47 protein-coding genes, 1 tRNA gene and 3 pseudogenes (1 of these 51 running past the window's edge) are annotated in these 57,350 nt (G+C 75.7%); 29 read left to right on the top strand and 22 right to left on the bottom strand.

Annotated elements, in window-relative coordinates:
* From B8281_RS00255 to B8281_RS00230, 6 genes are all read left to right on the top strand, one after another.
* Window positions 1–338, top strand: the end of a protein-coding gene (locus tag B8281_RS00255) for a DUF981 family protein (RefSeq protein ID WP_021482095.1). Its footprint begins 373 nt before the window's first position; 338 of the gene's 711 nt are visible here — the last part of the coding sequence; the start codon falls outside the window, past its left edge; the stop codon is at window positions 336–338.
* Between the two features lie 83 nt (window positions 339–421).
* Window positions 422–1,033 (top strand): hypothetical protein, encoded by a 612-nt coding sequence (locus B8281_RS00250; protein ID WP_144721555.1) that lies wholly within the window; start codon window positions 422–424, stop codon window positions 1,031–1,033.
* A gap of 108 nt (window positions 1,034–1,141) precedes the next feature.
* Entirely contained in the window at window positions 1,142–1,672 is a 531-nt protein-coding gene (locus tag B8281_RS00245; protein WP_144721557.1) for a hypothetical protein, read from the top strand.
* A 110-nt stretch (window positions 1,673–1,782) separates the two neighbouring features.
* Window positions 1,783–3,471 (top strand): methyltransferase, encoded by a 1,689-nt coding sequence (locus B8281_RS00240; RefSeq protein WP_085386539.1) that lies wholly within the window; start codon window positions 1,783–1,785, stop codon window positions 3,469–3,471.
* Between the two features lie 42 nt (window positions 3,472–3,513).
* A complete protein-coding gene (locus B8281_RS00235) occupies window positions 3,514–4,485 on the top strand; it encodes a LysR family transcriptional regulator (RefSeq protein ID WP_061266591.1) in 972 nt (323 codons plus the stop codon).
* A gap of 118 nt (window positions 4,486–4,603) precedes the next feature.
* Window positions 4,604–6,100: a S1 family peptidase gene (locus tag B8281_RS00230; protein WP_043658345.1), complete on the top strand. Its 1,497-nt coding sequence runs from the start codon at window positions 4,604–4,606 to the stop codon at window positions 6,098–6,100.
* Between the two features lie 84 nt (window positions 6,101–6,184).
* Here the strand turns inward: B8281_RS00230 and B8281_RS00225 are convergent, their stop codons facing one another.
* Entirely contained in the window at window positions 6,185–6,883 is a 699-nt protein-coding gene (locus B8281_RS00225; protein ID WP_232322624.1) for a vitamin K epoxide reductase family protein, read from the bottom strand.
* A gap of 342 nt (window positions 6,884–7,225) precedes the next feature.
* On the opposite strand from B8281_RS00225, the gene B8281_RS00220 reads away from it, so the two are divergent.
* From B8281_RS00220 to B8281_RS00210, 3 genes are read left to right on the top strand one after another with little or no spacing between them, the layout of a single operon-like run.
* Window positions 7,226–8,902: a DUF3375 domain-containing protein gene (locus B8281_RS00220; protein ID WP_085386538.1), complete on the top strand. Its 1,677-nt coding sequence runs from the start codon at window positions 7,226–7,228 to the stop codon at window positions 8,900–8,902.
* Window positions 8,899–9,654: a DUF4194 domain-containing protein gene (locus B8281_RS00215; protein WP_198163100.1), complete on the top strand. Its 756-nt coding sequence runs from the start codon at window positions 8,899–8,901 to the stop codon at window positions 9,652–9,654. Before B8281_RS00220 ends, B8281_RS00215 begins: the two co-directional genes overlap by 4 nt.
* The gene (locus B8281_RS00210) at window positions 9,654–13,319 is read left to right on the top strand and encodes an ATP-binding protein (RefSeq protein WP_085386537.1); all 3,666 of its coding nucleotides are present in this window, start codon (window positions 9,654–9,656) and stop codon (window positions 13,317–13,319) included. Before B8281_RS00215 ends, B8281_RS00210 begins: the two co-directional genes overlap by 1 nt.
* A 4-nt stretch (window positions 13,320–13,323) precedes the next feature.
* Here B8281_RS00210 and B8281_RS00205 read toward each other — a convergent pair whose 3' ends face one another.
* On the bottom strand, window positions 13,324–14,046 hold the full coding sequence (locus B8281_RS00205) for a TetR/AcrR family transcriptional regulator (protein ID WP_085386536.1): 723 nt from the start codon (window positions 14,044–14,046) through the stop codon (window positions 13,324–13,326).
* 115 nt (window positions 14,047–14,161) lie between these two features.
* Here B8281_RS00205 and B8281_RS00200 point away from each other — a divergent pair, with 115 nt between their 5' ends.
* Window positions 14,162–15,295 (top strand): phosphatase PAP2 family protein, encoded by a 1,134-nt coding sequence (locus B8281_RS00200; protein ID WP_232322623.1) that lies wholly within the window; start codon window positions 14,162–14,164, stop codon window positions 15,293–15,295.
* Window positions 15,296–15,450: 155 nt separating this feature from the next.
* Window positions 15,451–18,228 (top strand): type I DNA topoisomerase, encoded by a 2,778-nt coding sequence (gene topA, locus B8281_RS00195; protein WP_085386534.1) that lies wholly within the window; start codon window positions 15,451–15,453, stop codon window positions 18,226–18,228.
* Window positions 18,229–18,415: 187 nt separating this feature from the next.
* On the opposite strand, the gene B8281_RS00190 is transcribed toward topA, so the two are convergent.
* From B8281_RS00190 to B8281_RS20060, 3 genes are all read right to left on the bottom strand, one after another.
* Window positions 18,416–19,561 (bottom strand): glycerol dehydrogenase, encoded by a 1,146-nt coding sequence (locus B8281_RS00190; RefSeq protein WP_043658558.1) that lies wholly within the window; start codon window positions 19,559–19,561, stop codon window positions 18,416–18,418.
* A gap of 146 nt (window positions 19,562–19,707) precedes the next feature.
* Complete coding sequence (locus tag B8281_RS00185; protein ID WP_034654862.1) at window positions 19,708–20,445, bottom strand: hypothetical protein; 738 nt, start codon at window positions 20,443–20,445, stop codon at window positions 19,708–19,710.
* Entirely contained in the window at window positions 20,442–20,954 is a 513-nt protein-coding gene (locus B8281_RS20060; RefSeq protein ID WP_085386533.1) for a PadR family transcriptional regulator, read from the bottom strand. The genes B8281_RS00185 and B8281_RS20060 overlap by 4 nt, the downstream gene beginning before the upstream one ends.
* Before the next feature lie 94 nt (window positions 20,955–21,048).
* Here B8281_RS20060 and B8281_RS00175 point away from each other — a divergent pair, with 94 nt between their 5' ends.
* Entirely contained in the window at window positions 21,049–21,555 is a 507-nt protein-coding gene (locus B8281_RS00175) for a MarR family winged helix-turn-helix transcriptional regulator (RefSeq protein ID WP_034654864.1), read from the top strand.
* A gap of 1 nt (window position 21,556) precedes the next feature.
* Window positions 21,557–22,885 carry an MFS transporter gene (locus B8281_RS00170; RefSeq protein WP_085386532.1) on the top strand — a complete coding sequence of 443 codons (1,329 nt, stop codon included), beginning with the start codon at window positions 21,557–21,559 and terminating at the stop codon, window positions 22,883–22,885.
* Between the two features lie 64 nt (window positions 22,886–22,949).
* Here B8281_RS00170 and B8281_RS00165 read toward each other — a convergent pair whose 3' ends face one another.
* Both B8281_RS00165 and B8281_RS00160 read right to left on the bottom strand, forming a co-directional pair.
* Window positions 22,950–25,616: an ABC transporter permease gene (locus B8281_RS00165; RefSeq protein WP_085386531.1), complete on the bottom strand. Its 2,667-nt coding sequence runs from the start codon at window positions 25,614–25,616 to the stop codon at window positions 22,950–22,952.
* The gene (locus tag B8281_RS00160) at window positions 25,613–26,398 is read right to left on the bottom strand and encodes an ABC transporter ATP-binding protein (protein ID WP_061266601.1); all 786 of its coding nucleotides are present in this window, start codon (window positions 26,396–26,398) and stop codon (window positions 25,613–25,615) included. The genes B8281_RS00165 and B8281_RS00160 overlap by 4 nt, the downstream gene beginning before the upstream one ends.
* Window positions 26,399–26,524: 126 nt before the next feature.
* Between B8281_RS00160 and B8281_RS00155 the strand changes: the two genes are divergently transcribed.
* The gene (locus B8281_RS00155; protein WP_085388522.1) at window positions 26,525–27,619 is read left to right on the top strand and encodes a Gfo/Idh/MocA family protein; all 1,095 of its coding nucleotides are present in this window, start codon (window positions 26,525–26,527) and stop codon (window positions 27,617–27,619) included.
* 21 nt (window positions 27,620–27,640) lie between these two features.
* Here B8281_RS00155 and B8281_RS00150 read toward each other — a convergent pair whose 3' ends face one another.
* Window positions 27,641–27,850, bottom strand: coding sequence for a hypothetical protein (locus B8281_RS00150; RefSeq protein ID WP_021482922.1), 210 nt, complete (start codon window positions 27,848–27,850; stop codon window positions 27,641–27,643).
* A 122-nt stretch (window positions 27,851–27,972) separates the two neighbouring features.
* Between B8281_RS00150 and B8281_RS00145 the strand changes: the two genes are divergently transcribed.
* The gene (locus B8281_RS00145) at window positions 27,973–28,476 is read left to right on the top strand and encodes a MarR family winged helix-turn-helix transcriptional regulator (RefSeq protein ID WP_085386530.1); all 504 of its coding nucleotides are present in this window, start codon (window positions 27,973–27,975) and stop codon (window positions 28,474–28,476) included.
* Window positions 28,477–28,556: 80 nt separating this feature from the next.
* On the opposite strand, the gene B8281_RS00140 is transcribed toward B8281_RS00145, so the two are convergent.
* Window positions 28,557–29,285, bottom strand: coding sequence for an HAD-IA family hydrolase (locus B8281_RS00140; RefSeq protein WP_085386529.1), 729 nt, complete (start codon window positions 29,283–29,285; stop codon window positions 28,557–28,559).
* Between the two features lie 100 nt (window positions 29,286–29,385).
* On the opposite strand from B8281_RS00140, the gene tmk reads away from it, so the two are divergent.
* Window positions 29,386–30,150, top strand: coding sequence for a dTMP kinase (gene tmk, locus B8281_RS00135; protein ID WP_081599803.1), 765 nt, complete (start codon window positions 29,386–29,388; stop codon window positions 30,148–30,150).
* Window positions 30,147–31,283, top strand: a complete 1,137-nt coding sequence (locus B8281_RS00130) for a DNA polymerase III subunit delta' (RefSeq protein WP_085386527.1) — start codon at window positions 30,147–30,149, stop codon at window positions 31,281–31,283. The genes tmk and B8281_RS00130 overlap by 4 nt, the downstream gene beginning before the upstream one ends.
* A gap of 6 nt (window positions 31,284–31,289) precedes the next feature.
* On the opposite strand, the gene B8281_RS00125 is transcribed toward B8281_RS00130, so the two are convergent.
* The 3 genes from B8281_RS00125 to B8281_RS00115 form a co-directional block, all read right to left on the bottom strand.
* Window positions 31,290–32,279 carry a TIGR03557 family F420-dependent LLM class oxidoreductase gene (locus B8281_RS00125; protein WP_034650456.1) on the bottom strand — a complete coding sequence of 330 codons (990 nt, stop codon included), beginning with the start codon at window positions 32,277–32,279 and terminating at the stop codon, window positions 31,290–31,292.
* Between the two features lie 70 nt (window positions 32,280–32,349).
* On the bottom strand, window positions 32,350–32,730 hold the full coding sequence (locus tag B8281_RS00120) for an SHOCT domain-containing protein (protein ID WP_108051002.1): 381 nt from the start codon (window positions 32,728–32,730) through the stop codon (window positions 32,350–32,352).
* A 108-nt stretch (window positions 32,731–32,838) separates the two neighbouring features.
* Window positions 32,839–34,128: a low temperature requirement protein A gene (locus B8281_RS00115; RefSeq protein ID WP_085386526.1), complete on the bottom strand. Its 1,290-nt coding sequence runs from the start codon at window positions 34,126–34,128 to the stop codon at window positions 32,839–32,841.
* A 126-nt stretch (window positions 34,129–34,254) separates the two neighbouring features.
* Between B8281_RS00115 and B8281_RS00110 the strand changes: the two genes are divergently transcribed.
* From B8281_RS00110 to B8281_RS00100, 3 genes are all read left to right on the top strand, one after another.
* Window positions 34,255–34,863, top strand: a complete 609-nt coding sequence (locus B8281_RS00110) for a hypothetical protein (protein WP_085386525.1) — start codon at window positions 34,255–34,257, stop codon at window positions 34,861–34,863.
* Between the two features lie 88 nt (window positions 34,864–34,951).
* Window positions 34,952–36,505 carry an alpha/beta hydrolase gene (locus B8281_RS00105; RefSeq protein ID WP_034650449.1) on the top strand — a complete coding sequence of 518 codons (1,554 nt, stop codon included), beginning with the start codon at window positions 34,952–34,954 and terminating at the stop codon, window positions 36,503–36,505.
* Between the two features lie 112 nt (window positions 36,506–36,617).
* Window positions 36,618–36,693 (top strand) — tRNA-Thr (locus tag B8281_RS00100).
* A 100-nt stretch (window positions 36,694–36,793) separates the two neighbouring features.
* On the opposite strand, the gene B8281_RS00095 is transcribed toward B8281_RS00100, so the two are convergent.
* The 3 genes from B8281_RS00095 to B8281_RS00085 all read right to left on the bottom strand — a co-directional run bounded on the left by B8281_RS00095 (window position 36,794) and on the right by B8281_RS00085 (window position 40,713).
* Window positions 36,794–37,561, bottom strand: a complete 768-nt coding sequence (locus B8281_RS00095; RefSeq protein ID WP_085386524.1) for a hypothetical protein — start codon at window positions 37,559–37,561, stop codon at window positions 36,794–36,796.
* 92 nt (window positions 37,562–37,653) lie between these two features.
* The gene (locus B8281_RS00090) at window positions 37,654–38,253 is read right to left on the bottom strand and encodes an alpha/beta family hydrolase (protein ID WP_085386523.1); all 600 of its coding nucleotides are present in this window, start codon (window positions 38,251–38,253) and stop codon (window positions 37,654–37,656) included.
* A gap of 90 nt (window positions 38,254–38,343) precedes the next feature.
* Window positions 38,344–40,713, bottom strand: a complete 2,370-nt coding sequence (locus tag B8281_RS00085; protein WP_085386522.1) for a heavy metal translocating P-type ATPase — start codon at window positions 40,711–40,713, stop codon at window positions 38,344–38,346.
* 357 nt (window positions 40,714–41,070) lie between these two features.
* Between B8281_RS00085 and B8281_RS00080 the strand changes: the two genes are divergently transcribed.
* Window positions 41,071–41,565 carry a hypothetical protein gene (locus tag B8281_RS00080; RefSeq protein WP_085386521.1) on the top strand — a complete coding sequence of 165 codons (495 nt, stop codon included), beginning with the start codon at window positions 41,071–41,073 and terminating at the stop codon, window positions 41,563–41,565.
* 68 nt (window positions 41,566–41,633) lie between these two features.
* Here B8281_RS00080 and B8281_RS00075 read toward each other — a convergent pair whose 3' ends face one another.
* The 4 genes from B8281_RS00075 to B8281_RS00060 form a co-directional block, all read right to left on the bottom strand.
* On the bottom strand, window positions 41,634–42,344 hold the full coding sequence (locus tag B8281_RS00075; RefSeq protein WP_085386520.1) for a hypothetical protein: 711 nt from the start codon (window positions 42,342–42,344) through the stop codon (window positions 41,634–41,636).
* Between the two features lie 46 nt (window positions 42,345–42,390).
* On the bottom strand, window positions 42,391–42,723 hold the full coding sequence (locus B8281_RS00070; protein ID WP_085386519.1) for a cupin: 333 nt from the start codon (window positions 42,721–42,723) through the stop codon (window positions 42,391–42,393).
* Window positions 42,724–42,799: 76 nt separating this feature from the next.
* Entirely contained in the window at window positions 42,800–43,753 is a 954-nt protein-coding gene (locus B8281_RS00065; protein WP_085386518.1) for a universal stress protein, read from the bottom strand.
* Between the two features lie 170 nt (window positions 43,754–43,923).
* Entirely contained in the window at window positions 43,924–44,571 is a 648-nt protein-coding gene (locus B8281_RS00060) for a hypothetical protein (protein ID WP_232322622.1), read from the bottom strand.
* 281 nt (window positions 44,572–44,852) lie between these two features.
* Here B8281_RS00060 and B8281_RS00055 point away from each other — a divergent pair, with 281 nt between their 5' ends.
* From B8281_RS00055 to B8281_RS00025, 7 genes are all read left to right on the top strand, one after another.
* The gene (locus tag B8281_RS00055) at window positions 44,853–47,420 is read left to right on the top strand and encodes an ATP-dependent Clp protease ATP-binding subunit (protein ID WP_031315080.1); all 2,568 of its coding nucleotides are present in this window, start codon (window positions 44,853–44,855) and stop codon (window positions 47,418–47,420) included.
* Window positions 47,421–47,941: 521 nt separating this feature from the next.
* Complete coding sequence (locus B8281_RS00050) at window positions 47,942–49,060, top strand: ABC transporter substrate-binding protein (RefSeq protein ID WP_085386517.1); 1,119 nt, start codon at window positions 47,942–47,944, stop codon at window positions 49,058–49,060.
* On the top strand, window positions 49,057–49,920 hold the full coding sequence (locus B8281_RS00045; RefSeq protein WP_085386516.1) for an ABC transporter permease: 864 nt from the start codon (window positions 49,057–49,059) through the stop codon (window positions 49,918–49,920). The genes B8281_RS00050 and B8281_RS00045 overlap by 4 nt, the downstream gene beginning before the upstream one ends.
* Window positions 49,896–50,714, top strand: a complete 819-nt coding sequence (locus B8281_RS00040) for an ABC transporter ATP-binding protein (RefSeq protein WP_085386515.1) — start codon at window positions 49,896–49,898, stop codon at window positions 50,712–50,714. The genes B8281_RS00045 and B8281_RS00040 overlap by 25 nt, the downstream gene beginning before the upstream one ends.
* Window positions 50,711–52,120 (top strand): LLM class flavin-dependent oxidoreductase, encoded by a 1,410-nt coding sequence (locus B8281_RS00035; RefSeq protein ID WP_085386514.1) that lies wholly within the window; start codon window positions 50,711–50,713, stop codon window positions 52,118–52,120. The genes B8281_RS00040 and B8281_RS00035 overlap by 4 nt, the downstream gene beginning before the upstream one ends.
* Window positions 52,117–53,193, top strand: coding sequence for an LLM class flavin-dependent oxidoreductase (locus tag B8281_RS00030; protein ID WP_085386513.1), 1,077 nt, complete (start codon window positions 52,117–52,119; stop codon window positions 53,191–53,193). The genes B8281_RS00035 and B8281_RS00030 overlap by 4 nt, the downstream gene beginning before the upstream one ends.
* 66 nt (window positions 53,194–53,259) lie before the next feature.
* A complete protein-coding gene (locus tag B8281_RS00025; RefSeq protein ID WP_085386512.1) occupies window positions 53,260–54,132 on the top strand; it encodes a methyltransferase in 873 nt (290 codons plus the stop codon).
* 69 nt (window positions 54,133–54,201) lie between these two features.
* Here B8281_RS00025 and B8281_RS19610 read toward each other — a convergent pair whose 3' ends face one another.
* Entirely contained in the window at window positions 54,202–54,567 is a 366-nt protein-coding gene (locus B8281_RS19610; RefSeq protein WP_232322621.1) for a hypothetical protein, read from the bottom strand.
* A gap of 422 nt (window positions 54,568–54,989) precedes the next feature.
* Here B8281_RS19610 and B8281_RS20055 point away from each other — a divergent pair.
* A pseudogene (locus tag B8281_RS20055) lies at window positions 54,990–55,274 on the top strand (NUDIX hydrolase); the annotation flags it as partial.
* Between the two features lie 537 nt (window positions 55,275–55,811).
* Here B8281_RS20055 and B8281_RS19600 read toward each other — a convergent pair.
* Both B8281_RS19600 and B8281_RS00005 read right to left on the bottom strand, forming a co-directional pair.
* Window positions 55,812–55,972 (bottom strand): annotated as a pseudogene (locus tag B8281_RS19600) (LUD domain-containing protein).
* Between the two features lie 273 nt (window positions 55,973–56,245).
* Window positions 56,246–57,346 (bottom strand): annotated as a pseudogene (locus B8281_RS00005) (LUD domain-containing protein); the annotation flags it as partial.
* Window positions 57,347–57,350: the final 4 nt, after the last annotated feature.

Raw genomic sequence — 57,350 nt, 5'->3', positions numbered from 1 at the left:
TCGCGCGCCCCGTCTCGGTGTTCGTGCTCGGCATGGGCCTCGGCCTCGTCGCCATCGCGATCGCCGGCGTGACGTACCAGCTCTTCGCCGCGCCGCCGGAGGAGCCGATCTCCGGCGCGTTCGCCGCCTACCCGCTCGTCGAGGCGATCTTCATGTCCGGGCTCATCGCGCTCGTGGGCGTCGGCGCGATCCTCTTCCCGTTCGCGGTCCGCTCCGGGCGGCGCGTCGTGCGGGTCGTCATCGGGTGGGCCTGGGGCCTGTCCGGCGTCGCGTTCCTGCTGTTCGGCGCGATGAACTTCTTCACCCACATCGGTCTCATCGTCAACACGATGGGCTGACGCCGCGGCGACCCCGAGGACCCCGCCGGCCGGCAAGGCCCGCGGGGTTCTTCGCGCCCGCGGGAGGCGTCATCATAGGGGCCATGCAATCACCGGTGCGCGCCGTGGCCCACGCCGCGGTCCTCGCCGTCGTCGCCGGGCTGTGCCTCGCCGTCGTCGCGAGCGGGGCGTTCGACGTCGTGTCCCTCCCGGGCGCAGCGCCCGCCGCCGCACCGCCCCCGCCCGCCGCACCCGCGGCGTCGTCCCCGGGTGCCGGGAACGACGCGGACGACGGCGCGGCACCCGCCGACGGCACGGACCCCGAGACGTCGGACCCCGCCGCGCCCGACGACGGCACGGACCCGGGGGCGGGCGCCGTCGACCCGGCGTGCCGGGAGGCGGAGGTCGCGTGGGGCGCGGCGGCCAAGGCGCAGGTCAACCTCACGGTCGACCACCCCGAGGCGCTCGTCGAGGGGTTCACCACCGCCCGCGACACGCTCGCCGGGGCCACCCCGCCCGCGGCGGTCGCGCGCGACTGGGCCGTCGTCACGACCTACCTCACGATGATCGCGGACGAGGTCGAGGCCACCGGCACGCGGGACACGGGCGAGCTGTCGCGGGCGATCGACCGCGTGGGGCGCCGGATCGACACGGCGGCGCTCACGTCGTCGTCCCGGGCCGTCACCGATTACTTCCGGGCCGGCTGTGCGCGCTGACCGGCACCCGCCGGAACTTCACCCCGTGGCGATGGCCACATGGGGAGCGGTCCCCACTTCGAGGCTTTGAGGGCGCGCGACGCGCGTCCGTGGGAAACCATGGGCGTCATGCGCACCCGACTGACGATCACCAAGACCACGACCGCCCTCGCGACGAGCGCCCTCCTCGTGCTCGGCCTGGCCGCCTGCGGTGGCTCCGGCGACGACGCGAGCACCGACTCGGAGACCACGCCTGCGGAGGAGACCAGCACGTCGGCCGAGGAGGAGACCACCCCGTCCGAGGAGCCCACCGAGGAGGAGTCCGGCGACACCGAGGCGTCGGGCGACTTCTGCACCGCCTACGACGCCCTGCTCGACGCCCAGACGACCCTGAGCTCGATCGACACGAGCGACCCGGCCGCCGCCGTGACGCAGTTCGAGACGTTCACCGCGTCGCTCGAGGCCGCCGAGGCCCCGGCCGAGATCAGCACCGACTGGGACAACGTCACGGGCGTCTTCCGCCAGCTCACCGACACGCTCGAGACCGCGGTCGACGACCCGGCCAACGCCGACACCTCCTCGATCATGTCGCTCATGACGGACGAGACCTTCCAGACCTCGGCGCAGAACGTCGCGGTCTACGGCACGCAGAACTGCTGACGACGTCGTCCCCCACGGACCCCCGGCACGCCTCGGCGCGCCGGGGGTCCGTCGCGTCCGGGGCGGCGCGGGCCCTCGGCCGCCGCGCGCGGATCGGTGAGGATGGAGCCATGCCTCCCGCCTCCAGCACCCCGAGCCCGTCGTCGCGCACCGCCGCGGACGGGCCCGGCCCCGTCCCGCCCGGCGCGGGCTCCGCCCCCGCCGACCTCGCGGCCGCCGCGGCGACGCTGCGCGAGGACCTCGCGGCGGCGGACTTCACGGTCGACGGCGTCGAGCGCGTGCTCGGTCCCGTCGCGTCCGCCGCGCTGCACCGCGAGCAGGCCGTCCCGGCGCGGCGGGCGCTGCGCGACCGCGGTCGGGAGGGGGCCGACCCCACGGCCGCTCTCGCCGCCCTCTTCCTCCTCGGCGACGACGTGCCCCGGCGCGCCCTCGACGCGGCGCTCGGGCGCACGGGGGTCGACGGCGCACGGCGGCTGGGTCTCGTCGAGGCGGCGGGCGCGGGCGACGACGACGCGGTGCGCGCGCTCGTCGACCTGCGGCCGTACGCGGCGACCGACGCCGCGGGCCCCGTCACGTGGTGGCTGTCGTCGGACCTGGGCGAGCTCGCGACGGGCCGCCGGCTCGCCCCGGACCACGTGCTCGGCGCGGGCGGCGCGTCCCTGACGCTCGCCCAGGTGACGGTCCGGACGCCGGTCGGGCGCGTGCTGGACCTCGGGACGGGCTGCGGCATCCAGGCCCTGCACGCCGCGCGGCACGCGCGCGCGGTCGTCGGCACGGACATCTCGCGCCGGGCGCTCGGCTTCGCCGCGTTCAACGCGGCGCTCGACGCGGCGTTCGACGAGGCGTCGGGCCCCGCCGCCGGAGCCGCACCCCGCGGCCCGGCGACCGGGCGCGTCGAGCTGCGCGAGGGCTCGATGCTGGAGCCGGTCGCGGGCGAGCGCTTCGACCTCGTCGTGTCGAACCCGCCGTTCGTCATCACCCCGCGCGCCGCCGGTGGCGCGCTCCCGGACTACGAGTACCGCGACGGCGGCCGGTCGGGCGACGACCTCGTGCGCGACCTCGTGACCGGGGTCGGCGCCGTGCTCGAGCCCGGCGGCGTGGCCCAGCTCCTCGGCAACTGGGAGCACCGCCGCGGCGTGCCGTGGGACGAGCGCGTCGGCGCGTGGCTCGACGAGGCCGGCCTTGACGGCTGGGTGGTCCAGCGCGAGGTGCTCGACCCCGCGGAGTACGCCGAGACCTGGATCCGCGACGGCGGCACGACCCCCGAGCGCGAGCCCGCGGCGTGGGCGGCTGCGTACGGCGCGTGGCTCGACGACTTCGCCGCGCGCGACGTAGAGGCCGTCGGCTTCGGCATCGTCACGCTGCGCCGTCCGCTCGCGGGCGCCCGCCCGACGCTGCGGCGGCTCGAGGAGCACACCGGGTCGGTGCGCCAGCCGCTCGGCGCGCACCTCGCGGCGTCGCTCGCGGCGCACGACTGGCTCGCGGCGCGCGACGACGCGGCCCTCGCGGGCGAGCGGCTCGCCGTCGCGCCCGACGTCACGGAGGAGCGGTTCCACACGCCCGGCGCGCCCGACCCCACGGTCGTCCTGCTGCGCCAGGGCGACGGTCTGGGCCGCGCCGTGCGGGCGACGACGGGGCTCGCCGCGCTCGTCGGCGCGAGCGACGGCGAGCTGACGGTCGGGCAGCTCGTGGGGGCGATCGCCGCGCTGTTCGAGGTCGGCGCCGAGGACCTCGCGGGCGAGCTCCTGCCCGACGTGCGCGGGCTCGTGCGCGACGGCTTCCTCGCGCCCGTGGGCTGACGCGCGCGACACGCCCCGGCCGCACCGATACGTTGGGGCGGCATGGACCTCGAGGTGCGGCACCTGCGCATGATCGTGACGGTGGCCGAGACGGGCAGCGTGACCAAGGCGGCGGCGTCGCTGGGCCTCGCGCAGCCCGCCCTCACCGCCCAGCTCAACCGGATCGACCGCACGCTCGGCGGGTGCGTCTTCACGCGCGACCGGCAGGGCGCGCGCCCCACGGAGCTCGGCGAGCTCGTGCTGCGGCACGCGCGCGTCGTGCTGCCCGCCATGTCCGCGCTGGTCGACGACGCCCGGCGGCTCACGAGCGAGCACGGCACGGTCGGCCGCGTGCACGTGGGGACGGTGAGCTCCGCGATCGGCGGCCTGTTCGCGAGCCGGCTGCACACCGCGCTGCCCGGCGCGCTGGGGGTCGACGACCTGCTCGTCACGACGGCGACGTCGTGGTCCGTCGAGGAGACCGCGGACCGGCTCGCGAGCGGGACGCTCGACGTCGCGCTCGTCGGGATGTGCGGGGACGCGTCCCCGCCCGCGGCCGGGGGCCTGGTGTGGACGGCGGTGTCCACCGACCCGGTGTTCGTGCTCGTCGACGAGTACCACCCCGTCGCCGGGCGCGACGCCGTCGGGCTGGGCGAGCTCGCCGACGCGCTGTGGCTCACGGCCCCCGGGAGCGGGTGCTTCGAGCGCTGCTTCGTGGGGGCGTGCGCGCGGGCGGGCTTCACGCCGCGCGCGATGGGGGAGTCGGACCGCACGTCGTGCATCGACCAGGTGCGCGGCGGGCACGCCGTCGCGCTCGTCCAGCCCGTGCTCCTCGACGCCCCCGGCGTGCGGACCGTCGCGCTCGAGGGCGCCCCGCTGCGCTGGACGCACCACGTGGGGTGGCGGCGCGACGCCGTCGACCGCCTCCCGGTCGACGCGGTCCTGCGGGCCGCGACGGGCGCGCACCGCGACGCCGTGCAGCGCTCGCCCCGCTACCGGCGGTGGCGCGCCGAGCACCCGGTGGAGACCGCGTAGGGGCGAGCCCGCACATAGCGCCCGCGTATGACCTGATCGTGATCTGGGCGCGCCCTGGACGCGTCCCTAGCGTGGCCCTCGACCGGGCCACCCGGGCCCGGCGAAGGGAATGGACGACATGACACGACCACTCCGCAGGAGGCTCGCCGCGGTCACCGCCGCGGCGACGCTCCTGGCGGGCGGGGCCGCGACGCACGCCGTCGCCGCCACGCCCGCACCCGACGACCAGCGCGCGACGGTGCGCGCGGTCCCCAAGACGGCCCCCGGCCTGGAGCGCGCGCTGGAGCGCGACCTGGGCCTCAGCGCGCGGGACGCACGGACGCGCCTCGCCTTCCAGTCCGACGCGGCGGGCACCGAGGCCGCGCTCGAGCGGCGCCTCGGCGCCGACTACGCGGGCGCGTGGGTCGACGACGCCGCGAACGTCCTCTACGTCGGCGTCACCGATGCCGCCGACGCGCGCACGGTGCGCGCCGAGGGCGCCACCGCGGTCGACGTGGACCACACGCTCGCCGACCTCGAGACCTGGCGCGCGACGCTCGACGGCGCGCTCGCCGACGACCCGGCGGCGCTGCCGGGCTGGTACGTCGACGTCACGCGCAACCGCGTCGTCGTCTCGGTGCGCGAGGGCGGCCAGGCCGACGTCGCCGCCCAGGTCGCCGCCGCGGGCGTGCCCGCCGACGCGGTCGCGTACGAGGAGACGACGGAGTCCCCGCGGCCGCTGATCGACGTCGTGGGCGGCAACGCGTACACGATCGGCGGCGGCAGCCGGTGCTCCGTCGGGTTCGCGGTCCAGGGCGGGTTCGTCACCGCCGGGCACTGCGGCTCGACCGGCGCGCGCACGTCCGGGCCGGCGGGCACGTTCCGCGGGTCGAGCTTCCCGGGCAACGACTACGCGTGGGTCCAGGTCGACGCGGGCAACACGCCCGTCGGCGCGGTGAACAACTACGCCGGGGGCCGCGTCGCGGTCGCGGGCGCGACGCAGGCGCCGGTCGGAGCCTCCGTCTGCCGCTCGGGCTCGACCACCGGCTGGCACTGCGGCACCGTCCAGGCGTACAACGCGTCCGTCACCTACCCGCAGGGGACCGTCACCGGCCTCATCCGCACGACGGTGTGCGCCGAGCCCGGCGACTCCGGCGGCTCGCTCCTCGCGGGCAACCAGGCGCAGGGCGTCACGTCCGGCGGGTCCGGGAACTGCAGCTCCGGCGGGACGACGTACTTCCAGCCGGTGGGCGAGATCCTCTCGGCGTACGGCCTGACGCTCCTCACGAGCGACGGCGGGGGCGGCACGCCGCAGCCGCCGACGGGCTGCAGCGGCTACGCCCGCACGTACACCGGGTCGCTCGCCGCGGGCACGACGGCCGTCCAGCCCAACGGGTCGTACTACACGGCGGGGGCCGCCGGGACGCACCGCGCGTGCGTGAGCGGTCCGAGCGGCGCCGACTTCGACCTCTACCTCCAGCGCTGGAACGGGTCGACGTGGGCGACGGTCGCGCAGTCGACCTCCCCGGGCGCGAACGAGTCCGTCTCCTACTCGGGGGCCGCGGGCTACTACCGGTTCGTCGTCCAGGCGTACTCCGGCTCGGGCGCCTACACGCTGGGGGCGACGACGCCCTGACCCGCCCGCCGCGCGCCGAGCACGAGGTTGCCGTCGTTCCCGTCCGCTTCCCGGGAGCAGCCTCGTGCTCGGCCGCGTGGGCCGTCAGGCCAGCAGCGCCGGGCCGTACTTGAGCAGCACGAGGGCGGCGAGGCCCACGAGCCACGCCGCGACGAGGTAGCCGTACGCCCCCGACCGCACGAACCCGAGCAGGCGCGCCTGGGCGCCGCGCGGCAGGTAGAGGTTGTCCTCCAGGACGTTCCAGTGCAGGAGCGACGCGAACACGAGCGTCGTGGAGACCGTGATGAGCAGGCACCACGGGCACAGCGCCCCGATGACGAACATCGACTGGTAGAAGAGCCAGTACGCGAACACGACCCCGAGCAGGTACACGCACTGCGCGGCGAAGAGGAACCACCGGGGGAAGCGGGTCCCGCCGAGCGCCGCGACCGCCGTCGTGATGACGATCGGCTCCGCGACGAGCCCGAGGAACGCGTTGGGGAAGCCGAACACCTGCGCCTGCCACGACTGCGCGACCGTCCCGCACGACAGCACGGTGTTGACGTCGCACGACAGCACCGCGCCGGGGTCCCCGGCGAGGAGGACGGCGTCGTACGACAGCACGAACGCCGCCGTGAGGCTGAGCAGCCCGAACAGCAGCATCTCGCCGAACAGCACGCCGCGGGAGTGGGTCCAGCCGGTGGGCCGGGCGAAGGGGTCGAAGCCCGCGTCCGGCGTGGGGCCCGACGCCGTCGGGCCGGGCGAGCGGGCGTCGTCCGCGAGCGCGGTGGTCGTTCCGGTCACGGGCGGTCCTCGGGTCCGCGGGGCCCCGCCGGAGAGGTCCGGCGGGCGGGGCAGAAGGTGGCGCCGGCCGGCAGGGTGGGCGCGCTGCCGGCCCGGCGCCGCACCCAGCGTACGAACGTGCGCGGCGGGGCCGACAGGGACCATGGTCCCGGATCCGGGGCGCTTTTCGGGCGGTCCCGGGCCGACCGGTCGGACGCCCACCGAGCCCGGCGGGAGGGCGGCCTCGCGGTGGGTCGTGGGGGCGGTGCGGGCGGTCCGCCCTAAGATCTGGGGGCGCCCCCTCGCGTGGCGCGCCCTGGCCGCCGCGCCGGGCACCGACCCGCCCCGCCCGAGAGGACCTGCGTGCAGCACGACGACGTCGACTCCCTGCGACGGTCGAGCGCGGCGTGGCGGCTCCTGCGCGCGGACACGGCGCCGCTCGTGCTCTCGTTCCTCGGCACCCTGTTCGTCGAGGACAACGTGCGCGCCATCCCGGAGAGCGAGCTCGTCGCGCGCCTCGACGACCACCTGTGGGCCGTCGACGGCCGGGCCGCGCGCGCCTCCGGCACGGAGCCGCGGTACCCGCGGGCCCCGCAGGCGTACGTCGACCACTGGACGCACCCGGACCAGAGCTGGCTGCGCGCCTGGTACCCGCCCGGCTCGGCCGAGCCGCACTACGACGCGACGCCCGCCGTCGAGCAGGCCGTGCGCTGGGTCGCGTCCCTGCGCGGGCGCGGGTTCGTCGGCACCGAGTCGCGGCTCAACACCGTCTTCGAGCTGCTGCGCCAGCTCGCCGTCGGCACGCAGACCGACCCGGCGGAGCGCCTGCGCGAGCTCGAGGAGCGCCGCGCCGCGATCGACGACGAGATCGCCCAGGTCCGCGCCGGGCGCGTCGCCGTCCTCGACGCGGCGGCGCAGCGCGACCGCTACCAGCAGCTCACCCAGACGGCGGCCGACCTGCTCTCCGACTTCCGCGAGGTCGAGGCGAACTTCCGCTCCCTCGACCGGGAGCTGCGCGAGCGCATCACGGGGTGGGACGGCGCGAAGGGCGAGCTGCTCGAGGAGGTCGTGCGGTCGCGCACGGCCATCGCGGAGTCGGACCAGGGGCGGTCGTTCCACGCGTTCTACGACTTCCTCCTCGACCGGCGCCGCCAGGAGGAGTTCACCGCGCTCGTCGAGCGCGTGCAGTCCCTCGACGCGATCGCGCCCGACGTCGTCCGGCCGGCCCCCGGGACGCCGGGCCCGGTCGTGGACGCCGCCGCGCAGGCCGCGGCCCGGGAGCAGGAGCACCGCCGCCTGCGCCGCGTCCACTACGACTGGCTCGACGCCGGCGAGCGCACCCAGGCGACCGTGCGGACCCTCTCCGAGCAGCTCCGCCGCTTCCTCGACGACCAGGTGTGGCTCGAGAACCGACGGGTCATGGACATCCTGCGCGGCGTCGAGGCGAAGGCGCTCGCCGCGCGCGACGTCGCCCGCGCGGCAGGCCGCGCCGGTGCGCCGCCGGGGATGCCGGTGGACGCCGTCGCGCCCGAGGTCGTGCTGCCGACGGAGCGGCCGCTCTTCACGCCGCGGCCCACGGCCCGCCTCGACTCCGACCACGTCGAGGTCGGCGACGACGACTTCGAGGTCGACGCGCTCTACGACCAGGTGCACGTCGACCCGGAGCGCCTCGCGCGCACGGTCCGCGCGACGCTCTCGCGGCCCGGCGGCCCGGGGGAGGTCGCGCTCGCGGACCTGCTCGCCGACGCGCCGCTCGAGCACGGGCTGGCCGAGCTCGTGACGTACCTGTCGCTCGAGGACCCGCGGTTCGTCGTCGTGCACGACGACGAGCGCAGCGACGAGGTGCGCTGGGAGGGCGAGGCCCCGGCGGGGCCCGTCGCCGAGGACGGCGCGCCGGACCCGGTGGTGCGCGTCGCGCGGCTGCCCCGCGTCACGTACGCGCGGCGGACGAGCGGCTCCCCGCCCGGCGGGCCCCCTGCCGCGCGACCCGACGCACGACCCGACGCCGCCCCCGACCCGAGCCCGGAGGAGACCCCGTGAGCACGACCCGCACCGCGCGCGACCCGGAGCTGTCCGTCGTCGTGACATCGCTGCTCAAGGGCGTCGTCTACCGCGAGTCCGGCGAGGCGCTGTGGCGCGACCTGCTCGCCCGCGAGGCGCAGGTGCGCGACGCCGTCGCGATGCTCGGGCTGCAGGTCGTCGTCGACGAGGGCGACGGCTACGCCTACCTGCGCTCGCAGCCCGAGCACGAGCGCGACGAGCGCGTGCCGCGGCTGATCCCGCGCCGCGAGCTGCCGTTCGACGTCAGCCTGCTGCTCGCCCTGCTGCGCAAGCGGCTCGCGCAGGCGGACTCGGAGGGCGGCGAGACGCGCCTCGTCCTCACGCGCTCGGAGATCGTCGACCTGCTGCGGGTCTTCCTCACCCAGGACGCGGGCGCCGCGGCGAACGAGGCACGGCTCGTGGACCGGGTGGACGCGCTCGTGCGGCGCGTCGTGGAGCTCGGCTTCCTGCGCCCGGCGGGGCGCCCGGACCCGGACGGGCCCGACGCCGTCGCACCGGGGGACCCCGGCGACCCGGCCGACGCGGAGGCCCGGCGGTACGAGGTGCGCCGCATCCTCAAGGCGTTCGTCGACGCGCAGTGGCTCGCGGACTTCGACGCGCGTCTCGCGCAGTACCTGGAGCTCGCCGCCGAGGGCGGCGGTCCGGGGGCGGGGACGCGCACCGGGGCGGCGGGCGCGGGGACAGGCCTGGCGACGGGTACGGCGGGCACGACGACGGGGACGGTGGCGTGATGGAGGGCCTGTTCAGCGCGGTCGAGCTGCACGACCCGGCGGCCGACCTCGACGCGCGCGCCGGGTTCCGGCTCGAACGGCTCGAGGTGCTCAACTGGGGCACGTTCGACCAGCGCGTGTGGGCGTTCGACCTCGACGGCCGCAACGCCCTGCTGACCGGCGACATCGGCTCGGGCAAGTCCACCATCGTCGACGCGGTGACGACGCTGCTCGTGCCGTCGCACCGGATCTCGTACAACAAGGCCGCCGGGGCGGGGGCGCGCGAGCGGTCGCTGCGGTCGTACGTCGCGGGGCACTACAAGTCCGAGCGCGACGAGGCGACCGGCACGACGCGCCACGTGGGCCTGCGCGAGCGCGGCACGTACTCGGTCGTGCTGGGGCGGTTCTCGAACCGCGGGTTCGACCAGGAGGTCACGCTCGCGCAGGTGTTCTGGCTCGCCCCGGGCCAGGCGGGCCAGCCGGACCGCTTCTTCGTCACGGCGGACCGCCCGCTGTCGATCACCGAGGACTTCGCGGGCTTCGGCGGCGACGTCACGGCGCTGCGCCGCCGCCTGCGCGAGTCCGGCGCGCAGGTGCGCGACCACTTCCCCGACTACGGGCGCGACTTCCGCCGCCTGCTCGGCATCCCGTCGGACCAGGCGATGGACCTGTTCCACCAGACGGTGTCGATGAAGTCGGTCGGCGACCTCGGCGAGTTCGTGCGCGAGCACATGCTCGAGCCGTTCGACGCCGACCGCTGGACGGACCGGCTCGTCGCGCACTTCGACGACCTGACGAGCGCGCACGACGCCGTCGTGCGGGCCACCGCCCAGATCGAGCGGCTCGCGCCCCTGCTCGCGGACTGCGACGCGCACGACGCGCTCGGGGAGCGGGCCGAGGCGCTCGTCGCCCGCCGCGACGCCCTGCGCGCGTTCACCGCGTCGCGCCGCGTGGCGGACCTCGACGGTCTCACCGCCGCCCTCGACGAGCGCGTGGCCGACGGCGAGGCCCGCCGTCGCCGGGTCGTGGACGAGCTCGGGCTGCTCGGGGCCGAGCGGCAGCGGCTCGAGCTGGAGCGCGCGGGCCACGGCGGCGACCGGCTCGCCGCGATCGAGAGTGAGGTCGCGCGCCGCGAGGTCGAGCGCGCCGCGCGCGAGCGTCGCGTCGCCCAGCTCGCCGGGTACGCGGCGGCGGCCGGCCTGACGCTCGGCGCCCCGGACGGCGCCGACGCCGCGGCGGGGGACTCCGTCCCGGCGGGGCCGGGGCAGGGCGCCACCGCGGGCGCGGTGGCCGCCGCGCTCGTCGACGCCGAGGCGTTCGCGGCGCTCCGTCGCGCGGCCGACGACGCCGCCGTGCGCGTGCGCGACGACGTCGCCCGGGCGGAGGAGCAGGCGAGCGAGGTCGCGGCGCAGGTGCGCGCCGTCGAGCAGGAGACCGCCGACGTCAAGGCCGAGCTCGCGAGCCTCGCGGACCGCCGGTCCAACCTGCCGCGCACCCACCTGGAGGTCCGGGACCGGCTGTGCGACGGCGTCGGGCTCGCGCCGGGCGACGTCCCCTTCGTGGGCGAGCTGCTCGCCGTCCGCCCCGAGCACGCCGACTGGGAGGGTGCGGCCGAGCGCGTGCTGCGCGGCTTCGCGCTGTCGCTCCTCGTGCCGGCGGCGCACTACGACGCGGTGTCCGCGTGGGTCGACCGTGAGCACCTCGGGCTGCGGCTCGTCTACCACCGGGTGCCCGAGCGCGTCGCCGCCGCCCGGCCGGCTCCGCGCGAGGACGGCGTCCCGCTCCTCGCCGACCTGCTCGACGTGCGCCGTCTCGACGACGCGCCGACCCTCACGGCGTGGGTCGAGGCCGAGCTCGAGCGCCGCGCCGACCACGCGTGCGCGCCGGACCTCGACGCGTTCCGCCGGCTCCCGCGCGCGATCACGCGGGCCGGCCAGGTCAAGCACTCGCCGGACCACCACGAGAAGAACGACACGCGCGCGGTCGACGACCGCCGGGGCTACGTGCTGGGCTGGTCGACCCAGGCGAAGATCGACGCGCTGCTCGAGCAGGCCGCCGAGGTCACGGCGCGTCGCGACGCGCTCGCACGGCGTCGGGACGAGGCGGCCGCCACGCGCGAGGCGCTCCAGGCCCGTTCCGCCGCGCTCGGGCGGCTCGACGTCTACCGGGACTGGGACGAGCTCGACCGCGGGGCCGAGACGGCGCGCATCGCCGAGCTCGCCGAGGAGAAGCGACGGCTCGAGCAGGCGAGCGACGAGCTCGGCCGCCTGGCGGCGCTCCTCGACGACAACGCGCGCCGCCAGGCGGAGCTCGAGGCGGAGCGCGACCGCGTCGTCGCGACGCTCGGCGCCGACCGGCACGCGCTCGACGAGGCGCGGACGGCGCGGGAGCGGGCGCGCGCCGTGCTCGACGGCGCGGGCGAGACGCTCGACGAGGAGACGACGGCGGCCCTCGCCGCGGAGTTCGACCGCGAGCTCGCCGGGTTCGGCGCGGTGGGCCCGGGCGGCGCTGCCGACGGCCCGACGCGCGCGGCCGACCTCGACGCGGTCGAGAACGCGGTGCGCTCGCGGCTCACGGCCGAGGCCGAGCAGGCGCAGCGCGAGCGCGCGGACCTCGGGACGCGGATCGCGGGGCAGATGGCCTCGTTCCGGTCGGCGTACCCGGTCGAGACGGCGGAGCTCGACGCGGACGTGCGGTCGGCCGACGGCTACCGCGAGATCCACGACCGGCTCGTGCGCGACGACCTCCCGCGGTTCGAGGCTGACTTCAAGGCGTACCTCAACACGAACGCGATCCGCGATATCGCCGGCTTCGCGGCCGAGCTCGCCAAGCAGGCCGACGTCATCCGCGACCGGATCGACACGATCAACGACTCGCTCCGCGCGATCGACTACAACCCGGGCCGGTACATCCGTCTGGAGATGTCGCGCACGCCCAACCTCGAGGTGCGCGAGTTCCAGCAGGACCTGCGCGCGTGCACCGACGGCGACGGGATCCTCGCCGAGGACGACCGCGCGCTCGCCGAGGGCGACGGGTCGCTCGCCGACGGCGCGCTGTCCTACTCGGAGGACCGGTTCCTGCGGGTCAAGGCGCTCGTCGAGCGGTTCCGCGGCCGCGAGGGCATGACGGACCTGGACGAGGCGTGGCGCCGCCGCGTGACCGATGTGCGCAACTGGTTCGTGCTCTCCGCGTCCGAGCGGTCCCGCGCCGACGACTCCGAGCACGAGCACTACTCCGACTCCGGCGGCAAGTCCGGCGGCCAGAAGGAGAAGCTCGCGTACACCGTGCTCGCGGCGTCGCTCGCCTACCAGTTCAAGCTCGACTGGGGCGCGGTGCGGTCGACGGCGTTCCGGTTCGTCGTCATCGACGAGGCGTTCGGGCGGGGGTCGGACGAGTCGACGCGCTTCGCGCTCGAGCTGTTCCGCCGCCTCGGGCTGCAGCTGCTCATCGTCACGCCGCTGCAGAAGATCCACGTCATCGAGCCCTACATCTCGGCCGTCGGGTTCGTCGACAACCCGACCGGCCGGTCGTCGCGCCTGCGGACGCTGTCCATCGCCGCGTACCGCGAGGGCCGCCGGGAGGGCGAGGCCGCGCCGTCGGACGGCGACGCCGCGCCGTCGGACGGCGGTGCGGAGCCCGCGGTCGAGCCGGTGCCCGAGCCCGTGCCGGAGAGCGTGGCGACGTAGCGCGTCAGGCGAGCGGGCGGGCGCGGCGGGCGCCCGCCAGGGTCGCGGCGAGGACGGCCTCGATCGCGAACGCGGTCGCCTCGGCGAGGTCGACGGCGTCGGGGTCGAGGAGCCACTGGGTCTGGAGGCCGTCCATCGCGGCGATGATCGTCGAGGCGGCGAGGTCGAGCGCGCGGTCGTCCGGCACGGCCGCCGTCTCGTCGCCCGCGGCCCGCCGCTCCTCGACGACCTCGCGGAGAGCACCGGCGACGTCGGCGCGCAGTCCGGCGAAGCGCGCGGTGACCCACGCGCGCGCCGGGTGGTCGTCCGTGACGGCCTCGCCGGCGAGGACCGTGTAGGTCTGCACGATCCCGGGGCGCTCGGCGTTCGCGGCGGCGGTCGCGACGAGGTGCCGGAACAGGTCGAGCCCGCCCGGCATGTGCTGCCCCTCGAGGTGCGCGACGCCGTCGCGGTCGCGGGACGCGAGGACCTCGGTGAGCAGGCGCTCCTTGGACCCGAAGTGGTGCAGCACGCCGGCGTGCGTGATGCCCACCTGCTCGGCGACCTCCGCGAGCGACCCCTGGTGGTAGCCCCGCGACCCGAAGACGCGCATCGCCGCGCGCAGGATCTCCTCCCTCCGCTCGGCGGTCCCGGGGCGCGGGCGCCGGGGCCGCGGGCTCCGGGGGGACGCGGAGTCGCTCGCGTCGGCGTCGCCGGGGGCGCTCGGCGCGGGGGAGGCGTCGGTCATGGCGTCACCCTACTGGCGGCCTGCGACGCCGTGCCCGGGCCCCTCGACCCGGACGGCCCGCAGCTCTTCCCGTCGTCTTCCCCGAATGCGCACACGCGTCCTCTACGGTGGTGGGATGCCTTCCGACCACGCCCCGACCCGGCCGCTGCCGACCAGCGGCGGGGCGGGTACGCGGCCGCTCCCGGCGACGCAGCCGATGCCGCCCACGCCCGGACCGACGGCCGCGCCGCCGCCCGCCGCAGCGCCCCCGGCAGTGCCTCCCGCAGGCCCCGCCGCAGCGCCCCCCGCCGGGACCCCGTACCCGCCCGTCCCGCAGGCCGCCGCGGGCGGTCCCTCGGCCCCGGCGCCGCGCCGGGCGCCGCACGCGCACGCCGTCCCGGGTCCCGACGGACCGAGCACCGGCTCGCGCGTCGTCGCGGCCGTGGTCGCGCTGCTCGCGGTCGCGGGGGCGTGGCTCGTGTGGCGGTTCTTCGTCGACACGTTCGCCGGGCAGATGCTCGAGCGGGCCGCGTTCGACGGCGCCGTGACCGGCCAGGGAGAGCTGTGGGCGGTCGCCGAGCCGGTGCTCGACACGGTCTCCGTCGCGTTCGTCGTCGGCGGCCTGGGCGCCGCGATGGGCATCGCGCTCCTCCGCCGCCGCTGGGGGCTCGCGGTGCAGGTCGCGTTCCTCGTCGTCGGCGCGAACGTCACGACGCAGCTCGTCAAGCACTCCCTCCTTGGCCGCGAGGAGCTCATCGGCGGCTGGCACTGGGAGAACTCGCTGCCCAGCGGCCACACCACCGTCGCGGGGTCGGTCGCGGCCGCGCTGCTGCTCGTCGTGCCGCGCGGCGCCCGGGCGCTCGTCGCCGTCCTCGGCGGCGCGTACACCGCGGCCACCGGGGTCTCGACCCTGGTCGGCCAGTGGCACCGCCCGAGCGACGTCGTCGCCGCCGTCCTCGTCGTCCTCGCGTGGGCCGCCCTCGTGTGCGTCTTCACGCCGAGGTCGTCGCTCGACCCGGGCGCCGGGCCCACGCCCGGCTCCACCGTGACGGCGGTGCTCCTCCTGCTCGGCGCGGCCGCGGCGGGGGTCGCGGCGGCGCTCGCGCTGCGCGCGACGCCCGCGACCTGGGGCACGACGGCGGCGCAGGAGGTGACGGCCTACGCGGGCGGCGTCGCGGGCGTGCTGGCGGTGACGGCCGCGGCCTTCGCGGTGCTGCTCCTCGTCCGTCAGTCCACAGCCCGCCCCGACCGTCGTCCCGTTCGGGGGTAGGGTGCGTGCGGCTGGCGCGACGGGAGTAACGTCGTAGGCTGCCACGGCGGGCGACCGGACGGTCGTCCGGGTCGCCGGGGCCCCGGCGGGGCCCGCCGCCGTCGGGCAGGGAGCGCCCGCCACGGACACGTACGCACGGACGAAAGCAGGATCGGATGCCACGCAAGCTCGTGATCGTCGAGTCGCCCGCCAAGGCTCGCAAGATCCAGGGCTACCTCGGCGACGACTACGAGGTCGAGGCGAGCGTCGGGCACATCCGCGACCTGCCGCAGCCGTCCGAGCTGCCCGCGGACATGAAGAAGGGCCCGTACGGGAAGTTCGCGGTCGACGTCGACCACGGCTTCGACCCGTACTACGAGGTCTACGCGGACAAGAAGAAGAAGGTCGCCGAGCTCAAGCGCGCGCTCAAGGACGCCGACGAGCTCTACCTCGCGACCGACGAGGACCGCGAGGGCGAGGCCATCGCGTGGCACCTCCTCGAGGCGCTCAAGCCCAAGGTCCCGGTCAAGCGCATGGTCTTCCACGAGATCACGCGCGAGGCCATCCAGCGGGCGCTGCAGAACACGCGCGACCTCGACGAGCACCTCGTCGACGCGCAGGAGACCCGCCGCATCCTCGACCGCCTCTACGGCTACGAGGTCTCGCCCGTGCTGTGGCGCAAGATCGCCCAGGGGCTCTCGGCCGGCCGCGTGCAGTCGGTCGCGACGCGCCTCGTCGTCGAGCGCGAGCGCGAGCGCATGGCGTTCGTCCCCGCCGAGTACTGGGACGTCACGGGCACCTTCGAGCACGCCGACGCGTCGGCACCGGACGCGGGCAAGGCCTTCGGCGCCCGGCTCGTGCAGCTCGGCGACGCGCGCGTCGCCTCGGGCCGCGACTTCGACGACCGCGGGCAGCTCAAGCCGGCGGCGGCGCGCGACGGCGTCGCGCACCTCGACGAGACGACGGCGCGCGCCGTCGTGACCGGCCTCGCGGACGCGGCGTTCGCGGTGCGCTCGCTCGAGACCAAGCCGTACACGCGCCGTCCCGCGGCGCCGTTCACGACGTCGACCCTCCAGCAGGAGGCCAGCCGCAAGCTGCGCATGTCGTCGCGCCAGGCGATGCGCACCGCGCAGTCGCTGTACGAGAACGGCTACATCACCTACATGCGTACGGACTCGCCGTCGCTGTCGGCGGAGGCCACGACGGCGGCCCGCCGCCAGGCGGCCGAGCTGTACGGGCCCGAGTTCGTCCCGGAGAAGCCGCGCGTCTACGCCGCGAAGAACCAGGGCGCGCAGGAGGCGCACGAGGCGATCCGCCCCGCGGGCGACTCGTTCCGCACGCCCGCGCAGGTCAAGCGCGAGCTGAGCGACGACCAGTTCAAGCTCTACGAGCTCGTGTGGAAGCGCACCGTCGCGTCGCAGATGGCGGACGCGAAGGGGTCGACGGCGTCCGTCCGCCTCGGCGCGACCCTCTCGGCCGCCGCGGGCGACGTCGCGGGCCGCGACGCGGTGTTCGCCGCGTCGGGCACCGTCATCACGTTCCGCGGCTTCCTCGCCGCGTACGAGGAGAGCTCGGACGTCGACCGCTACGCCGAGGACGCGCCCGTCGTCGGGGCCAAGGGCGGCGACGAGGCGCGCCTGCCGCAGATGAGCGAGGGCGACGCCCTGCGGGCCGACGACCTCACCGCCGACGGTCACTCCACGTCCGCGCCGCCCCGGTACACCGAGGCCAGCCTCGTCAAGGCGCTCGAGGAGCTCGGGATCGGGCGGCCGTCGACGTACGCCTCGACGATCTCGACGATCCAGGACCGCGGGTACGTGCTGTCGCGCGGGCAGGCGCTCGTGCCGAGCTGGCTCGCGTTCGCCGTCGTGCGGCTGCTCGAGGAGCACTTCGACCGGCTCGTCGACTACGACTTCACCGCGCGCATGGAGGCCGACCTCGACGAGATCGCCGCCGGTCGCCGCGACCGCGTCGCGTGGCTCACCGAGTTCTACTTCGGCGACGCCGCGAAGGGCGAGGACGCCGAGGGCCTGCGCGACCTCGTCGCGAACCTGGGCGACATCGACGCGCGCGGCATCAACTCGGTGCCGATCGGCGAGGGCATCCAGCTCCGCGTCGGGCGCTACGGGCCCTACGTGGAGGACCTCTCCGTCCCCGTCAAGGAGGGCGAGAACCCGCCGCGCGCGTCCGTGCCCGACGACGTCGCCCCCGACGAGCTGACGGTCGCCAAGGCGCGCGAGCTGCTCGCCGCGGGCGCCGACGACGGCAAGGTGCTCGGCACCGACCCGGTGTCCGGCAACGAGATCATCGCGAAGGCGGGCCGCTACGGCCCGTACGTGACCGAGGTGCTCGACCTCCCGCCGATCGACGCGAGCCTCTCGGCCGCCGCGCAGAAGAGGGCGAAGGCCGCGCAGCCCAAGCCGCGCACGGCATCGCTGCTCAAGACGCAGTCGCTCGACACGATCACGATCGACGACGCGCTGCGCCTGCTGTCGCTGCCGCGCGTCGTGGGGACCGACCCGGAGTCGGGCGAGGAGATCACGGCGCAGAACGGCCGCTACGGCCCCTACCTTAAGAAGGGCACCGACTCCCGGTCGCTGCCCGACGAGGAGTCGATGTTCACCGTCACCCTCGACGAGGCGCTCGAGCTGTACAAGCAGCCCAAGCGCGGGCGCGGCCAGCGTGCCGCGACGCCGCCGCTGCGCGAGCTCGGTGACGACCCGAACAGCGGCAAGCCGATCGTCGTCAAGGACGGCCGGTTCGGCGCGTACGTCACCGACGGCGAGACGAACCGCACCCTGCCCCGCGACGTCACGCCCGAGTCGATCACGCCCGAGCAGGCGATCGAGCTCCTCGCGGAGAAGCGCGCGCAGGGCCCGGCGAAGAAGCGCACCACGGCCCGCAAGCCAGCCGCGAAGAAGACCCCCGCCAAGAAGACGGCCGCGAAGAAGTAGCCGCGGTCAGCCCTCACCCGTCGGCCATCAGCCGTCGGCCGTCAGCCGTCGGCCGACCAGGTGATCGTGGTGCGTCCGGGCCGCTGGACGCACCAGATCCACCTGGTGGGCCGGTCGGGACCGCCTGGTCGGCCCGTCCCGGGCCGGGCCCCTCCGGCGACGGCGGGGCCCGGCCCGGTGGGAACGGTCAGTGCGCGGTGTGCTTGACCGGCTCGGGGAGGCCCGCCTCGGCGCGGACGCGGCGGGAGAAGCCCTCGATCGAGCGCAGGGCGTCGACGAGCTCGGGCACGCGCACGGGGAACGGCATGGCGTGGATCGTCTCGCCCTCCGCGGTGGCGGCCTCCGCGACGCGCGTGAGGTCGTGCACGTCGTCGGCGGTCAGGCCGATCTCGGTGAGCGTGTTCGGCAGACCGACGCGCGTCGTGAAGCGCACGAACTCCTCGATCTCCTCGGTCGGTGCACCCTCCAGGACGAGCTGCGTGACGGAGCCGATGTTCACCTTCTGGCCGTGCGTGAGGCCGTGCGTCTGGGGCGCGGCGGTGAGGCCGTTGTGGATCGCGTGCGCCGCGGCGAGGCCGCCGGACTCGAAGCCCAGCCCGGACAGCAGCGTGTTCGCCTCGACGACCTTCTCGACCGCGGGCGTCACGAGGTGGTCCTTCACCGCGTCGATCGCGGGCAGCGCGTTCTCCCAGAGGATGTCCCACGAGAGCTGCGCGAGCGCCGTGCCCGTGACGAGGGGGAGGCCGCCGGCCATGGTCGACGCGTTCGCCTCGGCGACGGCGCGCGCCTCGATCCACGTCGCGAGCGCGTCGCCGACGCCGGCGACGAGGAACTTCACGGGCGCGTTCGCGACGAGGCCCGTGTCGACGAGCACGAGGTCCGGGTTGTGCGGGAAGAACCGGTACTCCTCGAACGCGCCGTCCTCGGTGTAGATCACGGACAGGGCGGAGCACGGGGCGTCGGTGGACGCGACGGTCGGCACGGACACCCAGCGGATGCCGCGCAGGTGGCCCGCGGCCTTCACCGCGTCGATGGTCGAGCCGCCGCCGATGCCGACGATCACGTCGGCGCCGAGCTCGTCGATCTCGCGCGCGAGCCGGTCGACCTCCGCGGCGGTGGCGTAGGTGCCGAACCCGGTGCGGTGGCGGGGGAGGTCCTGCTCCTGGAAGGACACGGCGACCGTGTCCTGGACGATGCCCCACACGACGTCGTCGGCGACGAGCAGCGGCTTCGTGCCGATCGGTCGGACGAACTCGCCGAGCCGCGTGAGCGCACCGCGGGCCTGGACGTAGCGCAGCGGGCTGATGAGCGTGCGGACGGGAACCTCGGACATCGTGGCCTCCTGTGGAGTCGGTGGGTCGCCGTCGGGCGCGCCGCAGCCGTGCGAGGCCGGTGCCCGCCGGCCTTCCCCACCGTGTCACGCGTCCCCGGGGACCACCACCGGGACGCCGGGTCGCGTGACCTAGGTCCCCTCCCGGCTCAGCGGACGAGCACCGTGATCGTCCCGAGCACCACCGTCACGGCGGGCAGGAGCAGCACGCCCCAGCGCCCCGTGCGGTCGGTGCGGGCGTGCGGCGCGTCGTCGAGCGGGTCGACGACGGGGTCGCCCGAGCCCTGCTCGCGCAGGCCCCAGACGGTCCCCACGACGAGCGCGACGGCGGCCGCGACCAGGACCGGGACCGCAGTGAGGCTCGCGACCGGGGCGCGCAGCGTGACCGCGACGGCCACGAGGGCAGCCGTCACGACCATGTTCCCGAGGACGGTCAGCACGGGGTGGGCGAGCGCGGCGCGCAGCACGCGGTCGCCGGCGCGCCACAGCCCGACGAAGCCCGCGAGCGCGGCGACGAGGACGAGCAGCATCCCGGCCGGGACCACGAGGGCGCCGCCGTCGAGCGCGGGCCGCAGCGACCACAGCACGCCGAGCATCCCGACCGTCTGCACGGCGGAGGCGGCGACCGTCCGCCCGATCGAGGAGCTCGACTGCGCGGGGTCCTCGGGCAGGTCGAGCGAGCGCGCGTACGCCACAGGGTCGCCGAACGCCTCCTGCGCGGTCTCGCCGGAGTCGACGACGTGCGCATCCACCTCCGCGAGCACCGCGCCGATGCGCGCTCCGGCGACGCCCTGGAGCCGCAGCTCCAGCAGGAGCGCCTCGGCCCATCGCGGGTCGACGTGCGGCGCGTGACGGCGCTCGATCGTGTAGCGGGTCGTGTCGCTCATCGGGGAGTCCTTGTCGGGGTGGGGTCGGGAGGGGGTGCGTCGGCCGGGAACGCGCCCGGCTCGTGGACCGGCTCATGGACCGGTCCGGCTCCCGGGTCGGGGTCCGGGCGCGCGTCAGCCCGTGGGTCGAGGCTCGCGGCCGGGCGCGGGCGGTCCGGCGAGGGCGCGCCGGACACGCCCGCGACGAGGGTGGTCGCCGCCGTCGTCATGGCGTCCCAGCGGGAGGTCGCGTCGGCGAGCGCGACGCGACCCTGGTCCGTGACGGCGTAGTACCGACGGCTCGGCCCGCGCTCGCCCTGGTGCCAGGAGGTCGTGACGAGGCCGTCGTCCTCCAGACGCTGCAGCAGCGGGTAGAGCGTGCCGCCCTTCACGGTGCCGAGGCCCGCGTCGGCGAGCGACTGCGTGATCGCGTAGCCGTAGGTGGGGCCGTGGGTCGCGACGACCGCGAGCACGCACAGCGGCAGCACGCCGCGCAGGAGCTCGCGGTCGAGCCGCTCGTCGAACCTCATGAACTAGACAGTACGGCTATCTAGTTAGGGCGGCAACCTAGTAATCGGTGGACCGGCGACCTGCGAATCGCATGAGTGCTGTTATAACAGTGCTATGACTTCTCTGGACCCGACCACGGTCCCTGGCCGCTGGGACTCCCTGCACGCCGTGCTCCGACGCCTCGACGACGAGATCGAGACCGTCTACGCGGACCGCGGGATCGTGGGGGTGCGCCCGCGGTTCGTCTACCCGCTCATCCGGCTCGCGCACACCGGCCCCCTGACCATCCGGGAGCTCGCCGTCTCGCTCGGCCGCACGCACTCGGCGATGAGCCAGACGGTCACCGCCATGCGGCGCGAGGGCCTCGTCGAGACCGCGCCAGGCGCGGACGCCCGCACGCGCCGCGTCGCGCTCACCGCGCGGTCGCGCGAGCTCGTCCCGCTCCTCGAGGCGGAGTGGCGGGCGACCGAGGAGTCCGTCGCCGAGATCGACGACGAGCTGCCGCACGCCCTGAGCGCGGTCGTCGTCGAGCTGGAGCGCGTGCTCGCCCGTCGGTCGCTGCGCGAGCGGCTCGTCGAGCGCCTCGACGCGGCCGGCCACCCGGCGCCGCGGGAGCGCTGAGGTGCGCGACCACGTCCTCGACCTGCGGCCGCTGCGCGCGAGCCGCGCGTACCGCGACCTGTGGGCCGGGTCCGCCGTGGGCGGCCTCGGGTTCCAGATCGCGAACGTCGCGGTGCTGCTCCAGGTCTGGGAGCTCACCCGCAGCCCGCTGTGGACGGGCACGATCGGCCTCGCCACGGCGGTCCCGCTCCTCACGCTCGGCCTGGTGGGCGGGCACCTCGCCGACGTGCACGACCGCCGCACCCTCATGCGCCTCGCCGCGGTCGGGCAGGTCCTCTCCGCTGCTGGTCTCGCCGCGCAGGCGCTCGCGGGGAACCGGTCGGTGTGGCTCCTGCTCGGGCTCGTCGCCGCCGGCGCGGCGTGCAACGCGCTCGGCTCGCCGGCGCGCCGGACGGTGCCGCCCCGGCTGCTGCCGCCCGACCAGGTCGCCGCGGGTCTCGCGCTGCAGAACCTCGCGTTCCAGGTGGCCATGCTGGTCGGGCCTGCGCTCGCCGGCCTGGTCCTGGCGCGCTGGGACCTGCCCGCGGCGTACGGCCTCCAGGCGGTGGCCGCCGTCGTCGCGCTGCTCGGGCTCGTGCGCCTCCCGCCCCTGCCCCCGCTCCCCGTCGGCACCCCGGCCGCGACCGCGCTCGCCGCCGGGGCCGAAGCGGCACGCCCGGCCCTGCCGGACGACGCGGGCGGCCCGACGCCCGGGCCCGCGCCTCGCCGTCGGGCGGCCGCGGGCGGGTGGTCGATCGTGTGGCGCAAGCCGACGCTGCGCGGCGCCTTCGCGACGGACGTCGCGGCGACCGTGCTCGCCATGCCGATCTCGCTCTTCCCGCTCGTCAACGAGATCCGGTTCGACGGCGACCCCCGCACCCTGGGGCTGTTCCTCTCGGCGGTCGCGGTGGGAGGGATCGGCGCGGGCCTGCTCTCGGGGGCCGTGACGCGGGCGACGCGCTCGGGCGCGCTCCAGCTCGCCGCGGCGGCGACGTGGGGCGTCGCGCTCGCCGGTTTCGGGCTCGCGGGGCCGCTGTGGCTCGCCCTCGCGTGCCTGGCGGTCGCCGGCGCGGCGGACACGGTGTCGGTCGTGACGCGCGGCGCGCTGGTGCAGCTCGAGACGCCCGACGAGTTTCGTGGCCGCGTGTCCTCGGTCGAGCACGTGGTGGGCGTCGCCGGCCCGGAGGTCGGGAACTTCCGCGGGGGAGTGCTCGCGTCGCTGACGTCCGCGCCCGTCGCGCTGGTGGCGGGCGGGCTGGTGGCGAGCGCCGTCGTCGGGCTCGTCGCGTGGGGCAACGCCCCGCTGCGCCGCTACCGCACCCCGGCACCGGACCCCCTCCCCGTCCCGTGAGCGCCGGAGCTCGTCGCGACCGGGCGTCCGGACGCGACGAGCTCCTGCACTCAGGGGGAGGCGGTCAGTCCACGGTCACCGCGTCGAGGACCGGGAGGCGGGCGGCGCGGATCGCGGGCCAGACGCTCGCGACGAGCCCGATGACGACGGCGACACCGAGGATCGCGAGCACCTGGCCCCACGGCACGGCGAGCGTGCTCAGCCCCTCGTCGGCGAGCACGCCCGGGAGGGCGGCGCCGATGCCGATGCCCGTCGCGACGCCGAGCACCGTCCCGTAGACGGCGGTGAGCACCGACTCGATCGCGATGACCCCCGCGAGCTGAAGGCGTCCCAGCCCGACGGCGCGCAGCAGCCCGATCTCGCGCGTGCGCTCGATGATCGACAGCGCGAGCGTGTTGACGATGCCGAGCAGCGCGATGACGATCGACAGCGCGAGCAGGGCGTAGAGGATGACGAGCACCTGGTTCACCTGGTCGGCGAACGCGGACGCGGTCTGCTCCCGGTCGAGCACCGTGACGACGAGGAACGGCTCGACCGCGGACGTCAGGGCGGTGCGCAGCTCCTCGACGTCGGCCGGGCTCGCGCCGTCGGCCGCGGACACGTAGACGATCCGCACGCTCGCCTGGGCGGCCGGCACGACGGCGTCGAACACGTCGTCGCGCACGAGGACGCCGGTCCCCACGAGCTGGCTGTCGATCACCGCGCCCACGCGCGCCTCCACGGCGGCATCGCCCTCGCCGAGCCGCAGCGTGTCGCCCACCTCCCAGCCGCGCTCGCGCGCGGTGCGCCGGTGCACGACGACGTCCCCGTCCTCGAGCGTGGCCGTCGGGTCCCCGGCGAGCGTCACGGGTTCGAGCGCGGTGTCGAAGAACCCGGCGGGCACGCCCGCGACGTCGGTCCCGCGCGCGCCGTCGTCCGTGCCGTCGGCCGTGCTGTCGTCCGTGCCGGAGCCGCCGCCGACCGTGGCGACCGGCGCCGACCCGAGCCGCACCGTGTCCACGACGGCGGCGCCCGGCGTCGCGGTCACGGCCTCGACCGCGCCCTCGGGCACGACGAGCGTCGCGGAGTCGACCACGAGGTCGGCCCGCACCTCGTTCTCGACGATGCTCCGCACCGACGCCTGGGTCGACGCGGCGATGACGCCCGTGACCGACACGAGCGCCATGCCGATGAGCAGGGCTCCCGCGGTGCTCGCGGTGCGGCGGGGGTTGCGCGTGACGTTGCCGCGCGCGAGGCGACCGAGCGGGCGCAGCGCGACGACGAGCGGCCACGCGAGGACCGCGAGCACGCCGCGCGCGACGGCCGGCGACCCGACGAGCACGCCCACGAGCACGAGCCCGGCCCCGACGCCGAGGAGCAGGCGGGGGCTCAGGTCGTCGACCCAGGCCCAGCCGGTCGGCGCGTCCACGACGGAGGAACCCAGGTACGCGGCGAGCCACAGCACGCCGGCGCCGGCCGCGACGACGACCACCCCGCCCACCGCCCGCAGCCCGGTACCGCGGTCGGGCGCGACGTCGTCGCGCATCGCCTGCACGGGCGGGATCGCGGCGGCCCTCCGCGCGGGCAGCACGGCCGCGAGGACGCTGACGACCGCCCCGAGCGCGACGGCGGCCACGACCTGCGAGGTCCCGAGCGGGACCCGGCCGGAGAACTCGAAGCCGGCGAGCGCGAGCCCCCACCGGATGACGCGCACCAGGCCGGCCCCCGCGAGCACGCCGAACCCGCCACCCACGAGCCCGACGACGAGCGCCTGGACGAGGACCGACGCGAACACCTGGCCGGGCGACGCGCCGAGCGCGCGCAGGAGGGCGAGCTCGCGCAGGCGCTCGCGCACCGACATCGCGAACGTGTTCGCGATGATGAACGCGCCGACGAACAGCGCGATGGCGGCGAACACCAGCAGGAAGGTCTCGACGAACCCGAGCACCTCCTCGACCGCCTCGCTCGCCTCGGCGCGCGCCTGCTCGCCCGTGACGGCCTCCGCCCCGGACGGCAGGACCGACGCGACGCGGTCCGCGAGCGCGTCCTCGTCCACCGGCCCGCTCGCGTCCGCCCAGACCGCGATCTGGGGCACCAGCCCGTCGGGCGCGTAGACCTCGCGCGCGGTGTCCCCGTCGATCCCGACGAGGACCGCACCCGCGGCGGCGGCCTCGATGCCGAACACGCCGGACACGGTCACGGGGCGCGGCTCCCCGCCCAGCACGACCGTGGTCTCGTCGCCCGTGGCGAGGTCCGCGGTCTCGGCCGCGCTCTGCTCCAGCACGATCTCGCCCGCGCCGGGCCACGCGCCGTCGAGCAGCGTGAGGCTCGGGTCCTCCGGGTCGACGGAGAACGCCGTGCTCGGCGGGCCCGTGGTCACGACGGCGGTGCCGTCGGCCGCGACGAGCACGACGGGGCCGGACACGTCCGCCACGGCCCGCTCGACGCCGTCGACCCCCTCGACCTCCGTCGCGAGGTCGGCCGGGACGAGCGTGCGGTCGCCCGCGAACCCGCCCCCGCCGGCGGCGCCGCCGCCACCGGGCCCGGACGCGTCGCTCTCGACCTCCTGCGCGCCGCGCACGTAGACGTCGGCGGTGAGCGTCGTCGCGATGATGTCGTCGAACGTGGAGGAGAGCATGCCGCGGAACGCGAACGTGCCGACGACGAACGCGACGCCGAGCGTCACGGCGAGCACCGACAGGACGAACCGCACGACGTGCGCGCGCACGCCCCGCAGCGCGACGCGGATCATGCGCCGTCGTCCGCGGCGAGCGCGAGCGCGTCGAGGATGTCCTGCTGCGTGGGGTCGTGCAGCTCGCCCGCGAGGCGCCCGTCCGCGAGGAAGACGACGCGGTGCGCATACGACGCCGCGCGCGGGTCGTGCGTGACCATGACGACCGTCTGGTCGAGCTCGTCGACGGAGCGGCGCAGGAACGTGAGCACCTCGCCCGCCGAGCGCGAGTCGAGGTTGCCGGTCGGCTCGTCGGCGAACACGATCGAGGGCCGCGACACGAGCGCCCGCGCGCACGCCACGCGCTGCTGCTGCCCACCGGACAGCTCGGAGGGGCGGTGGTGCAGGCGGTCGGTGAGCCCGACGGCGGTCGTCACCTCGTCGAACCAGTCGCGGTCCACGCGGGTGCGCGCGATGTCGAGGGGGAGCGTGATGTTCTCCGCGGCCGTGAGCGTCGGGACGAGGTTGTACGCCTGGAAGACGAACCCGACGCGCGTGCGGCGCAGCGCCGTGAGCCGCCGCTGAGACATCCGGCTGATCTCCTGCCCGTCGATCACCACGCTGCCGGAGGTCGGGGAGTCCAGCCCGGCGAGGCAGTGCATGAGCGTCGACTTGCCGGACCCGGACGGCCCCATGATCGCCGTGAGCCGGCCGCGCGCGAAGTCGACGTCGACGCCGTCGAGCGCGCGGACGGCCGTCGGGCCGGAGCCGTAGACCTTGACGAGGTCGCGCGCGCTCGCCCGTGCCTCCGGCTCGGGTCCGGCGTCGGTCGGCGTACCGGTCCGGGGCGCGGGGGTCGTCATGCCCCCATCGTGACGTGCCGCGCGGCGGCGCGCACCACCCGTGCGGGGGAGGGCTGCTCGCGGGCCCGACGCGCGGCCTGTGGACGAGCGGCGGCGAGGCCCGCGCAGGGCGATAGCGTGGGCCGCATGAGCACCGTCGCCCCGCCGCCCGCCGCGCACCCCGACGAGACCCCGGCCGCCTCCGGCGTCCACCCGTTCCCCGACCTGTCCGCCGAGGTGACGGGCACGGTCCCCGACCCGCGCAGCGCGCCCCCGATCCGCTGGGGCATCCTCGGCGCGGGCGGCATCGCGTCGTCGTTCGCGGAGGCGGTGCGCCTGCACACGCAGGGTCGCGTCGCGTCGGTCGGTTCGCGCGACCGCGTGCGCGCCGAGCGCTTCGCGACCGCGCACGGCGTCCCCACGACGCACCACGGCTACGACGAGCTCGTCGAGGACCCGCAGGTGGACGTCGTGTACGTCGCGACGCCGCACTCGCACCACCACGAGCACGCCCTGCTCGCGATCCGCGCGGGCAAGCACGTCCTCGTCGAGAAGGCGTTCACGCGCAACGAGGCCGAGGCGGTCGAGGTGCTCGACGCCGCGCGCGAGGCGGGCGTGTTCGTCATGGAGGCCATGTGGACGCGGTTCCTGCCGCACGTCGCCGCGCTGCGCGGCGTGATCGCGCGCGGCGAGATCGGCGACGTCGTGAACCTCAGCGCGGACCACGGCCAGTGGTTCCCGTTCGACCCCGAGCACCGGCTCTACGCGCCGGAGCTGGCGGGCGGCGCGCTGCTCGACCTGGGCGTCTACCCGGTGTCGTTCGCGCACGACCTGCTGGGCGCGCCGTCGACCGTGACGGCCGTCGGTGCGCTCACGGAGACGGGCGTCGACGGGCAGGCGAGCATCGTGCTCGGCTACGGCGACACGCAGGCGACGCTCTCGACCACGCTGTGGTCGCGCACCGCGAACACGGCGGTGATCTCGGGCACGGCGGGCCGCATCGAGGTCGAGGGCACGTTCTACGCGCCGACGTCGTTCCGGGTCGTCCGGCACGACGGCGCGTCCTGGTACTACGACGGCTTCTCCGGCGAGGGCAAGCAGTACCAGGCCGCCGAGGTCGCGCGCCGCGTCGCCGCGGGCGAGACGCAGAGCCCGCGCATGTCGTGGGACTCGACGCTCGAGGTCATGCGCACGCTCGACGAGGTGCGCCGCCAGGTCGGGGTCGTCTACCCCGGGGAGTGACGCCCGCGGGCGGGCGTTGCGTCAGTCGGTGTGCTCGACGACGTAGCTGCGGCCGTCGGGGCCGGTGACCCGCTCGAAGCGGGTGCGCAGCTCCTGGTCGCGCTCGCGCTCGGCGTCGGACACGCCGCGGCCGTCGGCCTCCTGCCGCCCCAGCTGTGCCGGGCCGAAGATCGGCAGGAAGCCCTCGGTGATGCGCATGCCGAGCGTGCGCTTGTCGTTCTTGCGCGCCACGGTGTCCTCCGCTGGTGTCGCGTCGCCGGCCCGGAAGCCGGTGGCTGGTGCTTGTCCGCTGATGGTTGGTGCACCAATGATTGGCGTACCAAGAATAGCGCGATCCTCGGTAGCATGGCGCCATGACGAGCGAGGAGAACGGCGGGGCGCCCGCACCGGGCGCGGCGACGCTGTTCGCGGACCCGCTCGCGCTCGAGACGCAGGTCTGCTTCGCGCTCTCGGCGGGCGCGCGCGGCATGGTCGCCCTGTACCGGCCGCTGCTCGAGCCCCTGGGCATCACCCACCCGCAGTACCTCGTGCTGCTCGCGCTGTGGCAGGACGACGCGGCGGGCACGACGTCGACCGTCGGCGACCTCGCGGCGCGGCTGCACCTCGACGCGGGGACGCTTTCCCCGCTCCTCAAGCGGCTCGAGAGCCTCGGCTACGTGCGCCGGTCCCGCTCGCCCGACGACGGCCGCCAGGTCCGCGTGACGCTCACGCCCGAGGGACGGGCGCGGCGTCGTGACGCGGAGCGCATCCCGCCCGCGATCGTCGCCGCCACGGGCCTCACCCTCGACGAGCTGGCGGAGATCCACGCCGCCGCGTCGAAGGTCGTCGCGGCCGCCCAACGCGCCGGGGTCTACTGACCGACGGCAGCCCGCCGAGCATGCGGTTCTGGCCCGTCCAGGGTCGAGGGCGGGAGACGACCGCATGGTCGGCGGGGTGGTCAGGCGTCCGTGATCCGGATGCCGTCCGGGCCTGCGGCGAAGCGCACCGCCGCCAGCCCCGCCGCCAGCGCGTCGGGTGCAGGGGACGCGGACGCGAGCTCGTCGGCCGTGTGCGTGCCCGTCACGACGAGCACGGCGCACCCTGCGGCGCGGGCCGACGCGACCCCGGCCGGGGCGTCCTCGACGACGAGGCACCGCGCCGGGTCCACGCCCAGGCGCTCCGCGCCGAGGAGGAACGGGTCCGGATCGGGCTTGCCGTGGGCGACGTCGTCCGCGGTGACGACCACCGACGGCGCGACGAGGCCCGACGCGGCCATGCGCGCCGCCGCGAGGGGGCTGGTGCACGACGTGACGATCGCCTGCCGCTCCGGGGGCAGGGCGGCGAGCGCGTCGCGCGTCCCCGGCAGGATCGTCACGCCCTCGTTGTCCTCGAGCTCCAGCTCGTGGATGCGGTCGTACGCGGGCTCGACCTGGTCGGCCGGCAGGAGCGTCGCGATGAGCGTGCGCGCGGGGGTGCCGTGCTGGATCTGGAAGTCCTCGGCGTCGGGCAGCCCGTGCTCCGCGGCCCAGCGACGCCAGTTCCGGTCCACCGCCGGGACCGAGTCGATGAGGGTGCCGTCCATGTCGAACAGCACGGCGTCGAACGTCCGGCCGGCGAACGCGACGCCGGGGGTGGGCAGAGGAGCGGGCGGGGGGTCCGTCACGGGGGCGGTCACGGGATCGGGCATGGCCCGAGGCTATCCCGCGCGTCCGGCGCCCGCGGCTGTCCCGCGCGTCCGGCGCCCGGGGGACCGGCCCGTGTCCGACGTCGCGACTAGGGTGGTCGCCGTGAGCGCACCCGGGTACTTCATCTCCTTCGAGGGCGGCGACGGCGTCGGCAAGTCGACGCAGGCACGCCTGCTCGGGCAGTGGCTCGGCGAGCTCACGGGTCGCGAGGTCGTGCTGACGCGCGAGCCGGGCGGCACGGAGCTCGGCAAGGAGCTGCGCGCCGCGGTGCTCCACGGGCAGGACATGGACCCCCGCACGGAGGCGCTCATCTACGCCGCGGACCGCGCGCACCACGTCGCGAGCCTCGTGCGCCCCGCGCTCGAGCGCGGGGCGATCGTCGTCACGGACCGCTACCTCGACTCGTCGGTCGCCTACCAGGCGGGCGGGCGCGAGCTCGGCGCGGACGAGGTCGAGCTCATCTCGCGCTGGGCCGTGCAGGACCTCCTGCCCGACGTGACGATCCTGCTCGACCTCGACCCGGCGGTCGCCGCCGGGCGCATCCGCCGCCAGCAGGACCGCCTCGAGCGCGCGGGCGCGGAGTTCCACCGCCGCACGCGCGAGGCGTTCCTCACGCGCGCGGCGTCGGACCCGGAGCGCTGGGTCGTGCTCGACGCCGCGGGCTCGGTCGACGACCTCCAGGCGCAGATCCGGGTCGACGTCGCCGCGCGGCTCGAGCTCACGCCCGTCGTCGAGGAGGCCGAGGACACGGTCGCCGCGCTGCCCGACGACGGCTTCGACGACACGGACAGCGCGATCGGCTACGCGCCGGGCACGGACCTCCTGCCGGGCGCCCCGGCGCGGCCTGCCGGGGACGCGCGCGCATGAGCGTCTGGGACGACGTCGTCGGGCAGGAGCAGGCCGTCGCGACGCTCCGTGCCGCGGCCACCGACCCCGCCGCGATGACCCACGCGTGGCTGCTCACCGGCCCGCCCGGGTCCGGCCGCTCGAACGCCGCGCGCGCGTTCGCGGCCGCGCTCCAGTGCGAGCAGGGCGGCTGCGGGCGCTGCCAGGCGTGCCGCACGACGCTCGCCGGGACGCACCCGGACGTGACGCTCGTCGCGACCGAGCTCGTGACCATCAAGATCGACGACGTGCGCGACCTGGTGACGGTCGCGAGCCGCAGCCCGTCGCAGGGCCGGCGCCGGGTCATCGTCGTCGAGGACGCCGACCGCATGGCGGAGCGCACCACGAACGTCCTCCTCAAGGCGATCGAGGAGCCCGCCCCGCACACGGTGTGGATCCTCTGCGCCCCGAGCCCGCAGGACGTGCTCGTGACGATCCGCTCACGCTGCCGCGGGGTCGTGCTGCGGGTGCCGCCGGTCGAGGCCGTCGCGGGCCTGCTCGTGCAGCGCGACGGTGTCGACGAGCACGTCGCCCTCGTCGCGGCGCGCGCGGCCCAGAGCCATATCGGTCTCGCCCGGCGCCTCGCGCGGGACGCGGGGGCGCGCGAGCGCCGCACGTCCGTGCTCTCGCTCGCCCGGCGGGTCCGCGGGGTCGGCGACGCCGTGCTCGCCGCGGGGGAGCTCGTGGACCTCGCGCAGGCCGAGGCGAAGGCGGCGACGGAGGAGCGCGACGCCGCAGAGAAGGCCGAGCTCCTGCGTGCGCTCGGCGTCGCGGACGGCGAGACGCTCCCGCCGCGGCTGCGCTCCCAGCTCCGCGACCTCGAGGCCGACCAGAAGCGGCGCGCGACGCGCCACCAGCGCGACGTGCTCGACCGCGCGATGGTCGACCTGCTCTCGCTGTACCGCGACGTGCTCGTGGTGCAGCTCGGGGCCCAGGTCGAGCTCGTCAACACCGAGCTCGCCGAGACGGTGGCTGCGCTCGCGCAGGACTCGACGCCCGAGCAGACGGTGCGGCGCATGGACGCGATCGGCGTCGCGCGCGAGCGGCTCGAGGGCAACGTCGCGCCGCTGCTGGCCGTGGAGGCGATGGTCGTCGCGCTGCGCCCCCAGGGCTGACGGCCGCTAGCTCGACGGCGCCGCCGCGCGGAGCTTCTCCAGGAGCGGCCCGGCCGCGGTCTCGAGGAACTCGCGCTGCCCGACCTCGCCCACCTGGACGAGCGCGAGGTCGGTGAATCCTGCCTCCCACCACGCGGACGCCGCCTCGACGACCGCGTCCAGGTCGGGGCCGCACGGGATGGACGCGGCCACGTCCTCGGGCCGCACGAACGCCGTCGCCGCCTCGAACGCCTCGGTCGTCGGCAGGTCCGCGTTGACGCGCCAGCCGCCGCCGAACCACCGGAACTGCTCGTGCGCGCGCGCCACGGCGGTCTCCTCGTCCGGGTCCCAGCAGATCGGCATCTGCCCGACGACGCGCGACGGCGCGAGCTCGGCGCGCTCGCGGACGGAGGACCACCGCTGCACGACACCGGCCTCGGGCTCGGTGGTGACGAGGTGGTCGGCCAGCGGGGCGAACCGCTCGATCGACTGCGGCCCGGAGACGGCCACGCCGATCTCGACGGTCTCGTCGGGCAGGTCCCAGAGCTTGGCGGAGTCGACGCGGTAGTGGACGCCGTCGAACGTGAGGCGCTCGCCGTCGAGCAGCGAGCGGATGATCTGCACCGCCTCCTCGAGCATGTCGTGCCGCTCGCCGACGGCGGGCCAGCGCTCGCCCGCCACGTGCTCGTTGAGGTTCTCCCCGGCGCCGAGCCCGAGGGTGAAGCGGTCGTCGGACAGGAGCGCCACGGTCGCGGCCTTCTGCGCCACGACCGCGGGGTGGTAGCGCAGGAGGGGGCAGGTCACGTACGTCATGAGGCCGACGCGCTCGGTCGCCTGGGCGACCGCCCCGAGCACGGACCACGCGTACGGGGCGTGGCCCTGGGCGTCGAGCCAGGGGAAGTAGTGGTCGCTCATCACCTCGAAGTCGAAGCCGACGCGCTCCGCGTCGACCGCGTGCTCCACGAGCGCACGAGGGCCGGACTGCTCGGTCATGAGGGTGTAGCCGAAGCGGGTCATGTCTCGATCGTCGGACGGGCCGGACGCACCCGCACGCGGGTACGCCCGGCCCGGGGGAGGCAGGGGTCCGTCAGGCGAGCGCCTTCGCCTTGAGCTGCGCGAACTCCTCGGGGGTGATGGCGCCCGAGTCGAGGAGCGCCTTGGCGTGGGAGATCTGCTCGGCCGGCGACGTCGTCGCGACCTGGCGGATGTAGGCGTCCGTGTCGTGCTTCGCCTGGACGACGGCCGCGGCCTGTCGCTCCGCCATGCCGCGCCCCCGCGCGATGAGGTAGACGAGCGACGTCAGTACGGGCAGGAAGATGAGGAAGATGATCCAGACTGCCTTCCACCACCCGGAGAGCTCCCGGTCACGGAACAGGTCCGCGATGATCTGGAAGAGCACGATGAGGTACGCGATGAAGAAGAAGCTCCACACGAGGAGCCAGAAGAAGTCCCAGAAGTCCACGGTCACGCCCTTTCTCGACGGGTCCCGCGACGCGACGGCCTGCTGCCCCGCGCCATCAGGGCGAACGTAGCGACGTCGCGACGATCGCGCCCGGCGAGACGCACGGGCCCCGGCTCACGGGGTCCCGGACGGCGTCTCGGGAGGGGGCCCCGTCGGCGCGCCCGGCCCGTCCGACGGCGCGCCCTGGACCCGCCGCGCGCGGACCACGTCGCCCACGATGACCGCCAGCAGGACGCCGTCCGTCACCCAGTTGAGCGCGAGCGGCGAGAGCCACGCGTGGAGGGCGAAGAGCACGCCGACCGCGACCGCGCCCAGCACGTGCGGGAGCGACCAGCGCCCGCCCGTCGCGCGCCGGAACAGCGCGTTCCCGACGAGGTACGTCGCCGCCGCCCCGCACACGAGGCCGGCGGTCCAGGCGTCGGCGTGACCGCCGTCGTGCCCGAGCGGGTGCAGGAGCACGAGCTCGTCGGCGACGGCGGTGAGCACGATCCCGGTGACGATGACGAACGGGACGTACGTGTACGCCGTCTGGGCGACCATCCCGCGCTCGGCGCGCGACGTGAAGTACTCGGTGGCGCGCCGCTCGGACCGGTCGAAGAACAGCAGCCACATGAGCACGGTGCTCGCGAACGCGGAGCAGAACGCGGAGACGGTCGTGAGGTCGAGGGGGAGCTCGGCGAACGCGGCGCCGGTGACGATGATCGACTCGCCCAGGCAGATGATGACGAACAGGCTGACGCGCTCGGCCATGTGCTCCCCGCGGACCACCCACGTGCTCGCGCGCGACGCCCCGATCCCGGGGAGCCAGAACATCGCGCGCGGCCCGGCGACGTCGATCGCGGCCGCGACCGCCCACAGCAGCAGGCGGTGCTCCTCGACGAGGCCGCCCGCGACCCACAGCGCGCCCGAGGCCGCGAGCCACGTCGTGATGCGGACGAAGTTCACCGCGTTCTCGGGCCACACGCGGCCCATCGCGACCATCGTGAAGAGGCTGCGCCCCACCTGCATCGCGACGAGCATGACGGCGAACAGCAGGCCCTTGTCGCCGAACGCCTCCGGGATCGCGCTCGCGAGGACGAGGCCCAGCAGCATGAGCACCACGAGCAGGCCCCGCACCGGCAGGCGCTCGGGGTCGAGCCAGTTCGTCACCCACATCGTGTCGACCCACACCCACCAGACGGCGACGCCGAGCAGGAGCGTGTGCCCGAGCGCCTCGACGCCGGGGTGCGCGATGAGCCCGTGCGAGAGCTGGGTGACCGCGAACACGAACACCAGGTCGAAGAACAGCTCCACGTACCCGACGCGGCTCGAGTCGCCGCCGTCGCCGTGCCGCAGGAGGTCGGTGCGCAGGCCCCAGCGCAGCGGGGGCCGCTCGGTGCCGCGGGTCGGGTGCGGTGCGTCCATGCGGGGATGCTCCCACCCCGGGTCACCGTCGGGTCACGATCCCGCGGCGCGTCGGCGGTTCGGCGCGCGCGAGGTCCCGGCGCGGACCACGATGGTCGCGCACCCGTCGCCGACCGAGGAGTCCCCATGGTCCCCGCCCGTCGTCCCGCCGCCCGGACCGCGCGCCTCACCGCGGCGCTCGCCCTCACGGCCACGGTCGCCCTGCTCGGGGCGTGCGCGTCCGGAACCGACGGGGGCGGTGACGGCACGAGCGCCACCGAGGAGACCACGGAGCCCGACGGCGGCCCCTCGTCGGACCCCTCGGCGGAGCCGACCGGCGACGCCACCGACGAGCAGCAGGGCCTGCCCGACGCCGCGACGATGGACGTCGTCGCGGGCGCGCACGGCAAGGGCCTGCCGCCCGGCGCGGACGCGCCGACCGAGGGCGGCACCGGCGCCGCGTGGAGCGCCGAGCCGGGCCTCCTGCTCGTCGTGACGTTCGGGTCCAGCTCGTGCCCGCTGCTCGCCGAGGACGACGCCGCGGTCGAGGGGAGCGACGTCGTCGTGTCGTTCGTCGACATCCCCGCCGACACCGCGTGCACCATGGACTACGTCCCCGCGACGTCCGTCGTCGCGGTGCCCGACGACGTGGACACGAGCGCCGACGTGAGCGTCGTGCTCGGGGACCGCGGGACCGTCGTCGTGCCGCCGCCGGCCGAGGGCGCGGCCGGCGAGTTCGCCTGGACCGCGGGGTGACGACCCGCGCGGTGAAGAGCGCGTGAAAGGACGGGCCGCCGCCGGTGGGCCGTCTCCCGCGCGACGGGCGAGCGGCTACCGTGTCCGGGTGACGACGTCCCCCTCCTCCCGCCCCGCTCGCCGCGCCCTGGCCTGCGCCGCGACCCTCGCGCTGGCCCTCGTCGCGGGCGCGTGCTCGGCGCCCCCGAAGCAGCAGACCCCGGTCGAGGACGTCCCGACCGCGTCGTCGACCGGCACGGGCGAGACGGGACCGGAGGGCTTCGAGGAGTTCTACGGGCAGACCCTCGCGTGGGAGGAGTGCGGGGCCGGCTGGGAGTGCACGACGGCGCGCGCCCCCCTCTCCTGGCAGGACCCGGCGGCGGGCGAGATCGAGCTCGCGGTCAAGCGCCAGCCCGCGACCGGCGAGCGCATCGGCTCGCTCCTCACCAACCCCGGCGGGCCCGGCGCGTCAGGCGTCGACTTCGTCGCGTCGCTCGCGCCGACCGTCGGCGAGAGCGTCACCGCGGCCTACGACCTCGTGGGCTTCGACCCCCGCGGCGTCGGGCAGTCGTCGCCCGTCGTGTGCCTCGACGACGCCGCGAAGGACGAGTCCCTGTCGCGCGACTTCGACACGGACGAGGCGGGGCTCGAGGCGCTCGCGGAGGACCGTCGCGCGTGGGCCGACGCGTGCGCCGAGAACACGGGCGAGCTGCTCGGCCAGGTCGACACCCAGAGCGCCGCGCGCGACATGGACATGCTGCGTGCCGTCCTCGGCGACGAGAAGCTCGCGTACCTCGGCTACTCCTACGGCACGCAGCTCGGGGCCACGTACGCCGGGCTGTTCCCGGACAAGGTCGGCCGCATGGTGCTGGACGGGGCGATCGACACCTCGCTCGACCCGGACGAGATCTCCGAGCAGCAGGCCGTCGGCTTCGAGAACGCCCTGCGCGCGTACGTCGAGGACTGCCAGGCCGGCGCCGGGTGCCCGCTGAAGGGCGACACGGACGCGGGGATGCGCCAGATCCGCTCGCTCCTCGACGCCGCGAAGGCGAACCCGCTCCCGACGGACTCGGGTCGCAGCGTCACGCAGACCCTCGGCTTCTACGGCGTCGCCGTCACGCTGTACAACGACCAGAGCTGGCCCGTGCTCACGCAGGCGCTCACCGAGGCGTTCGAGGAGGGCACCGGCAACGGCCTGCTCTACCTCGCCGACTTCTACAACGACCGGAACGCCGACGGCACGTACTCGTCGAACTCGTCCGAGGCGTTCCGGGCCGTGAACTGCCTCGACGGGCGCCAGGACGACGACCCGGCCGCGATGCAGGCCCAGCTCGAGCGGCTCGAGGAGGAGGCCCCGACGATGGGCTACTTCTTCGCGTTCGGCGGGCTCACGTGCGAGGGCTGGGCGTACCCCGTCGTCGACCAGGAGTTCGACCTCGCCGCGGAGGGCGCCGCGCCGATCCTCGTCATCGGCACGACCAACGACCCGGCCACCCCTTACGTGTGGGCCGAGGGCCTCGCCGACACGCTCGACTCCGCCGTCCTGGTCACCTGGGAGGGCGAGGGGCACACCGCGTACGGGCGCGCGAACGACTGCCTGAGCGACGCCGTGGACGCCTACCTCGTGGACGGGACCGTCCCCGAGGACGGGCTCCGCTGCTGAGCCGAAGGACGCCCGACGGCGGCCCGCGGGCCCGCTTTGGAATCTGGCCCGGTCGTTGGGTACAGTAGGCGCTCGTTGCCACCGGTTCGCCGAGCGGACCGGGACGTAGCACGCCGCCTTAGCTCAGTCGGCAGAGCGATTCACTCGTAATGAATAGGTCAAGGGTTCGATTCCCTTAGGCGGCTCCATCACGGCAGAAAAGGCCGGGTCCTCGGACCCGGCCTTTTCTGCGTTCGGAGCGTGGTGCAGGCGGGGACGCCAGCCTGGCGCAGGCGCCTCGCCGAGGGCTCAGCCCACGCGGCGCACGAGCAGGATCACGCCGCCGGCCGCCGCGGCGACGAGCCCGCCGACGCCTAGCGCGGCGAAGGTCGGGAAGGTCTCGCCGGCGGGCGGGGGCGGCGCCGTGCGGTCGACGGACGCGAGCGGGACACGCGCCGGCTCGGTGCCGGCGGTCGTGGGCGCGGCGGTCGGGGTCGGCTCGTCGGGGGCGTCCGTCGTCGGTTCCTCCGTCGGCTCGGCGGTCGGCTCCTCCGTGACGTCCGGCTCCGGCGCGTCCGGCGTCTCGACGGGCGCCTCCACGACCGCCGCGGCCGGCGGCACCTCGGCCGTCGGGGCCGAGGTCGCGGGGGCGTCGGGGGTCGGCGCCGGGGGCGCCGTCGTGGGGGAGGGCTCGGCCTGCGCCGTCGTGCAGACGGGGTCGTCCCCGTTCCACCGCGCGTGCTGCGCGCGCAGGCCGGACACCTGGGCCCACGTGACGCAGTAGCCGTCGGGGAACGTGCGCGACGGCACCGAGAAGGCCAGGAACCCGTCCGCGGAGTCGCGCGGGCCGTAGGAGTCGGAGTAGTACCGCTCGCGGCTCCCGTCCGGCGCGCTCACGGCGTAGGAGACGGCGCCCCACTCGGACCAGAGGCGCTCCGGGTCGAACGAGACGCCGTCGACGCTCACCTCGAGCCCGCTCTCGCCGTCCCGGCCGGCGGCGGTCGCGGGTGCGGCGGCGACGGCCACCACGAGCACCGCCAGGGGTGCGAGGGCGAGCAGGCGGCCAGCGGCGCGCATCAACACCTCCGGGTCGTTCGGGAGCGGTCCGCGGCACATCGTACGCAGTCGTGCGGGCCGGTCGGAACGCCGGAGCGGCGCCCTGGGGTGCGTCAGGCCCCGAGCGTCGCGAGCCACCGGACGACGGCCTCGCACACGGCCGCGTCCTGCCCCTTGAGGTCGTGGGCACCGGGCAGCTCGACGCGCGTGACGGGCCCGGGGATCGCGGCGGTGTGCTCGGCGAGCTCGTCCGGCGTCGCGAACGGGTCGGTGCGCCCGGAGACGAGGAGGACCGGCACGTGGAGGTCCGGGAAGTGCTCGGTCCGCAGCCGCTCGGGCTTGCCCGGCGGGTGCAGCGGGTAGCTGACGAGAGCCAGCCCGGCGGCGGGGAGCCCCTCGGCGACGGCCATCGAGCACATGCGGCCGCCGTACGAGCGGCCGCCGAGCACGAGGTGGTCCGTCGTGGTGCCGAGCTCGGCGGCGAACGCCTCCGCCTCGGCGCGGACGTGCGCGATCGCGACGGGCGGCCGGTCGGGCATCCGTTTGCCGGCGATCCGGTAGGGGAAGTCGACGCGGCGCACGGGGACGGGCGGGTCGAGGGCGGCCAGCGCCTCGTCGATCGCGACGAGCGCGCGGTGGTCGCGGCTCGCGCCGGCGCCGGGCGTGAGGAGGACGCCGGCGGCGGGCCGGTCGTCGGGCTGCTGCGTGGTCACCGGCCCAGTCTCGCAGCGCGCACGGGGTCCCTCACGGTCGAGCACGACCTTCCGCGCGGCCTCGTGGTCGAGGGGGCCTCGCGGCCCCGCTCACCGCGACGCGAGCCGGGCCGGGTCGAGGTCGGTGCGGCGCAGCAGCTGCGCGTTGAGCGCGACGATGACCGTCGACGCGGACATGAGGATCGCGCCCACCGCCATCGGCATGACGAACCCGACGGGCGCGAGCACGCCCGCGGCGAGGGGCACGGCCACGATGTTGTAGCCCGCGGCCCACCACAGGTTCTGCTGCATCTTGCGGTACGACGCGTGCGACAGCTCGATGATCGACAGCACCGCCCGCGGGTCGGAGCTCGCGAGGATCACCCCGGCGGACGCGATCGCGACGTCGGTGCCCGCGCCGATCGCGATGCCGACGTCCGCCTGGGCGAGCGCCGGGGCGTCGTTGACGCCGTCGCCGACCATCGCGACGACGCGCCCGCCGTGCTGCAGCTCGGCGACCTTCGCGTCCTTGTCCTCGGGGCGCACGCCCGCGAAGACCTGGTCGATGCCGAGCTCGCGCCCGACCGCGCGGGCGACGGGCTCGGCGTCGCCGGTGATCATGACGACCCGGATGCCGCGCCGGTGCAGCGCGTCGACGGCCTCGCGCGACTCGGGGCGGATCGCGTCCGCCAGGGCGAACGCGCCCACGACCTCGCCGGACCGCGCGTCCGATGCGGTGCCGGTGCCGGTGCGGGCGCCGGCGTCGTCCGAGACGACCACGTGCAGGACGGTCGACCCGTCCTCGGCCCACGCCGCGGCGTCGGGCAGGGGGTCGAGCCCGCGCTCGCGCAGGAGTGCCGGCCCTCCGACCGCGACGCGGCGCGCGCCGTCGGGGGTCGGGACGGTCGCCTCGACGCCGACGGCCGTGAGCGACCGGAAGTCGGTGGCGCGGGGGACGTCGTCGCCCCGCTCCTCGGCCGCCCGCACGATCGCGCGGGCGAGCGGGTGCTGGCTGTCCGCCTCGGCCGCCGCGGCGAGCGCGAGCAGCGCGGCCTCGGACGTGCCGCCCGCGGTCGCGAGGTGCACGACGACCGGCTCGCCCGCGGTGAGCGTCCCGGTCTTGTCGAACAGGACGGTGTCCACGGTGCGCATGCGCTCGAGCGCGAGGCGGTCCTTGACGAGGACGCCCGCCTTCGCGGCACGCTCCGTCGACAGCGAGACGACGAGCGGGATCGCGAGGCCCAGCGCGTGGGGGCACGCGATGACGAGGACGGTGATCGCCCGGATCAGCGCCTGCTCGGGCGTGCCGAAGACCAGCCAGAGGCCGATCGTCAGGGCGGCCGCCCCGAGCGCGTACCAGAACAGCCACCCGGCGGCGCGGTCCGCGAGGCGCTGCGTCTTCGTCGACGACGCCTGCGCGTCCGCGACGAGCCGCTGGATGCCCGCGAGCGCGGTGTCCTCGCCGACGGCCGTGATCCGCACGCGCAGCGCGTCGTCCGTCGCGACGGTCCCCGCGACGACGGCGTCCCCGACGGTGCGGCGCACGGGGCGCGACTCGCCGGTGATCATCGACTCGTCGACGTCCGCCGAGCCGGACGCGACCTCGCCGTCCGCGGGCACGCGCCCTCCCGGCCGGACGACGACCAGGTCGCCCACGCGCAGGTCCGTCGGCGCGACGGTCGTCACGGTCCCGTCCTCGGCGACCCGCTCCGCCTCGTCCGGGAGGAGCGCGGCGAGCGAGTCGAGCGCGGACGCCGTCTGCGCGAGCGAGCGCATCTCGAGCCAGTGGCCCAGCAGCATGATGACGACGAGGAGCGCGAGCTCCCACCAGACGTCGAGCTCGTGCGCGAGCAGGCCCAGGCTCGCTCCCAGCGACGACACGAACGCGACCGTGATGGCGAGCGAGATGAGCGTCATCATCCCGGGCTTGCGGCTCCGCAGCTCGCTCACCGCACCGGTGAGGAACGGGCGCCCGCCCCAGGCGTAGATCACCGTGCCCAGGACGGGGGACACCCAGGGCACCCACGCGGCGTCGGGCAGGTCGTAGCCCAGGAGCATCGCGAACATGGCGTTCAGCGCGACCGTGGGGACCGCGAGGACGAGCATGATCCAGAACAGGCGGCGGAACTGCCCGACGTGGTCGCCGTGCCCGCCGTGACCCCCGTGACCCGCCATGTCGTGTCCGGCGTGGCCCGCCGTGCCGTGACCGGCCGTGTCGTGACTCTCGTGCCCGGACGTGCCGTGGCCCTCGTGCCCGGCGGTGCCGTGACCCGCGGTGGCGTGACCCGCGTGGTGGTCCTCGTGCCCCGCCGTGTCGTGGCCGCGGTGCGCGGCCGGGTCGTGCGTGGCGTGGTCGACGGCGGCGGTCGCCGACGCGCGAGGGTGCCCGTGCGCCTCGGGGTGCGCGTGCGCCTCGTGGTGCTCGTGCTCGCCGTCCGCGCCGGTCCGACGCCCGGGGCCGTGCTCCGTGCGGTGGTCCACCGTGTCTCCTCTCGGCTGCTGATACCCCTAGGGGGTATCTTCTCCTCCCGATCATGCCCCCGTGGTGCCGATCCGTCAACCGTTCGAGCGCGACCCGTCCGTGAGGGGCGGCGGCAGGGGCGCGGGGTGGGCTCCCGCAGCACGACCGGGCACCGGACCGCCACGCGCCGGGGTGCGTCGTCGCCCGGGCGACCGCGAGGCGCAGCGCCTGCTCGCCGACCTCGGCGTCGCTGGGGGTGGGCCCGGGCGCGGGACCCGGCGGGCGGCGCGCCGCGCCGCCGGGTGGGCCGCCCCGGGAGCGGCTACGTTCGAGAGAACCCGGTCGACCGGGCCACCACCACACCGCAGGAGGACCCCATGACGTCCCAGGACGCAGCCGCGCCGCGCAGCACGACGGCGGTGCTCGCCCGGGCCCTCGCGCTCGGCGTCGCCGCGGGCTCGCGCAGCAGCCTCGGGGTCGCGGCGCCCGTGCTGGCCGGCCTCGTGCGGCCCGGCGGGTCGGGCCGGTCGGGCCACGGACCGGGGCCGCTCGCGCGCGGCGCGGCGATCCTCGGCGTCGTCGGCGAGGTCGTCGGCGACAAGCTGCCGCAGACGCCGAGCCGGCTCGCGCCGCCCGGCCCCGTCGTCCGCGTCGCGAGCGGCGCGGTCGGCGGGGTGCTCGTCGCCCGGCACCGGACCGGTCCGGTCGGGCTGGTCCTCGCCGCCGCCGCGGGAGCCGCGGGCGGTGCCGTCGGGACGTGGGGCGGTGCGGCGTGGCGACGCCTCGCCGTCGGCGAGCGGCCCGACTGGCCGGGCGCCGTCGCGGAGGACGTCACGGCGCTGGCCCTCGCGGCCTGGGCCGTCAGGGGCTGAGCGGCCGCCACGGCGACCCGGGCACGACGTCCCGGGAGTGAACCTCCCGGGCGGGAGGGCGCCGTCGGTCAGCAGCCCGCCTGCTCGTAGCGGCACAGCAGCTCCCACGCGGCGCGGGTCTGCTCCGCGACCGTCTCGCGGGCCGCGCCCACGGTGCTCTCCCCGCCGTCGAGCGCGACGAGCGTGACCGCGGCACCGCGGCGCGTGGTCGCCAGGTAGGTGCCGAGCGCCGTGTCCAGGTCCCCGCTCCCGCCCGACCCGTAGTAGTCGGTGGCCAGGCCGCCGCCCTGGGCGCCGACGTCGAGCGGCTCGGCCGTGTACGTCGTGCCCTCCGCGCCGCCCTGCGCCGCGCACGCGGCGAGCAGGTCCGCGAGCCGCGCGGCCTCCGCGGTGGCGGCGTCGGCGTCGGCGAACACCGCGACCTGGTGGACCCCCACGGTGCCCTCGTCCGCGCCGTCGCCCTCGGTCGCGGTGCGCATCGCCGTGGCGTCCGCGGGGCCGCCGTCGGCGCACGCCTCCGGGAGGTGCCAGTCCGCGACCCCCTCCGCCTCGTCGCGTGCTCCCTCGCCGCCCCACGCCCCCGCGGGGAGCAGGACGTCGGCGGGCGCGTCAGTCGGGAGCGCCGCGGCGGGATCGCCGGGTGCCGGGGTCGCGGCAGAGGTCGAGGGGGCCGGGGCCGACGGCTCCGGGGTGCCCGGGGCGTCGCCGGGGGTCGCGGTGCAGGCCGCGAGGACCAGGGCGCTCGCGGCGAGGACGGTCGTCGTTGTCGAGACTCTCATCCGCACCACCCTGGCAGCCGTGCGGGCGGTTCGCAGGAGCAGGCGCTCAGCTGCCCGGGACGCTCGTCACGGTCGTCAGGAGGAACGCCGCGTCCTCGATCGCGCTCACCGCGTGCCGCTCGTGCGTGAGCACGCGCAGCTCGCCCTCGCCCAGCTCGACGTCGCCCTCGCCGAGCGCCGTGACCCGGACCCGCCCGCGCAGCACCTGGATCGACGCCGCGGGCGGGGAGTTGTGCTCCCCGAGCTCGACGCCCGCGCGCAGCGCGAGGATCGTCTGGCGCAGCGGGCCGTCGTGCAGCACGACCTCGGCGCTGCGACCGTTCGGCGCGGTGCGGGCGGTCGTGAGGTGGGCTTCCGTGAGGAGGTCGACGTTCGTCATCGGGGCTCCGGCCTGTCGGGGAGCTCCATCATGCCGCGCGGCGGGCGTCGCTGCCGCCCGCGCGTCGGGCAAGGCCTCAGTTGTCGTGCGCGCCCGAGGGGTGCGTCGCGTCCGCGGGCCGCACGACCGTGACCGGGCAGTGCGCGTACTCGACCGCGTGCCGGCTCACGGACCCCAGGAGCAGCCGGTCGAACCCGCCGACGCCGCGGTTGCCGAGCACGAGCCGCTCCGCGCGCGACGACGCCTCGATGACCCCCTTCGCGGCGTGCACGTGCTGCACGCTGCGCACGAGGCGGTCGTCGGGCAGGGCGACCCCCGCCGCCTCGAGCGCGGCGTCGAGCTTCTGGGCGGCGAACTTCTCGTAGTCGTCGATGGGCGGCGTCCATCCCCACGAGTCGGGCAGGGGCGCGAGCGAGACGATCTGCCAGCAGAACAGGGCCTCGAGCGTCGCGCCCGTGCGCCGCGCGACGTCGGCGCCGTGCCGCAGCGCCTGGACCGACGTCGACGACCCGTCGACCCCGACGACGACGGGCCGCGCGTGGTCGTGGCGCACGTCGGGCGTCCCGCGCACCACGGTCACGGGGACGGTCGCGTGCTGCACGACGGCGGTCGGCACCGACCCGAGGACCATCCGGCCGAGGCGGCCCCGGCCGCAGCGGCCGAGGACGAGCAGGTCGGCGTCGTCGCCGTCGGCGGCGTCGGGCCGCACGTCGTCCTGGGCGGCCTGCGCGACGCGCGGCTGGGCGAGGGCGAGCAGGACGGCCGCGGGGCTGCCGCGCTCGGCGACGGCCGTCGCGGTGACCGCGTCCGGGCCGATCCCCGTGCGGGCGCGCGCGGCGTCGAGCCACTCCTGGACGAGCGCCCGCTTCTCCTCGGCCGCCGCGTCGGGGCCGTCGCCCGGCCCCTGCCGCGACTCGAACGCGAGCACGGCCGTCAGGGGCACCGCCCGGTCCGCCGCCTCGCGCATCGCCCAGTCGAGCGCGCCGCCCGACTCCTCCGACCCGTCGACACCGACGATCACGCCGCGCATCTCGCCACCTCCGCCCGGTCGGCCGACCGCGTGCGCCGTCGGCGTGCTGTCACCGACGCCGTCGGCGGCGCCGGTGCTGACTCGACCCTAGGCCGCGGGGCCGCGCCGCGCCCGGGACGGGCGTCCCGGGGTGGTGGACGAGAGTCCCGCGGCGCGGGGCGCGGCGCCGGTCAGAACCGCGGGTCGGGCTCGTCCTGGAGGATGTTGCGCAGGGGGCGGGTGACGACGTCGACCCGCGCGAGCAGGTCCGCCGGGCCCGAGACGACCAGCGCCCGGTCCTCGACCGGCACGTACACCGCGGCGTGCTCCCGCACGGTGACGTACAGGCAGGGGCGGGTCTCGCCGTCGACCCGGAACGTGGTGCGCACGACGGGCGCGACGTCCACCTCCTCGACGATCGCGCGCATCGCGGCGCGGTACTCCTGGTAGGAGTCGAGGAAGTCGTCGTCGCCGGGGGAGTCCGAGTGCAGGGGCGCGGCGAGCGCCCCGCTGAGCGCGGTGCGGGCGATGTCCTCGGCCTGCTCGTCGTGCGCGGCCCGCACCCGCAGCGTCTCGACGTCGAGCGTCTCGCCCGTGAACGACACGTAGGAGCGCAGGAAGCGCTCCTCGGCCGGGTCGTGCGCGCCGTGGCCGGCGCCCGTGAGCGTCTCCTCGTCGAGGTCGAGACCCCAGGTGAGCGGGTCGTCGACCTCCGCGACGGCGCCGTGGAACCGCGCGACCACCTGCTCCCACGACGCGGCCGAGCCCGTGGGGCGTGCCTCTCGCTCGTCCGCGTCCGGTGCGGGGGTGTCCTCCGGCGGCTGGTCCGGTTGGTGCATCGCTCTTCGCCACCCTTCTGGACGTCGTGCGGGGCGCACTCCCGAGCCTGCCCGTGGCGCGGGCCGCGGTCAACGCCCCCGGCGCGTGTCGGGCCGGGTGATCTCCGCCGTCGTGCACCCGGGACCGCCCGGCAGGTCACGGCGCGACCCCTCTTTCACGCCCCTGGCGAACAACGGCATACGGAGGGGGTGCGGCTCGTTCGAACCGCATAGAGTCAATGCGGTCAGGCTTGTACCCGTCGTCCGGCGGGCAGGTGTACGCCGCTCACGAGGAGCAGCACATGTTCGAGAGATTCACAGACCGAGCCCGTCGGGTCGTCGTCCTCGCCCAGGAAGAGGCGCGGATGCTCAACCACAACTACATCGGCACCGAGCACATCCTCCTCGGCCTCATCCACGAGGGCGAGGGTGTCGCGGCCAAGGCGCTGGAGTCCCTCGGGATCTCCCTCGACGGCGTCCGCACCCAGGTGACCGAGATCATCGGCGAGGGCCAGCAGGCCCCGAGCGGGCACATCCCGTTCACGCCGCGCGCCAAGAAGGTGCTCGAGCTGTCGCTGCGCGAGGCGCTCCAGCTCGGCCACAACTACATCGGCACCGAGCACATCCTGCTCGGCCTCATCCGCGAGGGCGAGGGCGTCGCCGCCCAGGTCCTGACGAAGATGGGCGCCGACCTCAACAAGGTGCGCCAGCAGGTCATCCAGCTCCTGTCCGGCTACCAGGGCAAGGAGCCGGTCGCCGCCGGCGGTCCCACCGAGGGCCAGCCGTCGGGCTCGGCCGTGCTCGACCAGTTCGGGCGCAACCTCACCCAGGCCGCGCGCGAGGGCAAGCTCGACCCGGTCATCGGGCGCAGCCTCGAGATCGAGCGCGTCATGCAGGTGCTGAGCCGCCGCACCAAGAACAACCCCGTCCTCATCGGCGAGCCCGGCGTCGGCAAGACGGCCGTCGTCGAGGGCCTCGCCCAGGACATCGTGCGCGGCGACGTCCCCGAGACGCTCAAGGACAAGCAGCTCTACACGCTCGACCTCGGCGCGCTCGTGGCCGGCTCGCGCTACCGCGGCGACTTCGAGGAGCGCCTCAAGAAGGTGCTCAAGGAGATCCGCACGCGCGGCGACATCATCCTGTTCATCGACGAGATCCACACCCTCGTCGGGGCGGGTGCCGCCGAGGGCGCGATCGACGCCGCGAGCATCCTCAAGCCGATGCTCGCGCGCGGCGAGCTGCAGACCATCGGCGCGACGACGCTCGACGAGTACCGCAAGCACGTCGAGAAGGACCCGGCCCTGGAGCGCCGCTTCCAGCCCATCCAGGTCGCCGAGCCGTCGCTCCCGCACGCCATCGAGATCCTCAAGGGCCTGCGCGACCGCTACGAGGCGCACCACCGCGTGTCCATCACGGACTCCGCCCTCGTCTCCGCGGCCACGCTCGCGGACCGGTACATCAACGACCGGTTCCTCCCGGACAAGGCGATCGACCTCATCGACGAGGCGGGCGCGCGCCTGCGCATCCGCCGCATGACGGCCCCGCCGGAGCTCAAGGAGCTCGACGAGGAGATCGCCGAGGCGCGCCGCGAGAAGGAGTCCGCGATCGACGCGCAGGACTTCGAGAAGGCCGCCGGCCTGCGCGACAAGGAGAAGCAGCTCACCGCGAAGCGCGCCGACAAGGAGAAGGCGTGGAAGTCCGGTGACCTGGACACCGTCGCGGAGGTGGACGAGGAGCTGATCGCCGAGGTCCTGGCCATGGCCACGGGCATCCCGGTCTTCAAGCTCACCGAGGAGGAGTCCAGCCGCCTGCTCAACATGGAGGACGAGCTGCACAAGCGCGTCGTCGGCCAGGAGGCCGCGATCAAGGCGCTGTCGCAGGCCATCCGCCGCACGCGTGCGGGCCTCAAGGACCCGAAGCGCCCCGGTGGGTCGTTCATCTTCGCCGGCCCCACGGGCGTCGGGAAGACGGAGCTGGCCAAGGCGCTCGCCGAGTTCCTCTTCGGGGACGAGGACGCGCTCATCCAGCTCGACATGTCGGAGTTCTCCGAGAAGCACACCGTCTCGCGGCTGTTCGGCTCGCCCCCCGGCTACGTCGGGTACGACGAGGGCGGCCAGCTCACCGAGAAGGTGCGGCGCAAGCCGTTCTCGGTCGTCCTGTTCGACGAGGTGGAGAAGGCCCACGCGGACATCTTCAACTCGCTCCTGCAGATCCTCGAGGACGGTCGCCTGACCGACTCGCAGGGCCGCGTCGTGGACTTCAAGAACACCGTCATCATCATGACGACCAACCTCGGCACGCGGGACATCGCCAAGGGCGTCCAGACCGGCTTCAACGCCGGCGGCGACCTGGTCACGTCCTACGAGCGCATGAAGGCGAAGGTCAACGACGAGCTCAAGCAGCACTTCCGGCCGGAGTTCCTCAACCGCGTCGACGACGTGGTGGTCTTCCCGCAGCTCTCGCAGGCCGAGATCATCCAGATCGTCGACCTGATGATCGCCCGTCTCGACGCCCGCCTGCGGGACAAGGACATGGGCATCGAGCTCACGCAGCCCGCGAAGCAGCTCCTCGCCGAGAAGGGCTACGACCCGGTCCTGGGTGCTCGTCCGCTGCGCCGCGCGATCCAGCGCGACATCGAGGACGTGCTCTCGGAGAAGATCCTGTTCGGCGAGCTCAAGGCCGGCGAGATCGTCCTGGTCGACGCCGAGGGCGAGGGCCTGCTCGGAGAGTTCACCTTCCGGGGTGTCTCGAAGGGCGAGCACGACCGCGGCCCGGTGAGCGTGGGCGCGGCCGCCGCGCTCGACGCCCCGACCGGCGTCTCGGTCCGCGACCTGCCCCCGACGGGCGAGCTGCAGGCCGGCGCGGAGTGACGCACTCCTGAACGCCTGACACACGGGCCCCGATCCTCCTCCGGGAGGGTCGGGGCCCGTCGTCGTCCCGGCGCCCCCTCTCCCGCCGAGCAGGTGGTCGTGGCGCGTCCGGGGCGACCGACGCACCACCATCGCCTGCTCGGCCGACACGGACCACCTGGTCGGCGGGCGAGGGGCCGTTGCACGGCGTTACGTCCGTCCTCGTCGTGGGACAGGGGGCGACCGCCCTTTGCGGGGCGTGCGCACGCTGGCACAGTCGCCCGCATGCCGACGACACCGGGGGGCCTCGTCGCCCTCCCCGCCACCGACGCCGGGCACGTGCCCGGGCTCGCGTGTCGTCGCGCCCTGCGTGCGCGCCTGCGCCGTCGGGCCGCGTGTCGTCCGACCGCGTGCCGCTGAGCACCCCGACGCACTGACCGACGGCCGCCCCGGGCCGCCGTCGGGCCGTCCCACCACCCTCCCGCGCACGGCACCCGCGCGCCCTCGTGCGTCCCCGTGCGCTCTCCCTGAGAGGACCCGCCATGCCTGGTTCCCCGCTCCGTCCGTCCGCACCGCCCGGCCGCCGGAGGGCGACGGCCGTCGCGCTCGGTCTCGTCGCGCTCCTCGCCGCCGGTGCGTGCAGCACCGCCGAGGCGTCCGGGGGCGGTGACCCGGCCGACGGCGGCACGCTCGCCCCGGACGCCGAGCTGCCCACCGAGGTGCCGGAGGGCACCGTCCTGCGGGTCGGCGACCCGACGACGCAGAAGGCGTTCGAGCTCGCGGGCGACGACCTGGACAGCGACTTCTCGTTCGAGATCGAGTGGGCCAACATCTCGGGCGGCCCGGCGACGACGGAGGCGTTCCGGGCCGGGTCGCTCGACGTCGGCGCCGTCGCGGAGATCCCGCCGATCCACGCGACGTGGACGGGTCTGGACGTGCAGGTCTACGCGTCCGTCTACCGGGAGAACTGGGAGGACGCGCCGGTCTACGAGTTCGCGGGGGCGCCGGGGGTCGAGCTCGACTCCCTCGAGGACTTCCGCGGTCATCGCATCGCGTTCAGCCCGGGCCAGGCGCAGGGCGCGATCGTCCTCAAGGCGCTGGAGGAGGCCGGGCTCACGCAGGACGACGTCGAGCTCGTCGAGCTCCCGAGCACGGGCGACGTCTACTCGACGGCCCTCGCGGCGGGCGAGGTCGACGTCGCGCCGCTCGGCGGCACGCAGCTCTTCCGGTACCTCGCGACGTACGAGGCCGACGGCGCGACGTCGGTCGAGCACCACCTGCGCGACGACGCGTCGCACCTCTACGGCCCGACCGAGGTCGTGCGCGACCCGGCCAGGGCGGCGGCGCTGCGCGAGTACGTCGCCGCGTGGGCGGCGGCGAAGGTCTGGGTCGCGGAGCACCCGGAGGAGTGGAAGCAGGGGTACTACATCGAGGACCAGGGGCTGAGCGAGGAGGACGCGCAGTATCTCGTCGACCACGCGCCGGTCCCGGACGTCCCGTCCGACCTCACCGAGGGCATCGAGCGCACGCAGGCGACGGTCGACCTGCTCGCGGCGGAGCTCGACGAGCAGCCGCTCGACGCGGCGGACCTGTTCGACGTGCGCTTCGGCCCGGTCGCGGGCGAGGCGGCCGCCGCCGCGCGGGACGGGGGCGCGCAGTGAGCGCCGCGGTCGTCGAGCGGGTCGACGTCGCGGTCCCGCGGGACGACGCCGGGCCGTCGACCCTCGTGGACGTGCGACCGCGCGGCACGCGCCTCGGGCTCGGTCGGCCGGTCCCGCTCGCGGCGCTCGTCGGGGTCACGCTCCTCGCGGTCGTCTGGTCGGTGGGGTCCGCGACGGGGCTCGTCGACCCGCGCGTGCTGTCCGCGCCGTGGACGGTCGTCTCGACGGGCGCGGAGCTCGTCGCGAACGGCAAGCTCGGGGCGCACCTCGGCGTCTCCCTGACGCGCGCCGCGCTCGGGCTCGCGGCCGGCATCGTCGCGGGCGTCGTGCTCGCGCTGGCCGCCGGGCTGAGCCGGGTCGGCGACGCCGTGCTCGACGGCCCGATCCAGGTCAAGCGCGCCATCCCCAACCTCGCGCTCCTGCCGCTGCTCATCCTGTGGTTCGGCATCGGCGAGCAGATGAAGGTCATCACCATCGCGCTCGGCGTCTTCATCCCCATCTACCTGCACACGCACAACGGCCTGCGCGCGATCGACAGCCGCTACGTCGAGCTCGCCGAGACGGTGCAGCTCTCGCGGTGGCAGTTCGTGCGCCGCGTCATCCTGCCGGGCGCGCTGCCCGGTTTCTTCCTCGGCCTGCGGTTCGCGGTCACGGGCTCGATGCTCGCGCTCGTCGTCGTCGAGCAGGTCAACGCGACGGCCGGGATCGGCTACATGATGGAGCTCGCCCGGACGTACGGGCAGACGGAGATCATCCTCGTCGGCCTCGTGGTCTACGGCGTGCTGGGCTACTCCGCGGACCTCGCCGTCCGCCTCCTGCAGAGGAGGGTGCTCTCGTGGCGGCGCACGCTGGAGGACTGACCGCGCAGGAGGCCCGCCCGACGGCGCCGGGCGCGGCCGTGCGGGTCCGCTCGCTCGTCCGGTCGTACGGGGAGCAGCGCATCCTCGACCACCTCGACCTCACCGTGGACGACGGCGAGTTCGTCGCGATCCTGGGCCGGTCCGGCTCGGGCAAGAGCACGCTCCTGCGCGCGCTCGCCGCGCTCGACCACGGGGTCGCGGGCTCGGGCGAGGTCGTCGTGCCGGACCAGGTGTCCGTCGTCTTCCAGGACTCGCGGCTCCTCCCGTGGGCGCGCGTGCTGGACAACGTGGTGCTCGGTCTCGACGCCGGGGCGCGCGGGCGGAGCGCCGCGCGGGACGCCGGCCGCGCGAGCCTCGCGGAGGTCGGCCTGGCCGGGCGCGAGCGCGGGTGGCCGAACGAGCTCTCGGGCGGCGAGCAGCAGCGCGTGTCGCTCGCCCGTTCGCTCGTGCGCTCGCCGCGGCTCCTGCTCGCCGACGAGCCGTTCGGCGCGCTCGACGCCCTGACGCGCATCCGGATGCACGCCCTGCTGCGCGACCTGTGCGCGCGGCACCGCCCCGCGGTCCTGCTCGTCACGCACGACGTGGACGAGGCGATCGTGCTCGCGGACCGCGTCGTCGTGCTCGACGAGGGGCGGATCGCGGCCGAGCGCCGCGTCGACCGGAGCTACGGCCCCACCGAGGCCCGCGACCCCGCCGACCCCCGCTTCGCCCGGCTCCGCACGGAGCTGCTCGACGCGCTCGGCGTCGTCCGCGACGCCCCGACCACCCCCGACCGGAAGGACACCGCCGCATGACCCGCCACGCCTCCTCGGGCCACCGCCCCGGCCGCCTGCACCTCAACGCGTTCCTCATGAGCACGGGCCACCACGAGGCGTCGTGGCGCCTGCCCGAGAGCGACCCGTCGTGGACCTCGACGAACATCGCGCACCTGCAGCGCCTCGCGCAGGTCGCGGAGGCGGGGAAGCTCGACTCGATCTTCTTCGCGGACGGCCCCGGGCTGCGGTCCGACGTCGAGCGTCGCCCGGCGGGCTCGCTCGACCCGCTCATCGTGCTGACGGCGATCGCGACCGTGACCGAGCGCATCGGGCTCATCGCGACGGCGTCCACGACGTACAACTCGCCCTACAACCTCGCGCGGCGCTTCGCGTCGATCGACCACGTCTCGGGCGGCCGCGCCGGGTGGAACGTCGTCACGACGGCCGGGCCGGAGATCGCGCGGAACTTCGGCCTCGACGACCAGCCGGCGCACGCCGTGCGGTACGAGCGCGCGGCCGAGTTCCTCGACGTCGCGTTCCGGCTCTGGGACTCGTGGGAGGACGACGCCGTGCTCGCCGACAAGGCCGCGGGCGTCTGGGCGGACCCGGCCAAGATCCACGGGCCCGCGCACGTCGGCACCCACTTCTCCGTGCACGGCGCGCTCACGACGCCGCGCTCGCCGCAGGCGCGCCCGCTCATCGTGCAGGCCGGGTCGTCCGAGGACGGCAAGGACCTCGCCGCGCGCTACGCCGAGGCCGTGTTCACCGCGCACCAGACGCTCGCCGACGCCCAGGCGTTCTACTCCGACCTCAAGGCCCGGGCGGTCACGGTCGGGCGGGACCCGGGCACGGTGAGGATCCTGCCCGGCATCGTCCCCGTCATCGGGTCCACGGAGGCGGAGGCGCTCGCGCGGGAGCGCGAGCTCGACGAGCTCATCGTCCCCGAGTACGCGCGCGCCCAGCTCGCGAAGACGCTGCGCCTCGCGCCCGAGGACCTGCCGCTCGACCGCGAGCTGCCCGACGGCCTGCCCACCGAGGACGAGATCGAGGGGGCCAAGAGCCGGTACACGCTGATCGTCGAGCTCGCGCGGCGCGAGCGGCTGACGGTGCGCCAGCTCATCGGGCGCCTCGGCGGCGGGCGGGGCCACCGCACGTTCGCCGGCACGCCCGAGCAGGTCGCCGACGCGCTCCAGGACTGGTACGACGCCGAGGCCGCCGACGGGTTCAACATCATGCCCGCGGTGCTGCCGTCGGGGCTCGAGCAGTTCGTCGAGCACGTGCTGCCCGTGCTGCGCGAGCGCGGCCTGTTCCGCACCGAGTACGAGGGCCGGACGTTGCGCGAGCACTACGGGCTCGAACGACCGGCGAACCGCTACACGGACGCGGCCCCCGCCGGGACGTCGTCCGACGGCGGGGCACGAGTCGTCGAGGGGGCCTTCGCATGAGCGCGGAGCACCTCTGGTACATCCCGAACCAGGTGCGGCCGGGGCACCGCTGCGACGACACCACCGAGGACCACAACAGCCTCGACACCCTGACGAGCCACGCGCACGCCCTGGAACGCCACGGGTTCGCGGGCGCGCTGCTCGGGACGAGCTGGGGGCGTCCCGACACGTTCACGGTCGCGACGGCGCTCGCGGCCCGCACCACGACGTTCGAGCCGCTCGTCGCGATCCGGCCCGGGTTCTGGCGGCCCGCGCACTTCGCGTCCGCCGCCGCGACCCTCGACCACCTCAGCGGCGGCCGGCTGCGCGTCAACATCGTGTCCGGCACCGACGGGCAGGAGGCGTACGGCGACGGCGAGGCCGACCCGGCGCACCGCTACGCCCGCACGCGCGAGTTCCTGCAGATCGTGCGGCGCCTGTGGACGCAGGAGGAGGTCACGTACGCGGGCGAGCACTTCTCGGTGACGCGCTCGTCGCTGGGGCCGCGGCCCGTGGTCCGCGGCGACCGCGCCCACCCGCGGATCTACTTCGGCGGCGCCTCGGAGGCGGCGGAGCGCGTCGCGGCGACCGAGGCCGACGTGCAGCTCTTCTGGGGCGAGCCGCTCGACGGGATCGCGGAGCGCATCGACCGGCTGAGGCAGCTGAGCGCCGAGCTCGGCCGTGAGCACGCACCGCTCGAGTTCGGGCTGCGCGTCACGACGTTCGTGCGGGACACGACGGAGGAGGCGTGGGCCGACGCCGAGGCGAAGGTCGCGCAGCTCGCGGCCCGCTCGCCGGAGCGCGAGGCGTGGTCGGCCCGGGACCGGGGGCGGAGCACCGCCGTCGGGCAGCAGCGCCTGCTCGACCTGGCCGAGCGGGGCGAGGTGCTCGACGACAACCTGTGGACCGCCCCGGGCCGGTTCGGCGGCGGGGGAGCGGGCACGACGTGGCTCGTCGGCTCCGCGGAGGACGTCGCGAAGTCGCTGCGGCGCTACGAGGACCTCGGCGTGACGCACTTCGTCCTGTCCGACACCCCGTACCTGCGGGAGATCGAGCGCCAGGGCACCCGGCTCCTCCCGCTCCTGCGCGACTGACGGTCACCGTCGCGGGGATCGGTCGGCGGTCCCCGGGCGGCCGCGACCCGGAGTACCGTCCGGAGCGTGGACCAGAGCCGGCTCGACGACCTCACCGCCCGCCTGCGCGCCGCCGGGTGCGTCTTCGCGGAGGACGAGGCCGCGCTCCTCGCCGAGCGGGCCGACGACGACGCGCACCTCGAGGCGCTCGTCGCGCGCCGGGTCGCGGGCGAGCCGCTCGAGCACGTCCTCGGGTACGTCGACTTCCACGGGCTGCGGGTCGCCGTCGACCCCGGGGTGTTCGTGCCGCGCCAGCGCACCACGCTGCTCGTCGACGAGGCGGTCGCGCTCGGGCGGCGGGCCGGGCGCCTGGCGCCTCTGTCCGACGGCGGCCCGGGCAGCGGCCCCGGCCGTCGTCCGGAGGGTGGCCCGGACGGCCGGACGGTCGTCGTCGACCTGTGCTGCGGTGGCGGGGCGCTGGGGCTCGCGACGGCGGTGGACCTCGGCGGAGCGGAGGCCGTCGCGCTGCACGCGAGCGACGTGGACCCGGCGGCCGTCGCGTGCGCGGCGCGCAACGTCGCGGCCGTCGGCGGGACCGCGTACGAGGGAGACCTCTTCGACCCTCTGCCCACCGGTCTGCGCGGGCGGGTCGACCTCCTCCTCGCCAACGTGCCGTACGTCCCGTCGGGCGAGATCCCGCTCCTGCCGCGCGAGGCGCGCGACCATGAGGCCCACGTCGCCCTCGACGGCGGCGGCGACGGGCTGGACGTGCTGCGCCGCGTCGCGGCCGAGGCGCCCGCCTGGCTCGCCCCCGGCGGCCACCTGCTCACCGAGTCCGGCGAGCGCCAGGCAACGGGCGCCGTCGCGGTGCTCGGCCGCGCCGGGCTGGTCGCGCGCGTCGTCCGGGACGACGACATCGGCGCGACGATCGTCGTCGGGACGCTCCCCGCCGAGACGTGAGAAATGGCCCCTGCGATGCGCAGGTCAGGGGCCACTTCTCACGTCTCGGCAGGCTTCCGCGCGTGACGCCTACGTCGAGGCGGGCCGCAGCAGCGCGCGGATCTCCTTCTCGGCCTGCGCGGGCGTGAGCGCGCGGCAGCCGAGCGACTCCCAGTGCCGCACGAGCGCGGGCTCGGCGCGCAGCAGCGCCCAGCCGCGCCGGAACAGGGTGAGCGGCGGCTTGCGCATCTCGGCGAGGTCGCGCAGCAGGCGGAACCAGAACGTCACGAGTCGTGGTCGGTAGAGGCAGATCGCGTCGGCCAGCACGTCCTGTGCGCGGCAGGCCGCGACGATCTCCGCCGCGAAGATGCCCTCCGCCAGGACGACGCGCGAGCCCGTGACGTCGACGTGGGTCGTGCCGGTGCGGCGCGACGTCGGGATGTCGTAGACCGGCACGTCGGCGTGGCCCGCGCGCGCGAGGTCGACGAGCGCCGCGACCGCACCCTCGGCGTCCCACGAGCGGGGTCGTCCCAGTCCACGATGCCGAAGCGCTGCGGCAGGTCGGGGTGGTCGTGGTCGAGGTAGAAGTCGTCGAGCGCGACGACCGGGAGCCCGAGCCGGCGGGTGAGCGACGTCTTGCCCGAGCCCGACGCCCCGGTGAGCAGCACGATCCGCGTCGGGACCTCGCGCGACCCGGGCGGGAGGTCGAACAGCGCCGGGTCCCCGGCGGGTCCGGTCGGCACCGGGTCGGTCCGGGTGGCGGCGTCGGTGGGGCCGCCGTCGGCGTCGTGCTGAGGGTCGCTCACGGGACACCATTGTCGCAGCGTCCGGCGCGAGCCCCGAGGCGGGGCGTCGGGTGGGGCGCGTAGCCTTCCCCGGTGACTGCTCCGGACCCCGCCGCCCTGCTCGCCCGCGACGCCCTCGACCGCCTCGACCGGTGGGAGCCCGTGGATCCCCGTCAGGGGGCGCTCGCGGCGGAGTACCGCGCGTTCGTCCGCGGCGACGCCGGCCCGCGCGCCGAGGCGGTGCGGCGCGACGGCGGTCCGCAGCACCTCACGGCGAGCTGCTTCGTGCTCAGCCCCGGTCTCGACCGCGTGCTGCTGTGCTTCCACCGCAAGGGCCGGTTCTGGGTCCAGGTGGGCGGCCACACCGAGCCGGAGGACACGACGCTCGCCGGTGCCGCCTACCGCGAGGCGCGCGAGGAGAGCGGCATCGAGGACCTCGTCCCGTTCGACCCGGACCCCGAGCCGGGCGTCCCGTTGGACGCGGACCCCGAGCAGGGCGTGGAGTCCGTGGCCGGGTCCCGCGCCGTCGCCGCGCCGGCCGCCCCCGTGGACGTGCACCGGCACGACCTCGCCGCGGCGTTCGGCACCTGCCGGACGCACTGGGACGTCGGGTTCGTCGCGTTCGCCGACCCGGACGCGCGCACGGTCGTCAGCGACGAGAGCGAGGACGTCGCGTGTTCCCGGTGGACGCGCTGCCGCCCGGCACGCCCGACGACTTCCCCGTCCGCCTGGCGACGGTCCTCGCGGAGGTGCGCCACCGCCGTCGGGCAGGACTCCCCACGACGTAGAGCCCCGGTCGCGCGAGGTAGAGCCCCGGTCGCGCGAGGTAGAGCCCTGGTCACGACCAGGGCTCTACCTCGGCTAACCAGGGCTCTACCTCGGCGGACCGGGGTTCTACCTCGGCGGACCGGGGCTCTATCTCGGCGGGACGAGGACGACGTGGAGGGTGCGGGGGCCGTGCACGCCCTCGACGCGGGAGAGCTCGATGTCGCTCGTCGCGCTGGGGCCGCTGATCCACGTCTGCGGGCGCCCGGGTGCGCGGCGAGCAGGCGCACGGCCTCGGGCACGGTCTGCACCACCTGGTCCGTGCGCACGACGCACACGTGCAGGTCGGGCACGAGCGTGATCGCCCGGCGCCCTGGTCGGGCTCGCCGTCGAGCACGATCGTCCCGGTGTCGCCCACCGCGACGCGCGCCGCGGTGACGACGGCGTCCGTGCGGTCGAGCTCGTCGGGCGTGCGCGGGTCGTCGCGCGCGTCCCGCACGACGGCGGTCCCGGCGCCCAGGCCCGCGAGCCACGCCTCGTCGAGACCGGCCGGCACGACGACGGACGTCGCGTCGGCGAGCAGGTCACCGACGACTGTCGCCACGTCCGCCGCCGTCTCGGCGCGGTGCACGTGCGCCCGGTAGTCGACGAGCCGGTCGACGAGCACGTCCACGGCCTCGGGCGAGCCCGGGGCGAGCTCGCCGTGCTCGCGGTAGGCGCGCGGCACGCTGCCCGACGCCGCGGGCCGCCCGCCGCCGTCGACCCGCCGAGCGCGTGCGCACGCGGCGAGGACGTCGTCGCGCGCGCTCACCGGTCCTCACCTCCCTCGGTGCGGGGCTCGTCGCCGGGCGGTCGCGCCACCAGTCGCGGAAGGTCTGCTTCGCGGGCGCCGGGAGTCGCGCGAGCGGGTCCACGCGGACGCGGGCGGCGGGAGGGTCGAGATCCGGCCCTTCGGACCGGCGACCAGGCGCCCGACCCCCGCAGCCTTCTCCGCGAGCTCGAACCGGCGCGCGTCGGACATGACGAACGAGGCCGCCTTCATCGCGGCGCCCCACCCGGTGGGGCGGCCCGCGGTCGGCGTCGACCTCGCGCGCCCGGAGCTCGACGAGGATCGACGGGATGTCGATCTTCACGGGGCACACCTCGTAGCACGCGCCGCACAGCTCGAGGCGTAGGGGAGCGACGCGTTGGGTCGTGGTGGCCGGAGAGCCCGCCGGAGACTTCGTGAGCTGCGGCGTGAGGATCGCTCCGATCGGGCCGGGGTAGACCGACCCGTACGCGTGGCCGCCCACGCGCTCGTACACCGGGCACACGTTGAGGCACGCCGAGCAGCGGATGCAGTGCAGCGCGGCCCGCCCGACCTCGTCGGCGAGGACGTCGGTGCGCCGTTTGTCGAGCAGCACGAGTGGAAACTCCTGCGGGCCGTCGCCGGGCGTGACGCCCGTCCACAGGGAGGTGTACGGGTTCATGCGCTCGCCCGTGGACGACCGCGGCAGGAGCTGGAGGAACACCTCCAGGTCGGTGTACGTGGGCACGACCTTCTCGATCCCCATGACCGTGATGAGCGTCTCGGGGAGCGTGAGGCACATGCGCCCGTTGCCCTCGGACTCGACGACGGTCAGCGTCCCCGTGTCCGCGACGCCGAAGTTCGCGCCGCTGATCGCGACCTTCGCCGAGAGGAACTTGCGG

Source organism: Cellulosimicrobium sp. TH-20 (assembly GCF_002105775.1).
Classification (GTDB): domain Bacteria; phylum Actinomycetota; class Actinomycetes; order Actinomycetales; family Cellulomonadaceae; genus Cellulosimicrobium; species Cellulosimicrobium funkei.
This window is presented reverse-complemented; position numbering and strand designations above follow the sequence as displayed.

Coding starts and splice junctions, on each gene's coding strand:
- B8281_RS00250 (WP_144721555.1), top strand. CDS start 422: ATGCAATCACCGGTGCGCGCCGTGGCCCACGCCGCGGTCCTCGCCGTC.
- B8281_RS00245 (WP_144721557.1), top strand. CDS start 1,142: ATGCGCACCCGACTGACGATCACCAAGACCACGACCGCCCTCGCGACG.
- B8281_RS00240 (WP_085386539.1), top strand. CDS start 1,783: ATGCCTCCCGCCTCCAGCACCCCGAGCCCGTCGTCGCGCACCGCCGCG.
- B8281_RS00235 (WP_061266591.1), top strand. CDS start 3,514: ATGGACCTCGAGGTGCGGCACCTGCGCATGATCGTGACGGTGGCCGAG.
- B8281_RS00230 (WP_043658345.1), top strand. CDS start 4,604: ATGACACGACCACTCCGCAGGAGGCTCGCCGCGGTCACCGCCGCGGCG.
- B8281_RS00210 (WP_085386537.1), top strand. CDS start 9,654: ATGGAGGGCCTGTTCAGCGCGGTCGAGCTGCACGACCCGGCGGCCGAC.
- B8281_RS00205 (WP_085386536.1), bottom strand. CDS start 14,046: ATGACCGACGCCTCCCCCGCGCCGAGCGCCCCCGGCGACGCCGACGCG.
- B8281_RS00200 (WP_232322623.1), top strand. CDS start 14,162: ATGCCTTCCGACCACGCCCCGACCCGGCCGCTGCCGACCAGCGGCGGG.
- topA (WP_085386534.1), top strand. CDS start 15,451: ATGCCACGCAAGCTCGTGATCGTCGAGTCGCCCGCCAAGGCTCGCAAG.
- B8281_RS00190 (WP_043658558.1), bottom strand. CDS start 19,561: ATGTCCGAGGTTCCCGTCCGCACGCTCATCAGCCCGCTGCGCTACGTC.
- B8281_RS00185 (WP_034654862.1), bottom strand. CDS start 20,445: ATGAGCGACACGACCCGCTACACGATCGAGCGCCGTCACGCGCCGCAC.
- B8281_RS20060 (WP_085386533.1), bottom strand. CDS start 20,954: ATGAGGTTCGACGAGCGGCTCGACCGCGAGCTCCTGCGCGGCGTGCTG.
- B8281_RS00175 (WP_034654864.1), top strand. CDS start 21,049: ATGACTTCTCTGGACCCGACCACGGTCCCTGGCCGCTGGGACTCCCTG.
- B8281_RS00165 (WP_085386531.1), bottom strand. CDS start 25,616: ATGATCCGCGTCGCGCTGCGGGGCGTGCGCGCGCACGTCGTGCGGTTC.
- B8281_RS00160 (WP_061266601.1), bottom strand. CDS start 26,398: ATGACGACCCCCGCGCCCCGGACCGGTACGCCGACCGACGCCGGACCC.
- B8281_RS00155 (WP_085388522.1), top strand. CDS start 26,525: ATGAGCACCGTCGCCCCGCCGCCCGCCGCGCACCCCGACGAGACCCCG.
- B8281_RS00145 (WP_085386530.1), top strand. CDS start 27,973: ATGACGAGCGAGGAGAACGGCGGGGCGCCCGCACCGGGCGCGGCGACG.
- B8281_RS00140 (WP_085386529.1), bottom strand. CDS start 29,285: ATGCCCGATCCCGTGACCGCCCCCGTGACGGACCCCCCGCCCGCTCCT.
- B8281_RS00130 (WP_085386527.1), top strand. CDS start 30,147: ATGAGCGTCTGGGACGACGTCGTCGGGCAGGAGCAGGCCGTCGCGACG.
- B8281_RS00125 (WP_034650456.1), bottom strand. CDS start 32,279: ATGACCCGCTTCGGCTACACCCTCATGACCGAGCAGTCCGGCCCTCGT.
- B8281_RS00115 (WP_085386526.1), bottom strand. CDS start 34,128: ATGGACGCACCGCACCCGACCCGCGGCACCGAGCGGCCCCCGCTGCGC.
- B8281_RS00110 (WP_085386525.1), top strand. CDS start 34,255: ATGGTCCCCGCCCGTCGTCCCGCCGCCCGGACCGCGCGCCTCACCGCG.
- B8281_RS00095 (WP_085386524.1), bottom strand. CDS start 37,561: ATGCGCGCCGCTGGCCGCCTGCTCGCCCTCGCACCCCTGGCGGTGCTC.
- B8281_RS00080 (WP_085386521.1), top strand. CDS start 41,071: ATGACGTCCCAGGACGCAGCCGCGCCGCGCAGCACGACGGCGGTGCTC.
- B8281_RS00075 (WP_085386520.1), bottom strand. CDS start 42,344: ATGAGAGTCTCGACAACGACGACCGTCCTCGCCGCGAGCGCCCTGGTC.
- B8281_RS00070 (WP_085386519.1), bottom strand. CDS start 42,723: ATGACGAACGTCGACCTCCTCACGGAAGCCCACCTCACGACCGCCCGC.
- B8281_RS00065 (WP_085386518.1), bottom strand. CDS start 43,753: ATGCGCGGCGTGATCGTCGGTGTCGACGGGTCGGAGGAGTCGGGCGGC.
- B8281_RS00060 (WP_232322622.1), bottom strand. CDS start 44,571: ATGCACCAACCGGACCAGCCGCCGGAGGACACCCCCGCACCGGACGCG.
- B8281_RS00055 (WP_031315080.1), top strand. CDS start 44,853: ATGTTCGAGAGATTCACAGACCGAGCCCGTCGGGTCGTCGTCCTCGCC.
- B8281_RS00050 (WP_085386517.1), top strand. CDS start 47,942: ATGCCTGGTTCCCCGCTCCGTCCGTCCGCACCGCCCGGCCGCCGGAGG.
- B8281_RS00035 (WP_085386514.1), top strand. CDS start 50,711: ATGACCCGCCACGCCTCCTCGGGCCACCGCCCCGGCCGCCTGCACCTC.
- B8281_RS00030 (WP_085386513.1), top strand. CDS start 52,117: ATGAGCGCGGAGCACCTCTGGTACATCCCGAACCAGGTGCGGCCGGGG.